Genomic DNA, 56,923 nt, shown 5'->3' with positions numbered 1-56,923 from the left:
CATTCACCCCACCAACTGCAATACCGGAATGCTCAACAACGACCCGATGTACAAGCAGTTCCGGCCCGACCTCGAGCAACCCACCCGCAACGACGCACTGCTGGCATTTCCGGCCATGCAAGCCATGCCGGTGCCCTACGTCGAGCCCGAGGACATCTCGCAGGTCGTGTGCTTCCTGGCCTCCGATGAATCGCGCTACGTCACCGGCAGTCAGTTCAAGGTAGACGCCGGAGCAATGCTGAAGTTCTGAAAAGGAGATTCTCAATGACGTTGTCAAGCCGCCGCAGTAGTGGTTGCGGGTTGGTAGACGGCGTGGTCGCGCAGCATGGCCCACAGGACGTTGAGTCGGCGACGGGCCAGGGCCAAGACGGCTTGGGTGTGGCGTTTCCCTTCGGCGCGTTTGCGGTCGTAGTAGGTGCGCGAGGCGGGATCGGTGCGGATGCTGACCAGAGCGGACAGGTAGCAGGCGCGCAGCAGGCGCCGGTCGTAGCGGCGGGGGCGTTTGAGGTTGCCGCTGATGCGGCCCGAATCTCGCGGTACTGGGGCCAGACCCGAGACGCCGGCGAGGCGGTCGACGGAGGGGAAGGCGCTCATGTCGCCGCCGGTGGCGGCGAGGAACTCGGCGCCGAGGATGACGCCGAAGCCGGGCATGCTCAGGATGATTTCGGCGTGGCGGTGGCGGCGAAATCGGTCCTCGATCATCGCGTCGGTGTCGCCGATTTCGGTGTCGAGGGCCATCACCTCCTTAGCCAAGCGGGCGACCACGCCCGCGGCAAGCTGTTGTCCGGGCACGATGGTGTGTTGGGCGTTGGCTGCCTCGATGGCGGCGGTTGCGACCGCATCGGCGTTGCGGGCCTTGCGTTTATGCAAAAAGGCTGCCACCCGGGCGGCACCGGCCCGGCGCAGCCCGTCGGGGGTTTGATAGCCGGTGAGCAGGATCAGCGCGGCCTTGCTTTTGCTGTAGTCAAAGCCACGTTCCAGGGCCGGGAAGTATTCCAGCAGCTGGGCGCGCAGCCGATTGATCGCGCGGGTGCGATCGGCCACCAGATCGGCGCGCCGACTGGTCAGGATGCGCAGTTCGACGGCGATGTCGTCGCCGGGGCGCAACGGTTGCAGGTCGCGGCGCATCCGGGCCTGATCGGCAATCACCGCAGCGTCTTTGGCGTCGGTCTTGCCGTCGCCGCGGTAGCCACCCGAGGCGTGGTGAACAGTGCGGCCGGGAATGTAGAGCAGCCGCTGCTGGGCAGCGATCAGCAGCGTGATCAGCAATGCAGCGCCGCCGGCGTTGAGGTCAATCGCCCAAGTGACTTCTCCGCCATCAGCCAGCGCCGCGACCATGTCGATCAACTCCAGCAGCGCGGCCTCGTCATTAGCGACGCGCCGCGACAGCAACGACTTGCCCTCAGCGTCGATGACCACGCCGTAATGGTCCGCTTTCCCGGCGTCCACACCAGCCCACACAGGTTGTGCCACAACCACCTCCGTTCCCGTCTCGGTTTCTATCAACCCAGCAGACGACCACGCCGGCGTGTCCTTACACAGCGATCACATCGCATCTCTCAATTAGCGGTCGAGTCGTCGCGGGACCCCGGGCGGCCAATCTCCTTCGGCCATCGAAGACAGCAAAACCATGAAAGCCATACCCGACGTCCCTGGGCAGTTGAAAGCCTACGGCCGAGGGCAACAACCACCCTCCAAGAAAGGTAAGGAAAACGATGACAACCGCAGAAGCAGCCGCTGTCGAGGGCCGCATCACCGACGAAGACATTGCACGGGCCAAGGCCCAGATCGGCATCCCGGTCAACCAGCGCGACGAAGCCTGGAATCGGCTGCCGAGTGCCGATGCCATCAGCCATTTCGCGTTCGGCTGCGGCGATGACAACCCGTTGTTCCACGACCCCGGCTATGGGACAACGACACGCTGGCACGGACAGATAGCCCCACCGACGTTCCCGATCAGCACGGGCTTGGACCAGACACCCAGGTTCACCGATCCCGAGCGCAAGAAACTGTTCCGCGGCTTGTTCCGCGGCACCGGCAAGTACTACGCCGGCGTGAAATGGACTTGGTATCAGCCGATTTACGCCGGCAGGCCGGTGCTGGCGGAGAATTACACACTCGATGTGCAGGTCAAGGAGAGCGAGTTCTCCGGTGGGCGTTCGGTCAAAGAGACCTTCCGGTACCTCTATGTCGATATCGACGGCAACCCACTGGCGACCCGCGACGAGTCCTACATCAACGCCGAACGTCAGGGCTCGAAGAAGTCCGGCAAGTACTTGCACATCACCCGGCAGCACTGGACCGAGGAGGAGTTCGCCGAGGTTGAACAGGCCTATGACGCCGAGGTGCGCCGCGGGGCCGAGCCGCAGTGGTGGGAGGACGTGGCCGTCGGTGACGAGCTGCCGCCGGTGATGAAGGGACCGCTGACGGTGGTGGACATCATCAGCATGCACATGGGTTGGGGCTGGGGCGGTTACGGCGTCGGCCCCCTGAAGTACGCCCATCAGCTGCGCCAGCGGATGCCGGCGTTTTATCAGCCCGATGAGTACGGTGTGCCAGACGTCGTGCAGCGGCTGCACTGGGATTCCTCCCGAGCAGAGGCCCTCGGAATCCCCGCGCCCTACGACTACGGGCAGATGCGGGCAGCCTGGGTGAGCCACTTGCTGACCAACTGGATCGGTGATGACGGCTGGCTGGCCGAAATGGATCTGCAGCTGCGCGGCTTCAACTACATGGGTGACACCCACCGGATGACGGGCACGGTCACCGCCAAGGGTGACGAGCCGGGTACCGCGGTGTCACTGGAGGTGAAGGGAATCAGTCAGCGCGACGAAGCCACCACCAAAGGGACGGCGAAGGTTCTGTTGCCGTCCAAACAGACTGGTGCGGTGGTATTGCCGGTGCCCGACGAGGATCTGCGGCGCCGCGGCGCGCAGGTGGTGTCGCGGATGTCGGGCAAGGTCGGTGAGGAGATGCGCCGACTGCACGGGGAGTAACCGCCGGCATGAGACCACCTTCGGCCGAACAGCAGCGATGAACGGCGTTACTACGCACACCGACGCCTCGGTCCTGCGCATCGTGCTGGACCGGCCGGTCAAGCGCAACGCGGTGAACACGTCGATGCTGCGGGAGCTGGCCGGGGCGATCGCGACGGCGAGCACTGATGCGGTGCGCGTCGTCGCGCTCAGCGGTGCCGGCCAGGCGTTCTGCGCCGGCGGCGACCTGAGCGGGGTCGACACCGAGGGCGCGGTGATCGCGGCAAACGAGGTGGTCCAGGCGATCACGCAGCTACCGAAGCCGGTGGTGGCCGGGGTGCGCGGCGCAGCGGCAGGTTTCGGGTGTTCGCTGGCCTTGTCCTGCGACTTGGTGATAGCGGCGCGCTCGGCCTTCTTCCAACTGTCTTTCACCAAGGTCGGGCTGATGCCCGACGGTGGGGCGTCTGCGTTACTGCCCGCCGCGATCGGGCGGGCGCGCGCCGCCCGGATGGCCCTGCTGGCCGAAAAGATTCCGGCCACCGACGCGTTCGACTGGGGCATGATCAGTCACGTTGTCGACGACGTGGCATTCGACGACGAAGTGGAGTCGGTGCTGCAGGCCCTGGCGGCCGGACCGACAGCGTCATACGGATGGACCAAACGCGCACTGACGAGCGCGACACTGCCCGACCTGACAGGCGCCCAGGTACTGGAAGCGCAAGGGCAGCAGGCATTGACGCAGACCGAGGATTTCCGTCACCGTGTGCGGGCGTTTCGTCGCGGCCCGAGACCGGGCAAGTAAACCCTGATACGCCGGCGTAGCTGCCGTCAGGCGGCGTCGGCCCGATGACCAAGGACGACCAATGACAGATCTGGGCGCGCTGGAGACCATCGAGTTCGACGTGGCCGACTACGTCGCGACCGTCACGCTCAACCGACCAGGTCAACTCAATAGCTTCAACGAGCAGATGGCCACCGAGATGGCGGCGGTGTGGGCCACCGTGCGCGATGACGACGACATCCGCGTTGCTGTGCTGCGCGCCAACGGCGATCGCGCGTTCTGCACCGGCATCGACGTGTCCAAGGGCCCGTGGTGGTATCACAAGCCGATCTTCAACCAAGAGGACCCGGGCACCATGCTCGGGCCCAAGGCATACAAGGTGTGGAAGCCCGTGATCGGCGCCCTGCACGGTATGGTCGCTGGTGGCGCAATGTATTTCGTCAACGAGTGTGACTTCGCCATCTGCGCGCAGTCGACCGAGTTCTTCGATCCCCATGCCAACGCCGGTGTCGTCTCCGCGCTGGAGCCCATGGGCATGCTCGCGCTCGGCCTACCCTACGGCGACGTGATGCGGTGGGCGCTGCTCGGCAGTGAGGAGCGGATCGCCGCCCAGACCGCGCTGCGGATCGGTCTGGTGACCGAGGTCGTGTCCGACGACCAATTACGAAGCCGCGCTGCCGAATTGGCGGCCGAGATCGCCACGCGGCGACCCCAGACCATCCAGGGCACGGTGCGGGCGATGTGGGAGGCGCGGGACCTGCCGCCCAGCCTCGCGCAGCGCCACGGTCTGTACTACACCCACATCGGCAACGCCGGCGAGGGCCAGACCGACTCCCGGGTCAACAAGAAGGCGCCGCGACGGCGATGAGGTGATGGTGTTCGTTTCGGTGCGAGCCGGGCCTGGCTGACCGCAACTGTGATCGCATGTTCAGACGGCATCGGCGAAGGAGAAGGTGCGAACTCGATTGAGCCGCAGCCAGACCAGTATGTCGGAGTGCACGCCGGCTGTCGCGCTCGACACAGCGCCCTGAGCGATGATGCCCCGGATCGCGGTGTAGCTCGTAAAACTGTCTGCGACCAGGCAAGCGGGCAAATCCCTGCTGATGCAAACGGTCCCGGCCACGCACATGTGCAGTTCGCCCTGCCGGACGGACCCGCCGACCACCGCAGCTGGCAGCGCCACCAACGCCCCACTGTCTTCGTCGAAGCAGATCGCCCCGGTCGGCCGGCCCTCGAGGAACGCGTCGAGCTCGCGGGGCGACATGGCCATCGGTCCACGTCGAATCTCATTGCGTTGCATGGTCGCTGCTCGATCCAGGCGCCGCCGCCAGATTGCTCGCGACAATCTCGTCGACAGCGACCCGAATGATGCAGCGCTTCCCGCTGATCAGCCGGTCCCTCACCGTCGCCACCACCGCGTCGGGCACTCGCGCATCGGAAGAAGCGGAGGACATCAGGGCGTCGACTTCGTCGCGCGCCGGTAGAAAGATCTCGGCATGCCCACGAACCGACACCCACGACGCGTTCTGCTCGGGCCCCGACTGCACGAGGCAGGCGACCCCGGGCCGGGCGCGGATGTTTCTGACTTTGGTGCTTTTCGTGTACGTGGCGAAGAGCAGATCACCGCCCTGGTAGGCGACGGTGCGCATCGCATACCCCGTGGGTTCGCCTGCGGAGTCCCGGCAGAACAGAAACGCGCGATGGTGGCGGCTTAGGAAGTCGGTGATAACCGGCGATGCAGCCGAGGGCGACAAGTCAGTCCCGGGGTTGGGCTGGGCGGTGTTGTCCGCGATCACGGGAACTCCCAATCCGATGTTGTCCAAAATAGCTATATGGTTGACTATATCCAATGCGTCCCGGTCGCTGCCGGGAACGTCGGGGCGCCGGCCGATGTCGATACCCAACCCCGGCGCGGCCATGGCGGCGGTGAGGAAACGATGACGTTGAAGTTCAACCTGCTGTTCCCCATGCGGGCGGTCAAGCGCTGGGACCGCTGGTCGGAAGGCGCAAGTATCGGTGAGATCGCCAAACTGGTCGAGGACGCGGGATTCCACGGGTTTTCCATGAGCGAGCATCCATACCCGGACAAGGACTGGCTCGCCCACGGGGGCCACCACGCCTTCGACCCGTTCGTCTCACTGAGCTTCGCCGCGGCGGCCACCCGAACACTGCGCGTCATCACCTTTGTGATGGTCGCTGGCTACCGCAATCCGTACCTGGCCGCCAAGGCCGCGGCCAGCCTGGACGTGCTCTCCGGCGGTCGATTCACCCTCGGCACGGCTGCGGGATACCTCAAGAGCGAATTCGACGCGCTCGGAGCGGAATTCTCCCGTCGTGGCCAGCTGATGGACGAGGCGATCGAGGCCTGGAAACGCACCTGGGACGGCCAAGAGCACCTGGGAGGGGAGTTCGGCGTGGCCAATCATGTCGCTCTCCCGTTACCCCGCACACCGGGCGGACCCCCGGTCTGGATCGGAGGTAACGGCGGGGCTGCGCGCCGGCGGGTGGTCGAGGTCGCCGACGGCTGGATTCCGATGGCTGCCTCAGGGGAGTTCGCTGAGATCACCCGCGCCCGCGCGCTCGAACAGATCGATGTGCTGGCCGACTGGATCGCCGAGGTGAACGCACGGCGCGCCGAACGCGGCCGCGGGGCCGCCGATGTGGCGTTCATGCCGTTTGAGGCCGCTCTGCTTGCGCAGGGATGCGACGCGTTCTGCTCGGCAGTGCAGGCCAAACTGTCGGCCTACGCCGCCGCCGGGGTCACATGGATCACCCTCGAGCCGGCCAGCAGGAGCCTGACCGACTTCCGCGCCGACATCCAGACGCTGTCCTGCCTCCTCGGCGACTGACTCCACCTACCACGAGGCCACAGCCGGCGCCCCCGAGGGTATGGACGAGATCTGGTCGCCAGTTCCCGCAGCCGCGCGGCCGACCGATCGGATGAACCCCACTGGGGCGGTTGACGACTGGTGCTCGCAGGCCATCCTGGTATCGGTGGGTCGTTGTGGGCACGGTGGCGGTGTCGGGGTCGCCACAGCCTAGGGGTCGATGTGATCTGGATCTCGACACCAGCGCACCATTGCTGATACTGTAACGGCTTATAGTCGCATCAATGCGACTAATGTCAATGACTATCGCAGAGAGGGGATTGTCGTGACAACGGTCCAGCGACCCGCCGAGCAGTGTCCGACGCTGAACTTCGATTACACCGAGACCAAGCCGGCCGGGACATGGCTGAACACCTATGACGAGTTGCGGTCACGATTTCCGTGGTTCCGCAACGAGTTCGGGCCCGGATTCTGGACCATGGTCAACTACCAGGGAATCCTGCAGGTCATGCAGGACCCGGAGACCTTCTCCAACAGCGTCGTCGTTGCCTACGAACCGAATCCGCCGTACAAGTGGATCCCGGAAATGCTCGACGGCGATGAACACAAGCAATGGCGCCACCAACTCGCGCCGTTGTTCGCGCCGGGAGCAGTCGAACGCCTCGACGGCAAGATCCGCCAGCGCACCGTCGAATTGATCGACGGGATCGCCGAGCGCGGCAGCTGCGACTTCATGGCCGAATTCGCCCAACGGTTCCCGACCACGATCTTCCTGGAAATGATGGGGTTGCCCGTCGACGAGCTCGACCAGTTCATGGCGTGGGAACACGACATCCTGCACGCCGGTGGCAGCGACGAAGAACGTCAGCAGAAGCAACTCGAAGCGATGATGGCGGTGATGGGTCGATTTTTTACTCTCATCGCCGAGCGCCGCGAGCAGCCGCGCGACGACATCGTCAGCAAGGCCCTGGACTACCAGATCGACGGCCAGCCGGTCACCGACGCCGACCTGCTGTCGTTCTGCCTGCTGATGTTCATGGCCGGGCTCGACACCGTATCGGTGACGCTAGGCTGGACGTTCTGGCACCTGGCCGGCCACGACAACGACCGCGCCAGGATCGTCGCGGATCCCGCCATGATCCCGACCGCGGTCGAAGAGTTCCTGCGTGCCTACGCCATCGTGATCCCGGCCCGCAAGGTCATGAAAGACGTTGAGATACAGGGATGTCCGATGAAAGCCGGTGACATGGTGTGCATCCCGCTGAATGCCGCCACCCGCGACGACGCTGCGTTCCCGAACGCCTCGACTGTCGACATCACCCGAAAGCCGAACAACCACATCGGATTCGGCGCCGGACCGCACCGCTGCCTGGGCTCGCATCTGGCCCGCCGCGAACTCAAGATCGCCCTGGAGGAGTGGCACAAACGGATCCCCGACTACCGGCTCGCCGCTGGGGCCGACTTGACCGAAACGGGCGGCCAGTTGGGGATCGAAACGCTGCCGCTGGTCTGGGGGCGCTGATGCAGCGCCCGCTCGACGGCGTCCGCGTCCTGGAAGTCGCTCAGTTCACTTTCGTCCCCTCCGCGGGCGCCGTCCTGGCCGACTGGGGTGCTGACGTCATCAAAGTCGAAAACCCCGTCACCGGCGACGCTCAGCGCGGACTGGTCAAGGTCCTCGGTCGCGCGGTGACCGCCCCCGGATCGTCGTTCGCACCCATCATGGAGGCACCCAACCGCGGTAAGCGCAGCGTCGGCCTGGGACTGACCACCGCCGAGGCGCGGCCCATCCTCGAGGAGCTGATCCGCCGAAGCGATGTGTTCCTGACCAACTATCTGCCCAGTGTCCGGGCCAAGCTGCGCATCGACGTCGAGGACGTCCGCAAGATCAATCCCGACATTATCTATGTCGTGGGCAGTGGATACGGCTTGGACGGGCCCGATCGCGATACCGGTGCCTACGACGCGACGGCGTACTGGGCGCGCGGCGGCAGTGCCAACGGCGTGACGCCCGCCGATGCCGACAGGATCGCCTTCATGCCGTCGGGTGCCTACGGCGACAACATCGGCGGACTGGCCATCGCCGGCGGGGTCGCGGCCGCGCTATACGGCAGGCGGGTCACCGGGCAGCCATCGGTGCTCGATGTGTCGCTGCTGGCGGTGGGTGCCTGGGCGACTCAGTTCAGCGTGAACCTGGCCTTGCTCAGCGGTGGGCATCTCCCCAAGATCGACACCAGAACCCAGGCTCCCGGAAACCCGTTAACGGGCAACTACCGCACCGGTGACGGGCGGTTCATTCAGCTGTCGATGCTGCAGCCGACGCGGTACTGGCCCGAATTCTGCGAGCTAATGGGCTGCGGCGAATACGCCAACGACCAACGGTTCAGCTCGCTGGAATCATTGGCCGAAAACGCCGAGGCGGCCTGCGATATCGTCGCCCACGCGATCGGGTCGCGAACCTTCGACGAGTGTGTGCGGCGGCTCAAGCAGGGGACCGGCGCCTGGGCCGCGGTGCAGGATGGCTGGGATGTCGGCAACGACGAGGCGCTGATCGCCAACGGACGCATCGTCGACATCGTCGACGCCGACGGGCAGCCGCAGAAACTGGTCGCCAATCCGGTGAGGTTCGACGACGCGGCGCTGTCGCTGACCCGGGCGCCGCAGTTTGCCGAGCACACTGACGATGTGCTCCGCGAACTTGGCCTCGACGATGACACGCTCATCGAGTTGAAGGTCGCCGGCGCGATCACATGACCGCAGCACAGGCCGAGCGCAGCGACGACGGCTCGGTTCGGGTGCGGCTCGTCCGGGCCGCCGACGTCGAAGTCGACGAGCACGGCGTCGACGGGCTGCGCATGGAAGCCGTCGCACAGCGGGCCGGCGTGTCCAGGGCCACCGCCTTCCGGCAGCTGGGCAGCGTCTCCGAGCTGCTGATCCAAGTGGCACTGCTGCGCGCCGAGCGTCACATCCAGGCCGTGGATCACCTGGTGCGCACCAAGAACGGGGCGTTCGCCAAGGTCGAGGCGGCGTTGATCTACACCGCCCGCGAGCTGCCCACCGATCCGGCCATCGTCGCCCTGATCGCCCGCCACTCGGCATCGGTCCACCACCCGCGCGTGCACGAGTCGGCAGTGCGGGTGATGGGCCCCGTGCTCGAGGAGGGCCAGCGGCGCGGCGAGATCCGCACCGATGTCGGGCTTGATGACCTGATCGATTTCCTCGTCGAGCAGACCTACCTGGCCGCCGAGGAGGCCGACCGCTCCGAAGCCCCTGTGCGTAAACGCTTCCGGCAGTTCATCATTCCAGCGCTGGAGGCCAGGGGCGGGGTAGGCGGTGAATTCCTCTCCCATGCCCGCGAGGTCGAACAAACGGTATCAGCGGCAACCGAGGCACTGGAGAACCTCAGTCAATGGCTACGACGTGGACCGGGGTGAGGGGTGCGGCCCGCGGGCTCAAGGTCACCCAACAGCGCGCGTTGCAGCACAAGCAACATCAGGCCGGCCGTGTCGTAGTCGCTGACGTTGCGCCGCTGCGAGATCGACAGCTCCGTCATCCGGCCCAGCACCGACAAGAACACGGCGGCAGCGACCAGCCGGTCAACGCCGGGCGGTAACCGTACGCCGTCCAGCAGCGCGGTGACCGCAACATGGAAGCTGCCCATGCCTCGGACCACCGCGTCACCGGCGAGCTGCTGGGCCAAGGTCCCGTCGTACCAGGCGCGGATGACGCCGCTGTAGCTGCGATGGAAACGTACATAGTGGCCCAGCCAGGAATGCAGCCCGTCGACGTCGATGCCGGTCCGGTCCAGTTCGTAGAGTTCCGCCGACAGGTGCCCGCCTTCCAGAACCGCCCAGCCGGTGAGCTCCTCGAGGATCTTGACCTTGGTGCTGAAATGCCGATACAACGTCGCGCGGCTGACCGAGGCCGCCGCGGCGATGTCCTCCATCGCCACCGAGTAGTAGCCGCGCTCGTTGAACAACACCGAACTCGCCGAGAGCACATCCTGACGGATCGGCGAAACACTGAACGGATCAGGCTCGTCGGGCACCGCAGCCGCCGGTGTCGACCGCTCACCGCACCCGACAGCGACGCCTGTCGGCGCCGAGCTCACCTCGGCAATGTCGCAGGCGGGTGTCTCGGGGAAGAGCAGCAACTGCATCGCGACGGTCAGCGAGTCCGTGGTGCGGGCGGCCGAGGATAGGCCGAACATCCGGCGAAACCGGTACAGGTTGACCATGTGCGCGATGCGCAGCAGCGCGGCAGCAGCATCGGCAGGCTCGATGCCGCTGATCCCCGCGTCGCGCAGCTTGCCGGTGATCAGGTCGGCGTATTGCCCCGACACCGCGCCCGCCTCGGTCTGGGGCAGGCCTTCGATCGCGCCGATGCCGGGGAACTCCAGGAACACCATCGCGTACTTGTCGTACAGCTGCGCCCACTCGGTCAGCCACCGGTGCAGGCTGCGCATACCGGCGGCATCGGGGCTCAGTCGCCCCAGCCGGGCGGCGTGCTCGAGCACCGCCGGTTCGCACTGGCGCACCAGTTCCCGGAAGATGTCGTCCTTGCTTTCGAAGTACTGATAGATCGTGGCGCGCGACCCGCCGACGGCTTTGGCGATCGCATCGATCGAGGTGCCGTGGTAGCCGTGTTCGACGAACAGCTGTCCCGCGCGGGCTACGATCTGCTCGCGGGTGTGCATACCCCGGCGGCCGACCGCGGGGTTGGTCGGCGCGTACCCCGGGCGGCGCACCCGCTGCGGACTTTTCATCGCAGTCCCATCATCGCCTAAGGGAGGCGACGATGGGCCATTCAGCCACTGGCCGGCGGCCGCGGCACGGTGCGCTTGGCTTTGCCGGGATAACCGAAGAACGACTCGAAGTTGGCATCGTTGATCGGGTCAGCCGCATTGCGCTTGGCCGCCGCGCGCAATGCGGTCAGCCTCGCCGTCGCCGTGGCCAACGCGTCGCGGTCACCGAGGCGCTGCAGTTCAGCCACGCGAGCGGCGGTCGCTGCGATCTCCGCCCGCAGTCGTTCGCCGGCCTCCCCGAACGTGAGCAGGTCGTGGTCGTCTTCGTCGATCTTTTCGCGGGCGCCACCGTCGGGCGACGACCTCTCCTGCATCCCGGACATGTTCTGCCTCTCAGCTCTTTACGGGTGTGGTTTGCATCATATACGGTGTGAGATGAACCGTCAGAAATCAAGACGGTGCGTCAGAATTCGGAGGCACCGATGCCGCTACAGGACAATCACCAGATCGTTTCGGTCGACGACCACCTCGTCGAACATCCCCGGGTGTGGCAGGACCGGCTGCCGCAGAAGTTTCGCGAGGCCGGCCCGCGGATCATCGAGCAAAACGGCCAGCACCTGTGGTCCTACGACGGTCAGGTCTTCCCGACCATCGGGCTCAATGCCGTGGCCGGCAAGCCGCGGGAGGAGTGGGGCATCGATCCGGTCCGCTATGAGGACATGATCCCGGGCTGTTACGACCCCGTCGCGCGGATCGCCGACATGGATCTCGACGGCGTGCAGGCCGCGCTGTGCTTCCCGTCGTTCCCCGGCTTCGGCGGGGGCACATTCATCCGCGCCGAGGACAAGGAGTTGGCGTTGCTCTGCGTTCAGGCCTGGAACGACTTCTATATCGACGAATGGTGTGCGACGGCACCCGAGCGCTACATCCCGCTCGCGATCCTGCCGGTATGGGATGCCGCCGCCTCGGTCGCCGAGGCGCAGCGGGTGGCCGCCAAGGGCGCACGCACGGTGTCCTTCCCCGACAGTCCGGTGCCGCTGGGCCTGCCGTCGTTCCACTCCGACCACTGGGACGACCTGTGGCGCGTGTGCTCCGATGCGAAGATGCCGGTGTCGCTGCACTTCGGCTCCGGGTCCTACGTCCCCGGCTTCTCGTTCTCCTCGATGAAACCGATAGCGGGCCAGATGCAGATGCCCGACGCGCCGTTCGCCGTCGCCATCACGCTGTTCGCCACCAACCTGATGTGGACGACCGTCGACCTGCTGTTCTCCGGCAAGCTGCAGCAGTTCCCGGACCTACAGTTCTCGCTCGCCGAAGGTGGCATCGGCTGGGTGCCCTACATCCTCGAGCGCACGGACTACGTGTGGGAGCGCCACCGCTACTACCAGCCGATCGACTTCGACACCCGCCCTTCGGACCTGTTCCGCAAGCACTTCTGGGGCTGCTTCATCGATGATGAGCACGGGTTGAAGAACCGGCACGCGATCGGCGTCGACCGCATCACCCTGGAGATCGACTTCCCGCATTCGGACTCCACCTGGCCGAACTCGCGCAAGCGTGCCGCCGAGGTACTCGCCGAGGTTCCCGACGACGAATGTGCACTGATCGTCGAGGAGAATGCCCGCCGGATGCTCAACTTCCCCCGGGTGCCGGTCCGGGAGGCGGTCCTGTCGGCCTAGCCGGTGCTCGGCCGATGTCGGGCCGGCGGTAGCCGGGAACGTCGATGCACGCCGCGGCGCTTTCCCCACCGGGGATGCCGCTGATAACGTCAACTAAGTTATCTATCTCGACCGTGATGGACCGAAGGCGGGAGGTCGTGTGGCCTTAGCCGAAACTCCAACGCCGCCAGCGCTCGTCGCCCCAGCGGGCACGTGGTTCTTCAACTGGGTGATGCCCATCGTCGGCGGTCTGATCATTGTCCTGGCAGTGGTTGACTCCGTCCGCCGGCGCCGGCTCACCTGGGGATTTCTGTTCCTGATCAACAGCATGCTGGTGTACTGGATGGAGACGATCGGCGACTGGGGTCAGGAACTGGTGTACAGCCCCACCTTCCGAACGCACCACCTGCTGGGCTGGCTTCCGCTGAAAACCCCCCACGATCCGCTGTTCATGCCGTTCGCTTACGCGGTGTATTGGACCGTGCACGCGTTGGTGGTGCTGTGGCTGGGCCAGTTGCTGGCCAAAACGTTCGGCTGGAGCATGCTCAAAGCGATTCTCGTGCTTGCGATCCCTGTCAACTACGCGTGGGACTTCTTCGTGGAAGGCATCGCCGCGAAGATGGGATGGTGGACTTACGACCCCGGGATGGGGCCGGTGCTCCGATTCGCCAACGGAGGGCAGATCACGCTGCTGTGGACCATCGGCCTGATGTGCTTCTGGCCCAATCTGATCGCCTACTGGGCCGGCAAGCCACCAGTGCGCGGGCTCAATCACTTCGAGCGCTTCTTTCGCCTCGAGCGATTCACCCGGCCCAAACCCACACCGGCGCAGACCGGCACGGGTCACATGGCGCTGAGCTCCGCCCACGCCGCTACGGCGACGTTGGCGCCGGCTGCTCAGCGCCGCAGTAAGCAGCAGGAATACGACGACCTACTGGACTACGAGGTCACCATCCCGCGCTGGAAGTTCGAACTTGCCCGTTTCGCGTCCTGGTTCGTCGTGTTCCAGGTCAGCTTCTTCGTCATGCTCGTCGCACCGCTGGTGCTGATGCGGATCATCACCGGCAACGACAGCATCTATGTTCCCTGACCACCGTCCGATGCTGCGAAACGAGGAACCATGACCTTCCTGCCCCCGTCGTCGCGACGTGAATTGCGCACAGAGACGATCTGTCTCGTCGGCGGCTGCCTGCTCGGCATCGTCCTGCTGGGAATCGTCGTCTACTTCACCACGGTGTGACACCGCACCTTCACCACCCCGATCAACCGGAGGGCCACAGATCATGTCCGACCACAGAATCACCACGCGGAGTCACCGTGACTGACCCCGCGACCGTCGGCTCGCCGTATCGGCGGCCCCGATTGCGTTTGGCCCCAACTCCAACGGCCGAATCAACCCCGTTTTGGACCGGCGGGCGCGACGGCGAGTTGCGGATCTTCCGCTGCCACGGCTGCGGACACTTCTACCACCCGCCCGGACCGGTCTGTTGGCGCTGCCGAAGCTTCGACGTCGCCCCGGAGAAGGTCTCCGGCCGCGCCACGGTGGCCGCCTACACCATCAACCGTCAGCCCTGGATTCCCGGCTTCGAACCGCCCTACGTCGTCGCGATAGTCGAGCTGGCCGACGAGCCCGATGTCCGCTTGATCACGAACGTCGTGGACATCGCGGTCCAGGACGTCCACGTCGGCCTTGAGGTCGGGGTGTTCTTCGAAGACTGGCCGACGGGAACCGGCGATGACGAGAGCCGGGTGTGGATTCCGTTGTTCCGACCGGTGCGTCCAGCCGAGGTCGGTCACCGCGGCAACGACCACTGAGTTGAGCGCATGCAGATTCGTGACTGGATCGAATCCAACAAGACGGCATTGGTTCTGCACCCGTCCGGTATCCGGCTCAGCTTCGCGGAACTCGAGGCGCGAGCCAACCGGCTGGCTCATTACTTCCGCCAGGCGGGCCTGCGCGAGGGCGACACCATTGCGGTGCTCATGGAGAACAACGAGCACGTGCACGCGGTGATGTGGGCGGCGCGGCGCGCCGGTCTGTACTACGCACTGATCAACACCCATCTGACCGCGGCCGAAGCCGCCTACATCGTCACCGACAGCGGCGCAACCGCGGTCATCGGCTCGCGAGCGCTCCGGCAGGTGTGTGGCGAACTGGCCCAACACCTCCGCAACGGTCTGCCGGAGCTGAGGATCCTGGCCGACGACCAACTCGAGGGCTGGCTGCGCTATCCCGACTGTGTCGCCGACCAGCCCGACACTCCGATCGCCGATGAGCGGGAAGGCGACCTGCTGCAGTACTCCTCGGGAACCACCGGACGCCCCAAAGGAATCCGGCGCGAGCTGCCGCACCTGCCTCCGGCCGAGGCCCCCAACATCTTGACCCCATTGCTGAACGCGGTCGGCATCGATGACCAGTCGGTGTATTTGAGCCCGGCACCGCTGTATCACACCGCCCCGTCATTCTGGTCTATGTCGGTGCAGGCGCTGGGCGGCACCACTGTGGTGATGGAGAAATTCGACGCCGAACAGGCGTTGGACGCCATCCAGCGTCATCAGATCACGCACGGCCAGTTCGTTCCCACGATGTTCGTCCGGATGCTCAGACTCCCTGATTCCGTGCGCAATTCGTATGACGTCTCCAGCCTGCAGCGCGTGGTCCACGCCGCCGCGCCGTGCCCGGTCGCTATCAAGCACCAGATGATCCAATGGTGGGGGCCCATCGTCGATGAGTACTACGCCTCCTCGGAGGCTGTCGGCGCCTCGTTCATCCGGGCGCAAGACTGGTTGGCCCACCCCGGGTCGGTGGGCAAACCGCTGGTCGGCGCCCCACACATCCTCGACGAGAACGGCAATGAACTTCCGCCCGGCCATACCGGTGAGATCTACTACGAGGGCGGGCATCCGTTCACCTATCTCAATGACGAGGCGAAGACCGTCGCAGCGCGCGACGCCCACGGATGGGTGACCGTCGGCGATGTCGGCTACCTCGATGATGACGGCTACCTCTACCTGACCGACCGGCGCCACCACATGATCATCTCGGGCGGTGTGAACATCTATCCGCAGGAAGCCGAGGACATGCTGATCACCCACCCGCGGGTGCTCGACGCCGCGGTGTTCGGCATCCCCGATGAGTCGATGGGTCAGTTGGTGAAAGCCGCCGTGCAAACCGTCGATGCCACCGACGCCACCGACGAGTTCGCACAAGAACTCCTGGCATGGCTTCGAGAACGCCTGGCGCACTTCAAGTGTCCGCGGTCGATCTCGTTTGAGGCGCAGCTGCCTCGTTCGGATACCGGAAAGCTTTACAAGCACGAGCTGGTCAAGAAGTACTCCTAATGGTCACCGACGCCACGCCGTCGACTGGGTTCGACTACGCACCATTACGCGACAATTGGTACCGCCAGGGCTGGTACTCGACGCGCACCTGCATCGACGCCTTGCGCGATGGCGCAGCCCGGCATGGCGATAGCCCGGTGGTTTTTATCACCGAGCAAACCGAGACCAGGTCCAGTGTCGCCGATATCCACGGCAAGGCACTGGCTGTGGCGGCGGGGCTGCAGCGGCTCGGCGTAGCGTGCGGCGACGCGGTGGCAGTCCAGCTGACCAATCGCCTGGAGTGCGCAATCGCCTACGAGGCGGTATTGCTCTGCGGGGCCGTGCTGGTCCCGATAATCCACATCTACGGTCCACACGAAGTCGGCTTCATCCTGGACGAAAGCGCCGCCAAGGTCCTGATCATGGCGGCGACGCTCCGGTCGACGTCGAATCTGGACCGACTCGAGGACTACGCACGCATCGCCACCCTGCAGCACACCGTGCTCGTCGGCGCCGAATCCGGCCAGGGCTATCTGGGCTGGTCGACACTGCCTGCGCGGTCGGCCGACTATGCCGAGCCGTCACCGTCGGCCGACGACGTCTGTCTGCTGCTCTACACCTCGGGAACAACGTCAGCACCCAAAGGGGTTCGGCACACCCATAACTCGCTGCTGGCCGAGCAGGCCACCGTGGCCGACCTCATCGCCGGCAAGCCCGGCGATGTTCAGTTGGTGTCATTCCCGCCGGGCCACATCGCCGGTGTCGGCTCACTGCTACGGCCGCTGATGTCGGGCTCCCACGTGGTCTTCGTCGACAGCTGGGAGCCGGCTCGGGCCGCCGACATCGTGGCCCGCTACCGGGTGACCTCGACCGCGGGAACGCCCTTTCACCTGGAGGGCCTGCTGGATCTCGGCGACACCGCGGAGAAACTGGCCAGCCTGCGCGAGTTCCTGGTCGGCGCCGCGACGGTCACCGACGAGCAGGGACGACGCGCCGCCGCCGCCGGCATCACCACCTACCGCTGTTATGGGCTCACAGAGCATCCCACGGTCACCGGTGGGCATCCCGAGGATCCCGACACGGCACGGCTGGGCACCGACGGCACACCGATGCGCGGCTCCTCGGTGCGAATCCTGGGTCCCGACGGAACACCGGTGCCGTGTGGCCAGGACGGCGAAGTCGTGGTGCAGGGCCCCGACCAATTCATCGGCTACCACGATCCGGTGCTCAACGCGGCTGCATTCACCCCCGACGGCTGGTTTCGGACCGGCGATCTCGGTCATCTCGACGCCAAAGGCCGCCTGACAATCACCGATCGGATCAAAGACGTGATCATCCGGGCGGGGGAGACGATTTCGTCCGGCCAGGTCGAAGACATCCTCAACGCCCACCCGGCGGTGCGGGAAGGCGCGGTGGTGGCGGCCCCCGACCCTCGCTACGGCGACGTGGTCGCCGCCGTCGTGGTGCTCGAACCCGGAGCGCGCCTGGATCTCGACGAAGTGCGGCGCCACTTCGCCGCCTCGGGTCTGGCCAAGCAGAAGACCCCCGAACGGCTCGCGATCGTGGAATCACTGCCCCGCACCTCACTGGGTAAGGTCCGCAAGGCCGACCTGCGCGCGACCCACTTCGGCCGATGAGTCGTCGGGCCGCCTAGCCCTCGGGCAGCTGCTGTTCGATCGGAATGAAGTCGGGCATGGTCAGGCTGCGCCGCAACCAGTTCGCGCCATCCAAGACGAGCGTGTGCCCCGTGAGGTATGCGGCGTAGGGCGAGCACAAATACGTTGCCGCCCAACCGAGTTCATGCGGTTGGCCGACGCGCCCGCCGGGGATCCGGGCCGCATCCTGCTCAGGGGTCGAGCGCGCCCGCAGCACCTTCGGCAGGTCATCGTGGGGGAATTTGCCCGGCGCCAGGCAGTTCACCCGGATACCGTGTGGCGCCCATTCGACGGCCAGCGACTAAGTCAGGTTGGTGACTCCGGCCTTGGCCGCAGCCGAATGGGCGGTACCCGGCCCGCCGGTCCACGCGTAGGTGGCACCGATGTTGAGCACCGCGCCCGCAGCACCCCGAGCGATCGCCCGAGTGGCGAATTCCCTGCTGCACAAGAAACTTCCGGTCAACACGATATCGACGACGCTGCGCCACGCGCCCGGACTCATCCTGGCCGCGGGCACGGGAAAGTTACCCGCGGCGTTGTTGATCACCACATCGACGGGTGCCAGATCGCGCTCGACCGTGTCGAACATCGCCGCGACCGCGTCGGCGTCGCGCACGTCCAGCGCAACACCGAGCGCTGTGCCGCCGACCTGCTCGACGGCCCGGCAACCCATCTCGCGATGGTCGGGTTTGCGGCTGGCCACCACGACAGCCGCACCCAGGCGGGCGAATTCGACGGCCATCGTGCGGCCCAGTCCGGTGCCGCCGCCGGTGACGACAACGACCTGACCGGCGTAGGTGTTCGGCGGCAGCATCGCGGTGCCCAGCGGGGGAGGAGCCGGCAGTGCCATGTCAGTGGCCCTCCTGTCGCGCACCCGTCGCGCGTTGCTTGATCCGTTGATAGTCCGACGAGCCGAACAGCGCCGTCTGCGCCAGCAACTCCTGGCCGATGCCGGTGCGGATGGCACCTGCCGTGGACTGATTCACCAACATCTTGCCCATCGACATCGCCAACGCCGGTCGGGTGGCCAGCAGCCGGCACAGCTGCATGGCGCGGGCCCTCAGCACGTCGGCGGGCACGAGTTCCTCGGCCAGGCCCCAGGCATAGGCGGTTGCTGCGTCGATTCGTGTACCGCTGAGGACGAGGTACTTGGCGCGGGCGGGACCGACCAGCGCGGGCAGGATCTGTGTGCCGCCGGTATCGGGTACCAGTCCGAGCTCCACTTCGGGCAGCCCGAAGACCGCGTTGTCGGCGATGATGCGGATGTCGGCGGCCAGCGCCATTTCGAAACCGCCGCCAAGCGCAGCGCCCTGGACCGCGGCCACAATGGGTTTGGTGGCGTCGAGCATGTCCAGGCGCAGCCGTTGATGAGCCCGCACGAAGGTGAAATCGTCCTCGCCGCCCGCGCGGTGGCCCAGTTCGGCGGTGTCACGGCCCGAGCAGAACGACGGGCCCTCGCCGCGCAGCAGCAGGCAGCCCACCGCGGGGTCGTCGAGATAGCGGCGCACGGTGGTACTCAGCGCGTCGAACAGCGCGTCGGTGACGGCATTGTGGCGGTGCGGACGGTTCAGCGACACCACGCCGACACCGTCGACGATCTCGGCTGCCAGTTCGGTGCTGCTCATAAGTCCTCCAGTGGGTCGGTGCGGGGCAGTGATCCCAACTGTGCGGCCGCGCGGTGCAAGCCTTCGACCGTGCACAGGGTGTGGGTTGGTTGATACCCACGAACCCGCAACCGATGTCGGGCCCACCCGCGCGGGCATACTCCTCGTACCAGATCAGTTGACGCACCAACGGCAGACCCTGCCCGCCGTAGTCGCGCGGCCAGGCTATACCGCCGAAACCGCCGTCGAACTGCGCGCGCTGCCACGCCATGTCCCACGCCCGCGCGCCCTGGAAGTCCTGAGGGCGTTCGGTATAGGGAATGTTGGCGCGCAGCCACTGGCGCACGTCATCGCGAAACGCACAGTCATCGTTGGTGAATAACAGATCCATCGCTTTTCCTCGGCTTCTGCGCTGCGTGAGTTTATATAGATAAACTAGCTCGATCAACGGTGTGTCGGCCGGCGGCCATGCACGTTCGTTAGCGGTTGAAGCGGTTGAGGAGCGCCGCGGTCTCGAGATCCTCGACGGCTATGCAGGCGCGTCGCCACGCGGCTTCGGCGTTCTCCGGTGCTTGAAGTCCGGGCCAGTTGATGGTCATGGCGGTGGCGTCCCAGGCTTCGGCGGAGAAGAGCCGGTAACGCTCAAAAGCCTTGTCGTAACTGGGGACGTCGGTGACTCCACCGGCGCGGAGGCCATCCCGATACCGTTCCAGCAGCTCGCGCTCGTAGGCCCGGCGAAGGTCGGGGTCAAGCCCGGTGGTCATCCAGTTGCCCGGTGTTGTGTAGCTGACGTAGCTAACCAGGTCAACGTTCAAGGGTCAACATGGCAGTGGGAGCGCATCGGTAAGTCGGCCGCGGCGTCGTTCGCTGCCGAAGCCGTTCGCATCAACGCAATCGCACCAGGTTTCACGCGCAAATGCGGGTGTATGCCGTACCGGACGAGGTTCAACTGAACACGGCGGGCCGTGTCCGACAGGCCGTCAGGCCGATCCGGATGCCCGATTCCCGCGGCGCATATCCGGCGAAATCTCAAAGTCAGAAATTGAAAGGAATCGGGTCTGGATGTCGCCGCCGTCGTCGACCTGTGCGTGCGCTTCGTGCCGGGCATGGCGTCTTGAGCGGCATGACGATGAACGACGCCATGGGGCAAGCTCGTTGAAGCCGGCGGTTCCGAGTCGGACGCGCGATCCAGAACGCGTTGTAAGTGCCGATCCTGGCGCCCGAGGATATCGCCGCCGCTGTCGAGTGGCTGGTCAGCGACAAAGCCAAATACGTTACGGGCATCGCGCTGCCGGTCGACGATTCACCGTCCGCTGAACCCGCATCACACACAAAGAAGCAACGACACCGGTGACCTGATGGCGGGGCGGCCAGACTTGCGTGGCAATTATCTAACTATATACCTTATTATGTATCCGCGATCCGTCCCCCGGGTCCTACCCCAAAGCGAGGCTATATGACCGACATCGTCTCGATGGGCAGCTATGCGCTGCCCCGGGTAGCTGGCAGCCGCCAGGTGGGCGGGCCCGATGAGGAGCGCTGACAGGTGAGTGACGGGTTGCGGCCCCGCGGGCCGATACGGCAGATCTCCTCGCCCTGCTTCACGTTGACCGGGATGACGTTCACCGATGCCCCCGAACGTGGTGCCTGTGCGCGAGCAGCGCTGGCACCGGCGTGGGTCACCGACGGCCGCGTCCATCCTGCGCTGCTGCAGGTGGTCCTGGACTCCGGCCTGGGGATGCTGGCCATGACTGCCTTGGCTGCGCAGGAGGTGAGCATCAGCGGCGCCATGCAGACCTGCTTCGCTGCCGGGGTCCTCAGCAGCGGGACCGAGCTGCTCTCCTACGGCCACGTGTTGAGCCACCAAGGGGGGCTGCTGGTGGCCTACGGTGACGTTGTCGACGACCGGGGCGCGGTGCTCGCCCACGGGATCGCGAGGTATCACATACTGGTTCGTGAGCCCTCCGATTTCGCCGCGCTGGTCGACACCAGTGTCCACGGCACCGCGATCGAAGAGGTCCTGTCGCTGGTCGTCGAGGAAGAGTCTGCGGATCGGGTCGTCACCAGCTGGGCTGGGGACCCGCGGGTGGCCAACCGCCACGGCCATGTCCACGGCGGCTTCGTCTCGGCGCTTTCGGAGCTCGCCTCACGCCAGGTCGCGTCCCGGGGCCGCACCGTGGCACCCCTGGAGCACGCTCACCGCTACCTCCGCCCGGTGCCGGCACAGGCCGGGTGCGTGGTGCGCTGCGAAGCGTCGATCGACCGTGTCGGACGTCAGATCGTCTCGACGACGTGCCGCCTGCTCGACGAGAGCGCTGCGCTGTTAGGGTCCTCGACCTCCACCTACGCTGTCACCACCTGAAGGGAGTCACACCATGGTGGAGACCCTGCTCACCCTGCTTCGGGCGAGGCCCCGGACGTCGCTGGCGGTGGTCACCCCGCACGTGCGCTGGAGTACAGGCGAACTGCTCGAGCGTGCGGCGGGAGCTGCGGACTGGCTTGCCGGACAGCCCACCGAAGGCGCGCTGCACATCCCGCTGCTCGTCCCCTCGGGCCCGGACGTCCTTGCCCTCACCGTGGCAGGCGCCGCACTGGGACTTCCCGTGGCGCCGTTGAACCCGCGCTCCGGGCCCGCCGACCTGCTACCCCTGCTGGATCCGGGACGGACACCGCTGGTCGTGGTGGGCGAGGGATCGTTGGCCGACCTGGTGCGCAGTGCTGGATGCCGGCCAGTGCTGCTTCCGTCGTTCCCCCGGTCAACCACACCGTTGCCCGTCCCAGCGGACACCGACGTCGCCCTGGTGTTGCACACGTCCGGAACAACCGGCGTCCCCAAGCGGGTGCCCGGACGTCACCGCGAGCTGGTCGCCCGCATCAGACTGCTCGCGGAGATCCTGGGCCTGACCCCGACCTCGATCGTCACCGCGGGATCACCCCTGCACCACATTGCCGGCCTGGGCCAGCTCCTGGTGGGGCTGGGCGCCGGCTCCGCGGTCGCCCCGCTACCCGGCGGGGCAGCCGCGCACTGGGCTGAGCTCGCCGCACTGGGCGCGACGCACACCATCCTCGTGCCCACGATGCTCCACGACCTCCTGGAACGGGGTGCGCTCGCAGATGCACCGCTGGAGGTCATCCAGTACGGCGCCGCCCCAATGGGTCCCGCGCTCGTCCGTCGCGTCATCGACGCGCTGCCCGAGGTTCGGTTGATCCAGCTCTACGGCCAGACCGAGGGCAGTCCGCTGACTTGGCTCGACGACGACGCCCACCGCGCGGGTACTGGCTTGGACACGGTCGGCGTCGCCCTTCCGGGCGTCGAGCTGCGGCTGGACGGGGAAGAGGTGGTCGCCCGCGCCGCGCACCTGTTCGGAGCGGTGGACGGTGCGTGGCTGCACACCGGAGACCTCGGCACCCTCGACGAAGAGGGGCGGCTGCGACTGGTCGGACGCGCTGGAGACCGCATCGTCCGCGGCGGCGAGAACGTCGACCCCGCGGAGGTCGAGGCCCTCATCACTTGCCACCCGAGCATCCACGAGGTCGCCATCGTCGGCATTCCTGACGAGCGGCTCGGTCAACGGATCAGAGCCTACGTCGTCGGCGACGAGGTCGACTTCGAGGAGGTCCGGGTCTGGACCCGGGCGAGAACCATGGGCTTCAAAGTCCCTGACGAGTGGGTGCGAATCCGCGAGCTCCCCCGATCACCGGCGGGCAAGGTGCTGCGGCGCGCCCTTCTCATGTGAGGCGCCGGCGAATCGAGGCTGCGGAAATGCCCCGGTCCACAGTCGGCATCGTCGCCGAACTTGGCCGCGACGACGCACACGGCATCACTGACACCACGCCCTGAAAAAGCGGGGCCGCAGGTGCTCCGCGTGCGCGCAACGCTACGGCCTAGCGTTGCACGCCACCTTCGCGGGGGCTCACTTGTTGAATGACCCAACAGCCCGGCAGTGGGATCTATTGTTGCGCAACGATATGCGTGCGTGGCGCCACCCTACCTTTAACCGTGAGGATGAGCTTGTTGCTTTAGATGAACTAGTGCCACTTCCTCGCGTGACTATCATTGACCCGCACGACCGGGCGAGAAGGAGTGCGTGATCGAGAGCAATCCGTTTACACATGCCGGCGCCGAGCAGTGGGTCCGTCCCCTCAAGATGTCGGATCAGGTTGCGGCTCAAGTCCGGCGGATGATTGTCCGCGGGGAACTCGTCGACGGTGACTGGCTGCCGCCCGAAGCTGAGATGATGCGACGATTCGGGGTATCGCGGCCGACACTGCGAGAAGCGCTGAGATTGTTGGAAGGCGACGCGTTGGTCACCATTCGCCGCGGCCCACCCGGCGGTGCGCGCGTGACGGTGCCCGGGCCCGACGCCGCCGCCAGATTGTTCGCCATGGTGCTGATGCTGTCCGGCACGACCATTGGTGACGTCTGGGACGCCCGACTGGTCATCGAGCCGCCCGCGGTGCGCCGGTTGGCGCAAACCGCCTCACGGGCTCAACTGATCGCGCTCGACGACGAGCTCGGCCGGGTTCGCGCCGCCGCCGAAGACCCCCGCGGATTCCACAGTGCCGGGGTGAGTTTCCACCTCAAACTCGTAGAGCTGTCCGGCAATCACACCCTGGCCGCGGTTATCGGCATGCTCTCGGAGATCATCGAGCGCGAACTGGCTACGACGGTCGCTGAAATCGGGGCTGACAGCCAAGAACTCGCGCGGGCGAACCGGCGCGCGCTGCGCAGCTATGAAAAGATCGCCGCTCTTATCCACGCCGGCGACGGCGAAGCGGCCGAACAAGCCTGGCGCGACCACATGACCAGCGCCCGTCGCTATCTCACGAAGGTTCAGCACCGGGACCGCGTCATCGACCTGCTCTCCTAGCGAACCGGCGGAATAGAATCACGCTGGCGCTCAATGCAACTCGCGGGCACGGCGCGATGAGCGCATCACGACCGACCCAACACCAAGGGCAGCTCGGCCAGCGCAAACGTTTGCGCAGGGAACGCGATGTGCGGGCGGAATCCTTCTGCGACGTGGAACTCCGGAACACGCCTGAGCCATTCCTTCGTGATCAGGCTCAGTTCGAGTCGCGCCAGGTGGGAGCCCAGACAACGGTGCGGACCGCCACCGAATCCCCAGTGCCGATGCACCTTGCCGTCCATCACCACGGTATCGGTCGAGATCCCGTCGGTGCCGTCCCGGTTGATCGCGCCGAGGCACAGTCGTACCTGGCTATTTTCGGGCAGCGTGACACCGCCGATCGTGACCTCGGCCGTGGTGACCCGCGGAACGACGGGCGCCGGCGGCTCCAGCCGTACGATCTCCTCGACGAACACTTTCACGTGCTCAGGGTCGACGATGAGTCTTCGGCGCAGCTGGGGATCGCGAGCCAGCGCGAGCAGGGCCGACGCCATTGCCGAGGTGACGGTATCCAGCCCGGCCAGCACGAACAGATAACACAACCCGATCGCTTCGCCGTCGTCGAGCGCATCCTCTCCGGTGAGTAAGGCCGAGAGGATGTCATCGCCGGGGTCGGCACGCTTGGCGGCGATCGCCTCGGTGAGGTAGCCGAACAGCTCGAGGGCAGGGGCGAGATCGGCACCCTCGAGGCTGGGCAGATCCGCCAGGGCGATGATGACGTTCTTCCAATGTATGAGGCGATCGCGATCCTCCAACGGAAGGCCGAACAGCGTCAGAAAGACCTGCGACGGGTAGGGGATCGCGATATCTTGCATTACTTCGCATCGCCCCTGGGCGGCAGCAGCTTCGACGATGTCGATGGCCTGCTGCTGCAACGAGGGCAGCAGCGTGGCGAGGACGTTCGGGGCGAAGAAGGGCTGCAGAATGTGCCGGAACCGGGTGTGCTCGGGAGGGTCGTAGGCGATGGGAACTAGTGGCAGTGGACTGCCGAGGATGTCGAACGCTTTCTTCGAGGAGAACAGGGCCGGGTCACGCAGCGCCTGTAGAACGTCGTCTCGGCGGGTCAGGTAGTACGCGCCGTTCATCATCACGACCGGACCGGCATCACGCAAGGCTTGCCAACCAGCCCCCCGGTCATCGGCCATCGGGAGCGATTCCCACTCCAGCTCCGGCAGTGCGCCGGTACCTCGTGCTGCACGATGATCAATCGTGTTCATCCTCGCTCCCTTTCTGTCCGTGCCGTTCCTGCGTGTGGTCGGCTCGTCGCTGCGGCGGTGGGGGAGAGCGCGCGAATGATGACCACCACGTCAACCGGCTGGTCGCTGAGGCCATGGCTGGCGCCCACGCGCTCGAGCCGGGCCATCAGTACCGTCCAGCCATCGCCGTCGGACGGCACCGTCGGGACGTCCGGGGATCGGTCGATTGCGGGAGCATTCGCATCAAGTTAAAAGTTTAGTGAATTCTTCCGCGGCAGATCCGCGATTGGCCAAACACGGGATAATAGATTCCAGCGGCATGGATGGATCGAGGCGCTTGGTTTCCAAGTGCTACCTCAGCGACGACAACGAGTCCAGCCGGTCCCCTCGGTCGCGCCGGGGGTTCGACGATCCGGCGCCCGGCAAGTCCCCGAACCAGATGTGCCTTACGATAATCAGATAACCATATATCGGATTGCATGGTCATCGGCAAGGTGTTGCCGGGCCGGGCCGTCGCGGCGGCGGACCTGCGAGAAAGTGGGTGTGAGGATGAGGCGTTTGGTGTTCGAGGCCGAGCACGAACAGCTGCGGGAGACCGCGCGGCAGTTCATCGAGCGTGAGGTTGCACCGCACGCCGAGAAGTGGGAACGCGAGCGAATCGTCGACCGCTCGGCCTACGTCGCGGCGGCCAAGTACGGCCTGATCGGATTCAACATGCCCGAGGAGTATGGGGGCGGTGGTTCAGATGACTTCCGGTTCAACGCCGTAATCAATGAGGAGTTCGCGAAGTGGGGCAACGTTGTTCCCGCGCTAACCCTGCAGAACGACGTCGTGGGCCCGTACTTCAGAACGCTGGCCAATGACGAGCAGAAGAAGCGGTGGCTACCGGGAATCATCAACGGCGAAACCATCGTGGCGATCGCCATGACCGAGCCCGGCGCGGGTAGCGACCTGGCCGGCATCCGCACCTCCGCGATCCGCGACGGCGAGGACTGGATCCTCAACGGCTCCAAGACCTTCATCTCCTCCGGCATCAACTGCGATCTCGTCGTGGTCGTCACGCGCACCGATCCCGCGGCAGGGCGCAAGGGCTTCACACTGCTCGTAGTGGAGCGCGACATGGAGGGCTTCACCCGGGGGCGCAAGCTGGACAAGATGGGCCTGCCCTCACAAGACACCTCCGAATTGCACTTCGAGAACGTCCGGGTCCCGTCGGCCAATGTGCTCGGCGCTGAAGGTCGAGGGTTCTACCACTTGATGCACAACCTGCCCTCCGAGCGATTGTCGATCGCGATCTCCGCGGTCGCGGGCGCGCGCGAGACCTGGCGACAGACCCTGCAGTACACCAAGGACCGCAAGGCATTTGGACAGCCGATCGGCAGCTTCCAACACAACCGCTTCGTGATGGCTGAGCTCGACACCGAGCTGGAGATCGCCGAGCAGTACATCGACCGGTGCCTGACCGCGGTGCTGGACAACGAGTTGACGGCGGTGGAAGCCGCCAAAGCCAAGTGGTGGTGCACCGAGCTGGCCAAGAAAGTCGTCGACGCCTGCGTGCAGCTGCACGGCGGCTACGGCTACATGAACGAGTACCGGGTGGCGCGCGACTACGTCGACACCCGCATCATGACCATCTTCGGCGGCACCACCGAGATCATGAAAGACCTGATCGGCCGCGACCTCGGCCTGTGAACTCGATCGGCAGCTAGCGCCCCACGACAAGGAGGTCAGGTGGGTAACGATTCATACGGCGACATCAGGACCGTAACGCCCGAAGAGCACTGGAAGCACTTCGAGAAGTCCTGGCGGGCACTGAAAAGCTATACCTACCTTGGCAAGACGACGCCGCACCTGGATGCCGGCGTCGACAAGGAAGCAATGCCGCTGCGCCACGATATGCGCAACTCATCGGGCGGCATCACGGCGAGCCCGTTGACGATCCTGGCGCCCGAACCCTGGTGGCGCGACGACGAATGCGTGCCCGCACCGGTGACGATGACCTACGACATCCTCGATCCCGCCTACGACGTCACGCGCCTAGAGGTGATTCGCGACGTGATCAGCGTGGGTCGCACCATGGGCTTCAGCCGCGCCCGCGTCGTCGACGCCGCAGACCACAGCCGGGTCATCGCGATCTCGACGGGCAGTGGGGTGAGCCTGGGTGATGTCCCGCCCGGGTTCTACCCGGTGGACAACCCGATCGATGACCTGGCCGACACCCCCGATCTGCCGCCGCTGCGCGAGGTGTTCGGCATCAGCAAGCGGGCGGACGGCACGCTGGAAATCCCGAAGGTGACACCCGAGATCGCCTCGCCGCACTCGGCGCTGCACCAGGGACCCATCAACATCGCCTTAGAAGCTGCGATGACCGACCAACTCCAACGGATCCTGGGCGCTACGGACCTGCAGGTAGAGCACTACACGGTGATGTTTGTCCGGGCCGGTTACACCGGCCCGTTTGTGGCCAGCGCCGTCGTGGTCAACCCGCACGGGCCGCGGTTCGGTGTCGAGGCCACCATGATTGACGAAGCTGCCGACGGCCGCATCATCGCCACCGCGTCAGCGGCGTTCCGCCCCGTACGTTGACATAAGCCTCCCTGCCGGACAACCTGCGTGCCTTGTCATTGGGTTAGCGTCGGTGGGTCTGTGCGCACATGCGGGTGTGCGATCCGGTGGCGTAGCCATGTTTGCCAGCTTCAACACAGACGAAGTGCGAGAGGGACTTCAGACCGATCGCCAACGCTGAACGTGCCGTCACCCCACGAGCTGCGCCCATGGCCCGCCGCTGTTCGCGCCCGCGTCGCCGATGTGCTATATGGGAATATATTTAGTTACTGGTCGCCCCCCGCACCGCCGGGTCGGCTGGGGAGATGGTCATGGAACACACGATCGGGATCGGCCAGCTGCGCGGTGCTACGTGCGCCTACCTTCGGCAGGTGGCAGCCGGCGACAGCTTGCATGTGAAGCGCCGCGGTCGGATCGTGGCCAGAATCGACGCGATGCCAAAAGGAGCACCGGCCAGGGGCGCCGCACAGCCGGTCGTATCGCCACCGCGTCCGATCGTAGTGGATCTCAGTCACTTTCGATCCCATGCAGGACGGTACTTTGATCGGGTTGCCGCGGGCGAGTCCATCGTGATCGCCCATCAAGGCTGCCAACTGGCCCACATTTCGGGGTGATCGGCGGCCCCCTCTCGGCGAGTACGCTGTCGCACGCCGGGCTGTGCACGGGCATCTCTCACGCGTCCTGAGCCACGGTGGGCGGGCGCCGATGAGGAACGGCGCCGGCTTAAGACTTGTCGGGGATGGTATGTGCGGCAGGTGCAATGACTTGGGTCCGCCCCGTCCTCCCGGCGCTCGCCCTTGACCATTAGTCCTGTATGAACACATACTATGATTAGTGTTCAATAGAGTATATTCATACGATCACTGCGGCGGTTGTGTCGTGGTCGTTAGGTGGATTTTTGCGGCGAACGCTCGCCGAGCATCCCTGTAGGTCAACGTAAATCAACATCTGTGAGGTTGTGACATGGAAACATCTGCCGTGGCAGCGGAACGAGTGCACCAGGCGCTTGTCGAGTGGGAGCTCGTGAAGCTCAACACCGCATTCGCCTACTTCATGGACCACGGGGACTTCGAATCGATGATCCAGTTGTTCACCACTGATGCGCACTTCGACAGGGCGGGCAACATCCATCGCGGCCGTGATGAAATCCGGGAGGCTATGCGTCAGCGCCCCAAGGTGACCGCGCGACATCAGCTGACGAATTTTCACTTCCTCAACGTTTCCGACGAATACGCAGAGGGCGTCATCTGCGCGATGGTGTACCACGGGCCGCCTCAGGAGGACGGCAAGCCGGCGGATTACGCCGTCGATGAGTGTCGACTCATGGAGTTTCAGGACAAATACACACGCACACCAGAGGGATGGCGTATCGCATCGCGGATCGGAAGGGCGATACTGGTTCCGCGCAAGATCAGGCCGTGACGCGGTTAGCTGCCGAACTGCGCGCCGTATGAAGCCTCTTTGCCGAGGAGCATCTGCAGCACCTCGCTGAGGTCCCGTGCCACGACATCGGGCAGGTGATCCATGATGGTCCGGTTCTCGAAACCTATCACCCGAATTCCCTTGAGCAGAATAAGGTTCAGCGATATACACGGGATATCGCCCGCGGCGAAGCCGAGCACGACGTAGCGTCCGTCCCAGCCGCATCGCATGCAGGCAGGGTTCGGGATACCGGCCGCCGACCGGGGTCGACGACAACGCCGAGGCGCCTCCGGTGAGTGCGTTGAGCCGGCCCTTGAGGTCGTCTCCTGCATAGTCGGACACTGTGACGGCCCCATAATCGGCTGCCGCCCGGCGGTTCTCGGCATGCCCGCACTAGTGTACGGAAAATAGCAATTATGTATAATCAGTTCGATCCGTATCAAATGGCGGCTCGGATGGTGCGGCCGGAGGCGAAAGGAGGCGGTCCGTCCTGAGAGATCGACTCCTGGTCGTCGAGTTGGCCGAGCGCACCGACGTCGCCCTGTCGCGTTGTGGCTACTAGCTGCGACGTTGGATCCAGATCTGAAATCTTCCCGTGTATCGGCATTGCCAAAGCGGCAGAGAGGCGAACAAGTGCAGCGCACCCTGTTCAACGATGACCATGAGGCGTTTCGGGCGACCGTCCGCGCGTTCTACGCCGAGCAGGTGGTTCCGGAGTACACCGAATGGGAGAAGGCCGGGGCGCCGCCGCGACATTTCTGGACCGCCGCGGGCAAGCTCGGCCTCCTGGGTATCCAGGTTCCCGAGGTATTCGGGGGGGGCGGTCAGGACAGTTATCTGTTCAATGTCATTCTGACCGAGGAATCCCAGCACGCCGGCGTCGCGCTCGGCGGCCTGCGAATGCATACCGACATTGCGATGCCGTACTTCCTCAACGTCGCCAATGCCGAGCAGCAGAGCCGGTGGCTGCCGCGACTGGTGTCCGGCGACGCGGTGAGCGCCCTGGCGATGTCGGAGCCGGGCGCAGGTTCCGACATGAAGGCGATCGCCACCCGCGCGGTGCGCAACGGCAATCATTACATCGTCTACGGCTCCAAGACGTTCATCTCCAACGGCGCCAACGCTGATCTCATCGTCACCGCCGTCAAGACCGATCCGGAAGCCGGCCGGGAAGGCCTGAGCCTACTGGTGATCGAAGGCGACAGCCCTCGGCTCATCCGCGGCCGCAAGCTCGAGAAGCTGGGCTTGAAGTCACAGGACCTGGCGGAGCTGATCTTCGACGACGTTGTGGTGCCCGCCGAGAACCTGTTGGGGGAGGAGGGCAAAGGATTCGCCTACCTGACCGAGAACCTTGCCCAGGAGCGCCTCTCGATTGCGGTGAACAGTCAGGCCGCCGCGGCCAAGGCGTTACGAGACACTATCGAATACACCAAGGGGCGCAAGGCGTTTGGTACGACAGTATCGTCATTCCAGAACACCAAATTCGAACTCGCAGCCTGCGCCACCGAAATCGAGGCCGGTCAGTCACTGCTCGACCGGGCCCTGCTGGCTCATGAGGACGGAAAGCTGTCAGCGGCCGATGCGGCCATGGTCAAGCTGTACTGCACCGAACTGCAGGGCCGAGTGATCGACCGCTGTCTGCAGTTGCACGGTGGCTACGGCTACATGATGGAATACCCGATCGCGCGAGCTTATGCCGATGCCCGCGTGTCGCGAATCTACGCCGGCTCCAGCGAGGTCATGAAGGTGATCATCGCCCGCTCGCTTGGGCTCTGACCCGTTGACGCCCGCATCCGACTTCTCTACTCTACAGAAATACCCTCTGCATAACAGAGGATTGGAAAACGCCGGTCTGAGGAATAGGTCGCTATGACACAGCAGTTGAGTGTTCTCAATGATGTACGGCGGGGAATGATCCCGGCGCATATCTACAACGACCGCGAGATCTTCGAACTCGAGAAGGAGCGGATCTTCAGCCGGGCGTGGATCTTCGTCGGGCACGAATCAGAGATCGCCCAACCGGGCGATTACGTGGTGCGCCGAATCCTCGACGATTCCTTCATCATCATTCGCGACGAAGCAGGTCAGGTGCGCGCGCACTTCAATATGTGTCTGCACCGTGGGATGCAGGTATGCCGGGCCGAGATGGGCAACGCCTCGCATTTCCGTTGCCCGTATCACGGCTGGTCCTACCGCAACGACGGCAGGATCGCCGGATTGCCCTTCCACCACGATGCCTATGGCGGGGAGGCCGGATTCAGCCGCAAGGGCAAACGACTGCTGCCGGCGCCAAACATCGGCATCTACAACGGAATGATCTTCATCAGCTTAGCCGCGACGGCCCCGCCGCTAGAAGAATATCTCGGTGACTTCCGCTTCTATCTGGACTTCTACACCAGGCAGAGCCACAGCGGCATCGAACTGCACGGGCCCCAGCGCTGGCGGATCAAGGCGAACTGGAAGATCGGTGCCGAAAACTTCGCGGGCGACATGTACCACACCCCGCACACGCATACGTCGGTCGTGGAAATCGGCCTGTTCCGCGAGCCCAGTGCCCAAAAACGCAAGGAAGGCGTGCTTTATTGGGCAGGAAACGGCGGTGGGACCACATACAAGCTGCCGGAGGGCTCACTCGAGGGGCGCCTGCGCTACGTCGGCTACCCCGACGACATGATCGCCCGGATGAAGCAGTCCTGGACAGCCGAGCAGCTCAACGTAATCGGCGAAGACGGGTTCATGTTCAGCGCCGCATCGCTGTATCCCAATCTGTCCTTCGTGCACAACTGGCCGAAGGTCGCGGATTCCGATGACGTGCTGCCGTTCATCACCCTGCGGCAGTGGCAGCCGATCAGCGAGGATGAGACCGAAATACTGTCGTGGTTCGCCGTCGACAAACAGGCCCCAGAGCAGTTCAAGGCGCTCTCCTACAAGGCATACCTGATGTGTTTCGGCAGCACCGGTATGTTCGAGCAGGATGACGTGGAGAACTGGGTGTCGCTGACCAGCACGGCGGCCGGCTCCATGGCCCGCAGGTTACTGCTCAACAGCAGAATGGGTCTGCTGGAAGACGGCACCGAGGTCGCGCCGCCACTGACGCGTGAACAGTTCTCCGGGCCAGGCGTCGCGCGGAAGGGCTACAGTGAGTTCAACCAGCGAGAACTATTGCGGCGCTGGGCGGATGACCTCGAAAACCCGGTTACGGTCCCAGCAGAGGGCTCCCAAATCTGCGGCGTTCCAGCCGCCGACGACAAGGTGGTGAGCCGGGCGTGAGTACTGACACCACAACATCCGGTCGGGCCGCGTCGGCTGGCAGCCCAGGGGAGACCCATTCGGCGGCGTCGTGTCTCGGTGCCCATGCATCCCGAATCACCCGCTGCGGCAACACATTGCGCTTCGATGACGAACGCCATCTGTTGGCGCACCGGTGGCTGGTCGACGAGGCCTACCTCCTCGACGCGCAGGCCTACACCGACTGGCTGGACATGCTCGCCGAGGACATTCACTATCTGATGCCGGTGCGGGTCACCACCGCCCTCGGTGCGGGATACGACACGTCCCCGGGCATGGCTCATTTCGATGAAGACAAATACTCGCTGTCTCGCAGGGTCGCGCGATTCCTCACCGAGCATGCCTGGACCGAGGATCCGCCATCGCGGCTACGGCACCACCTGTCGAATGTGCGCACCTTTGCCACCGAGGATTCCGATCACCTGGTGGTGGAGTCGGCGACACTTGTCTTCCGTAGCAGGGGCGACGTCCGAGAAGGAGCCTTTCTCTCCGCGGGCCGCGAGGACGTAATGCGCCGCGAGGGTGAGCAGTGGAAGCTGGCTCGCCGGACCATTCTGGTGGACGAGTCGGTGATCCGAATGCAGAACCTCGCGATCTTCCTATGACGGTGCATCCGCAGCAGCCGGGGCGGTCGGGGACTGACACGAGCCGCGTGGAACATATTGTCGGCGAACAGATCACGATCGGCAACGAGTTTGCGGAGGTTCGGGTCGCCCGAGTGCAGACGCGCAACGGGTCGCGCCTATTGATCGAATCGCTGAAATCCGGGCAGCGGGTGTCGCTGTGCCCGTTGGAACTTGAGGCGCTGACGTGGCAGGGCACGGCCACATTCTCGGCCATGATCGGCCAACCGTTCGGGTCGCTGGTCACCGACGAATCCGGGGACACACCGCCAGGCCGGGCATGACCGGCTGGCTCGAGGGTCGCCGGGCCCTTGTCGTCGGGGCCGGCTCCGGAATCGGCAGGGCCGTTGTCGACACCTTCCTGGCCGAAGGTGCCCGGGTAGCGGTCCTAGAACTCGATCCGGATAAATGCGCGGCGTTGTCGACGGCCCATCCCGACGTGGTCACAACCGTCGGCGACGCAACCACCCGAATCCCGAACGATCTGGCCGTCGCGGCCGCGGTGAAAGCGTTCGGCGGACTTGACATTTTGGTCAATTGTGTTGGCGTGTTCGACTTTTACCGCAGCATTGAGGATCTGGACGCCGAACTTATCGACGGCGCTTTCGACGAGATCTTCCGCGTCAACGTCAAGAGTCACCTGCATTCGGTCAAGGCCGCTCTACCGGCGCTGCATCAGTCCGAGCGCGCCGTCATTCTGCTGACCGAATCCACGTCGGCCTACTACCCGGGTCGCGGCGGAGTGCTCTACGTCGCCTCCAAATTCGCTGTCCGCGGCCTGGTGACCGCGCTGGCACATGATTTAGCCCCTGGCGTCCGGGTGAACGGAATTGCACCCGGCGGCACGTTGGGCACCGAACTGCGGGGCGTGGCGAGCCTTGGATCAGCCGAGCGCAGCATGGCCGACACTCCCGAACAGGCCGGTGAACTGGCCGCACGGGTGCCGCTGCAGGTCGCACTGACCGGCGAGGATCACGCCTGGAGTTACGTCTTTCTCGCATCGGATCGATCGCGCGGCATCACTGGCGGCGTCGTTCACTCCGATGGCGGGATGAGTGTCGCCGCGGCGCCGAAGAAGCGGCGATGACGCCCAACCACAGCGAAGATACAGGGGATGCCATGCCGAATCTGAAGCCACCTGCCGGAGCCCGCAGCGGATACCTGCTGCGGGGGAGTGCCTCGGAGGGGCCCTGCTGATGGCCGGCAGGACTGTCGTCATTGTCGGGTCCTCCGTCGCCGGGGTGCGTACCGCACGGGCGTTGAGAACTCAAGAATTTGACGGGCGCATCGTGCTGATCGGCAAGGAGGCTGAACTCCCATACGATAAGCCGCCGCTATCCAAGCAGTTCCTCGCCGGCGCGTGGGATGAGGACAGGGTAAGACTGTTGACAGCGGACGAAGCGGAGGCCGCCGGCATCGAGCTGCGGCTCGGCAGTGCCGCGGAACACCTCGATGTCGCTGATCGGAAGGTCGTCCTCGCCGACGGCACCCGAGTGGCCTACGACATCCTGGTCGTCGCCACCGGCGCTGACGCGAGGCCGTCGCCGTGGCCGGTCGAATCCGGCTTATATGTGGTCCGGACGCTCGACGACAGCCGGGGACTGGCCCGCGACCTCACCTCGTCATCGGGTCCCGTGGTGGTGGTCGGTGGCGGATTCATCGGCGCAGAAGTGGCGGCAACCGCGCACGCGGCGGGCCGAGACGTGACAATCGTCGACCCTCTGCACGCGCCGATCGGCCGGGTCGTGGGCGAGGAACTCGGAGCCATGTTCACCGACCTGCACCACCGCCACGGCGTACAGACCCGATTCGGCGAAGGTGTCGAGGGGGTTGAGGGAACCGCCGGGAAGCTGCGCGTGGCGTTGACCAACGGCGAGGTGCTACCGGCAAGCACGGTCGTCGTGGGTATCGGCGCCCGCCCCAACGACAGCTGGCTGTCGGCGTCGGGACTGCTCATCGACGACGGCGTGGTGTGCGACGAGTATTGCCGTGCAGTCGATCACAGCGACATCTTCGCGGTGGGTGATGTCGCCCGTTGGCATCATCCGCATCATCGTGAAGACGTCCGGGTTGAACACTGGACCAACGCCTCCGAGCAGGCGGTCTGCGTCGCCCACAACATCCTGCACCCCGATGAACTGCGCCCTTATGCACCGACGGAGTACGTCTGGAGCGACCAGTACGACTGGAAGATCCAGATCGCCGGGCGACCGGGTCGAGCCGAACTCTTGCAGCTGATCGGCGACTTGCACGGTGAGAAACCGCGTGCCGCAGCAGTTTACAGCGACGACAGCGGGGTGCTCCGAGGCGCCGTGACCGTCAACTGGCCGAAGGCCATCTTAATGTGCCGCAGACTGATCGGCGCTGAGACCAGCGCCGTGGCGGCTCTGGACGAACTCGAACAATTGCCGCAGGCCGGTGCCGCGGCGACTGCCCGGCAGTAAACATGCAGGGTCGCGTGAATCGCTGTCAGGAGGCCCTAGGGATGACCGAGCCAACCGAAGTCGTCGCTGCGCGCGAATACGGGCCCGTACCGCAGTACCCGATCGAATCGGTCGACAACGCGTTGCGTGCCTTGATGTTGTTGGTTGAGCGCTCCGAGATCCGGCTCACGGAGGTCAGTACCCATCTTTCGGTAGCCAGTTCGACGGCTCACCGCCTCCTTGCGATGTTGGCCTATCGCGGACTGGTTCGCCAGGACCCGCAGACAAAGGCGTATCGGTCCGGTCCCAGCCTCGATTTGCTGGCTTTCAGCGTGGTTGGTCGCCTCGACATCCGGGTCCGCGCGCGGCCTGTCCTGGAGAAATTGAGTGCGGATCTGCGGGAAACAGTGCACCTGGGCCGACTCGTCGGCGCGCAGGTAGATTTCGTTGACTCCATCGAAAGTCCTCAGGCGCTACGGGTTTCGGCTCGTCTCGGTGTCGCGATGCCGGCCCATTGCACGTCGACGGGTAAGGCGCTGCTGGCTGCGCTCACTGACGAGCAACTTGACGCGCTGTATCCCGACCCTGAACTTGCCCAACTGACACGGCGCTCCATGAAGTCCAAGAAAGCGTTGAGATCCGAGCTTGCCACCGTGCGTCGTTGTGGATTCGCCACTAGCAACGAGGAAGGTGAGGAAGGCGTCGTCTCGGTGGCGGTGCCTTTGCGGGGCGGCTCGTTCGCGCTTGCCGCGTCCGTACCGGTGAGCAGGATGGACACTGACTTCCGCGGCGTCGTTCTGGAGAACTTGCTCGCCGCCAAAGCTGAGATCGACGCACTACTCCCGTGATCGACCCCCGAACGGAGTGAACATGCCGCAACGGCTCGAATTGACCTACGGTGGGGAGTTGTACGACCGGACCCTGCGCCTCTACAGCGGAGAGGTACAGCCCGAAGGTGTGCGCCTGCGGTACTTGCACACATCTATCGAAGACTTGTTCTGGCGTCAGGGGAAGTATTCCGAATTCGACGTCGCTGAGTATTCGATGGGTGCGTATCTGGCGACCCTAAAGAACCCCGACAGGGCTTTTGTCGCCCTTCCGATCTTTCCGTCCCGGGCCTTCCGGCATGCTTCGGTCTACGTCAACGCAGACGCGGTCGTGTCAGAACCTGCGGATCTGGTGAACAGGAGGGTCGGTACCCCGGAGTGGAGCATGACCGCTTCACTGTGGATGCGCGGCATCCTCGGCGAACACTACGGCGTTGACTTGACGTCGATTGACTGGCGGACAGGAGGTTTGGAGGAGGCCGGGCGACAGGACAAGGCGCCCGTCATCCCTCCGGAGGACTTCCGGGTGAGCCGTATCGACGACGACGACACGTTGAGCGCCCAACTGTTGCGGGGTGACCTCGACGGATTGATCACGGCCCGAGCTCCTCGGGCTTTCTTGCAGGGTGACCCACGTATCAAACGGCTGTGGGCGGATTTTCGCAGCGCAGAAAGCGCGTATTTCCAAGCAACCGCGATCATCCCGATCATGCACGTTGTCGTGGTCAGGTCGGCACTCGTCGCCGCTCACCCCTGGCTCGCCAACAATCTGGTTGAAGCGTTCGAGGCGGCCCGCAGACCCGTCCAGCGCGATCTGCTGGATACCGCGGTGTGCACGAGCAGCCTGATATGGGAGTCCGCCTACGCAGAAGAGGAAGCCGCCGTGCTCGGCGATCCCTTCCGATATGGAGTGGCCGATAATGCGCTCACCCTTCAAGCGCTGTTGAACTACGCCCATCAGCAAGGATTCACCGACCACCTGCTCGGCTACGAGGAGGTCTTCGCCCCGTCGACGCTGACCTCAGCGCGGGTATGAGGGAATCAGGCCAAGTTCAACCCCAACATCGTGACGGCAGTTTCTGAAGTAACCGACTCGGTAACTGACGCTGGCAGATCAGCTGCGAAGAGCGCCGCACCCGCCGGTCGTTCGGCGATGACAAACGGGTAGTCGGTGCCGACGGCAACACGGTCAGCACCGATGCGTGCAATCAGTGCGGTCACGGCGGCGGGATCGAACACAAGCGAGTCGTAATAGAAACGATCGGCATACGAGGATGGCCGGCCGCTGGTACCGGCCGCATCCGGAACACACTCCCAGATGCGGTCGATCCGCGGCAGCAGTGCCAGGAACGCTCCACCGCCGTGCGCGAGCAGGATCTTGAGGTGTGGATAACGGTCGAGGACGCCGCCCATCACCAACGACGCCGCCGCGGCCGCGGTTTCAGCTCCCATACCGATCGAATGCGCCAGTCCGTGTTTCTTGAGCCGATCGGCACCAAGCACGTTCCATGGGTGCACGAAGATGAGCGCACCCGTTTCCGCGCAGGCGGCGAAAAAAGGGTCGAGTTCGGGGTCATCGAGATTGCGCCCGCCGACATTCGACCCGACCTCCACACCGGACAGCTTGAGGTCCCCGACGATGTCGACCACCATCTGGGCTGCCCGCGCAGGATCCTGCAACGGCACGGTGCCAAGTCCGGCGAATCGAGACGGGTGATCACGCGCCACACCGGCGATCCACTCGTTCTGGACTCGCGAGAGGTCGGCCACGCCGTCGGCGTCCAACCCGTAGGAGACGGTGATGGGAATGGGCGAGATCACCTGCATAGAAACACCATCGGCGTCCATGTCCTCGAGGCGCCGGGCCGGGTCCCAACAGTGATCCGTGATCGACCGGAAATGCCGGCCACCCAGGAGGATGTCCGCCGTGCATGGGCCGGTCTCGACCAGCTCGGGCCATGAACCGCCGAATCGTCGTCCGAAGCTCGGCAAGTCGCGCGGCAGGCCGTGGGTGTGCACGTCGACTAAGCGCTGTGCCCGGAGCGGTCCGGCAAACGTCATGACGGAACCCGCTCCTTACGTCGGTTGGGCTGACTGTGACGGCGCGAAAGAAGCTGATTCGCACCGGGCGAAGGGGCATTGTTCTCGATCGACTCGAGGAAACGCTCGAGGAGCGACTGCAGTTGACGCTGTTGCCTCGGGGTCAGGTCTTCCATCAGCCGATGTAGATATGTCCAGTGTCCCGGCAGGAACTTGCGCAGGAAGACGCGACCCTGGGTGCTGATCCGAATCAGGAACGATCGACGGTCATCTGGATTCGAGATCCGTTCGACAAAGTGACGCCTGGCCAGGGCATCGACCACCCCGGTCAGGTTGGCCGGCCGCACGGACACCGCCTCTCCGAGCGCGCCCATTGTCAGAGGCTCGGGCGAGCGGTCCAAGACGGTCAGTATGTTCAACTGGCTGGTATTGAGCCCATGCGGCAGCAGCTCTGCGGCGTGAGCGCGTTCAAAGGCCGTTGCGGCACGAAACATGGTCAGCGTCAAAGCCAATACCGTGGTGTCGAAACCAGGGCCCTCGCGATCGGCCGCCTGCGCGATCTGCTCGGTGATAGAAGGCGGCGTGCGAGGAGCTCGCGGCATCAGCTGGCCTCCAGGGCGGATCGGGTATTTCTCCCTGTGTACAGTACAGAACACAAAGCAGTAGGTTTGAGTGACGATAGGCGCCATAAATACTGTGCCACAACGCCTTCCGATTGTCAGGCGGCGTCAATGCAGCGGGATGTTGACCGTCTTCGACTGCAGGTAGCTCTCCAACTCGTCAACACCTTCCTCTGTGCCGATTCCGCTGTTCTTGTGCCCGCCGAACGGCGCTCCCAGGAAATGACTGCCTGACCCGTTGATCCAGACGTAGCCGGTATCCAGCCGATCGGCCACCGATATCGCGGTGGTGATGTCGTTGCTCCACACCGCCCCGGTCAGCCCGAACGGGAGTTCGTTGGCCTGCTCGACGACGGTGTTCAGGTCGGTCCAACGGATAACCGACAGTACCGGCCCAAAGATCTCCTCACGTGCGATCCGCATCGACATGTCGACATCGGCGAATATCGTCGGTTCGATATAGAAACCTTTCGTGAAGCCCTCACCCTCCGGCCTGCGGCCGCCCGTCACCAGTCGCGCGCCCTCGGTGTGAGCTGATTCGATGTAACCCATCACTTTGTCGTACTGGGCTTGTGAGACCAGGCATCCCATCTCGGTATTCGGGTCGAGCGGATGGCCGATGCGGATGGACTTCAGCCGATCGGTCAGACCGGCGACGACCTGATCATGTAGCGAGTCGTGGACGAAGAGCCGTGTGGTCGATCCGCACGACTGCCCTTGGCTCCAATGGCAATTCATCCCGAATGCAGCGCCCTCGACGACGGCGTCGGGGTCGGCGTCCGGGCATACGATCATCGCGTTCTTGCCGCCGAGTTCCAGCGTGACATGCTTGATTCCCGCCGACGCGGCCGACACCATAACCTTCTGGCCGGTCTCGACGCTGCCGATGAGCGCGATCCGCTTGACGGCGGGGTGCCGTACCAGCGCATCGCCTGTCACTGCGCCCGGGCCCGACAGGATGTTGACCACCCCGGGCGGAAACGACTCGAGGACGATCTCGGCCATCAACAGCGACGACAGCGGTGCCTGGTCGGGTACTTTGAGAACCAGTGTGTTGCCGGTGACCAGCGGTGCGCCCACTTTCGCGGCCGCGAAAAGTATCGGATGGTTGTAGGGAATGATCCGTCCCACGACGCCGTAGGGTTCCTTGCGGGTCAGCAGCCAGCTGCGGGTCATCGAAGGCAGCGTGGCACCGGTGAGGCTGAACGCGACCCCGGCGTGATAGTCGAGCCAACGTGCCGCCATCATCACGTCGCCCACCATGGCGGTCACCGGGTTGCCGGTGTCGATGGCGTCGAGCAATCCGAAGTCTTCGGCGCGCGAGCGCAGACGCGCGGCGAAGGCCCGAATCATCTCCGCCCGCTCGAGAAGCGTGGTGTCGCGCCAGTGCGCGAATGCCTGGGCTGCAGACGACACCGCGGCTTTGACGTCGGCTTCGCCTGCAGACGGGACGTGGGCGATGGTCGTGCCGTCATGCGGTGTCGTGATTTCCATCGTCGCACCGTCGTTGGCCACTGCCGCATTGCCGCCGATGAGCATGCGCCAGTCGCGGTCCAGCAGTGCCGAAACTGCCTTGGTGTTCTCAGCCAGTGAAGAGCGCATGGGTCTCCCGTCACCTCCTGGGGTGCTTGCCGCTGTATCGCGACACGACTCTACTGAGCCGGCGCGGCAGAACTTGGTTATGAAGTTTTCGTTGGGTGAAGCAAGCCGCCAGCGACGACGCTGCATCGTTGTGCCACCGAGGGTCTCGGTCGGCGGCCGATGGTCTCTATGCGGCGCTTGACGCTGTGGCCGCTGCCACTATAGTTCAGAGATATAAATATTTATAGAGTAAACTAAACACTGGCTAGTGCTGACTACCACGTCGGGCGGCATCGAGAAAGTGGGGCCTCGGAGATGATCGAACTCCAAGACATCGCCTATGTCCGGTCCGGGGTCACCGACTTGGAACGCGCCGAGCGATTCGCCGTCGACATCGTGGGTCTAGACCCTGTCGCACGGGCACCTGGGGTGACCTATCTGCGAGCCGATCATCGCCATCACTGCCTGGCGCTGGTCGAGAGCTCACAGGCCGGCGTGCATGCCTCGGCGTTTACGGTGAAAGACGACGCAGCGCTCGAAGCCGCTGAAGCCGAACTGACGAGTTACGGATGCACGGTGTGGCGGGGATCGGCCGACGAGGCGCGACAACGACACGTGCGGGCGTTTATCGCCTTCGACGATCCGTTCGGCAACCACGTGGAACTGGCGACCGACCAGAGCACCCTGGCGCGGCCGCTCCAGTTCGGGCGTCCAGCCGCCGGGATCTGCGAGTTCGGGCACCTCTGTCTGGATGCTCCCGATGTGCGGGCCGCATACGCATTCTGGTCGACACTCTTCAATGCCAAGGTATCCGACTGGATCGGCGATGCGGCTTGCTTGATGCGCATCGATCCGGTTCACCACAAGCTGGCGGTGTTCCGAAACGATGCCGGTCCCGGCCTCTGCCACATCAACTTCCAGGTGAACACCCTCGACGATGTGATGCGCAATTGGCGGTTCCTGCAGCGAAACGATGTTCACATCCTGCACGGTCCCGGCAGGCATCCGACCTCGACGGCGATCTTCGTCTACTTCGTGGGACCCGAGAATCTGACCTACGAGTACTCCTTTGGTGTGCAGCGGATCGAAGATGACGCTGCGTGGCGGCCGCGCACGTTCAACCTGTCCGAGGACGGTTCGATCGACATGTGGCTGGGCCCGACCCAGCGCACCGTGTCACAACCCCAGCTGCGCCGTGATGGCCAGAACGGTTCGGTGAGCGTCGTGCCGAGTCAGTCGGGACAGAGTCGGTGAGCCGCGACCGCACCGGCGGCGGATGGGACATTCAGCGGGCGGCGACCGAACTCCTCGAGGCGGAAAGCACCCAGACCGAGCGTGATCCGCTCAGTGACCAGTGGGCTGGTCTCGACCTGGCCACCGCCTACCGCATCCAGGATGAGGCGCTGCGCCGGCGTCTGGAACGCGGTGAGCGACTCATCGGCGTCAAACTCGGATTAACTTCTCGTGCAAAACAATTGCGCATGGGCATCAGCTCTCCACTGGTGGCATGGCTGACCGATGCGATGGTGCTCCCGGCGGGTGCGCCGTTGCCACGCGAATCGCTGATTCACCCTCGTGCCGAACCGGAGATCGTGTTCGTCATGGCGGAACGGCTTGCCGGGCCTGCTATGACAGCGTCCCTAGCGCTGGGCGCGGTCGGGCAGGTCTACTCCGGCATCGAGATCATCGATTCGCGCTACCGCGATTTCCGGTTCACCCTCCCGGATGTGGTAGCCGATAACGCGTCCTCGGGGCTGTTCGAATTGGGTTCGGTGGGCATGCGGCCGGACTCGTTAGACCTGGCGGCCGAAGCCTGCCGTCTCGAAGTCGACGGTCGGGTGGTGGATCGCGCCACCGGCGCAGCGGTGCAAGGTCATCCGGCAGAAGCGCTGGCGTTGGCGGCGAATGTTCTTGCCGAACGCGGGTTGGCGATCGAGCCGGGCTGGATCGTGCTGACCGGGGGCATGACCGACGCGGTGAGCGTGCCGCCCGGAGCACAGGTCGCCGCGCACTTCACCCATCTCGGTTCGGTCGTCGTGGACGGAGGGCAGGAATCGTGCCGCTAGTCGAGGTGACGTTGGTGGAAGGTCGCACGCCCGAGCAGTTACGTGCGTTGATCACGGGGCTGACCGACGCGGTGGAGACGGCCGTCGGTGCTGCGCGGGACAGTATCCGAGTCGTGCTCCGGGAGGTGCCCGCTACGCATTGGGCGGCCGGCGATGTCACGATCGCTGAACGCCGAAAGGGTTGATGATGGACGTGATCCGCCATGTGATCGACGGGGAGGAAACGGAGTCGTCCAGCGGCGCACGCTTCGACACCATCGATCCCTGGACCCGGCAACCGTGGGCACAAGTGGCGCTGGGTGGCAAAGATGAGGTTGATCGAGCGGTGGGCGCGGCCCGGCGCGCGTTCGACGATGGCCCCTGGCCACGCATGGGGTACGCCGAGCGGGGCGCCATTCTGCACCGGCTGGCCGATCTGATCATCGAAAATGCGGACGAACTCGCGCTTGCTGATACCACCGACATGGGCAAGCCGCTTAGCGACAGCAGGGGCAATGACGTTCCAAGGTCGGCGCAGAACTTCCGCTTCTTCGCCGACCATGCCCGGTTGTCCACCGGCGATGTCTTGCCGATGGACAGCGGGCACCATGCCTACACCCGGTTCGAGCCCGCCGGCGTCGTGGCCGCGATCGCGCCGTGGAACTTTCCATTGATGCTCGAGACGTGGAAGATCGCTCCCGCGCTGGCATGGGGTAACACCGTTGTGCTCAAGCCCGCCGAGGACACGCCGGCATCGGCGACGATTCTGGCCCGGCTGGCATTGCGCGCCGGCATGCCACCCGGAGTGCTCAACGTCGTCCACGGGTACGGTCCCGCCTCGGTAGGCGCCGCGCTGACAGCGGACAACCGCGTCGACCGCATCACCTTCACCGGCGAGTCTTCAACCGGCAAGGTCATCGCCGCTGCCGGAGCGGCGCACCTGACCCCGGTGAGTCTCGAACTTGGCGGCAAGGGCGCCAACCTGGTCTTCGCGGACGCCGACCTCGATACGGCAGTGAATTGGTCTATCCGCGCGGTGTTCTCAAATGCAGGGCAGGTCTGCCTGGCCGGCAGCCGACTGTTCGTGCAGCGAGAGGTCTACCACGACTTCTTGGCTAAGTTCGTCGCCGCCGCGGAATCGCTGAGGTTGGGCGACCCAAAATTGGCGGGAACCCAGATCGGGCCGCTGGCCTCCGAAGCGCATTGGAAGAAGGTGCGCTCCTATGTCGACGAAATCGGCGCCGAGGGTGGAACGATGCGCACAGGTGGTGTGGGCGACGGGTGGACCATCCGGCCGACGGTAGTCACCGACCTACCGCCGGGCGCCCGGCTGTGCCGCGAGGAAATCTTCGGTCCCGTTGTCGTGGTGGCGCCCTTCGACAGTGAGGCCGAAGCCATCACCGCGGCGAACGACACACCCTACGGGCTCAACGCGATGTTGTTCACCGAGAACCTATCTCGGGCCCACCGGGCGGCCGCCGCCCTTCGGGCCGGCACAGTGTGGGTCAACTGCTTTTTCATCCGTGATCTGCGGGCACCCTTCGGCGGTGTTGGCGATTCCGGAATCGGCCGGGAGGGAGGCACTTTCAGCCGGGAGTTCTTCACCGAGCCGAAGGCAGTGGTGATGGCGATCCACCACGCCGACACCTAACCGCCTACCGTTTGTCGCGGTACTCGCGTTCCAGCTGCGCCCAGCGTCGGCCCGTTTCTTCGCCACCGGCGATCATATCGGCCGGCGCATCGGTATAGGGCGGTCGGCCGGGTCCCGGATCAATCAACCCTGCGGCACGAAAACGCGCCCGCCCCACCGGAATACTGTAATCCATGAAGCGCGACATATCGCCACCAAACTGCGGCGCCAGCGCCCAGTTGACCTTCTCGGAGAGCGCAGCCGCCGCGTCCCAGTCCCGCGACAGAACCGCACGAGAGAGTGCCGCCAATGGTGAAGGGGCGCAAGCAACGTTGCCCGACCAGCACGCGGTGGCCAGTTCAGGGAAGCGCTTGGCGGCGGCGTACCAGTCGCTGTCGAGGGGGAGTACGGCAACCCTGTCGCCGACAGCTTCAATGTCGCGTTCCAGCGTCGGCCCGCCTGCGTGTTTGGTCGCTACGATCTCCGGCAGATCGGCCAATTTCTGGTAGGCCTGGACGCTGATCTTGCCTTTGAACGCGGCGGGGTTGTCGTAAACGACGATCGGTACGCCAGGCAACGCTTCGGTCAGGTCGCCATAGAACCGGACGATTGCTTCCTCGTCGAGGGGCAGCCACATCGGGCGCCCGACAAAAAGCCCGTCGGCACCGGCTTGGATGGCCTGACGCCCGCGGGAAATCGTGTCGCGGGTGTTCAACGTCGTGACGCCGGCGAAAAACGGCACACGACCGCGGATGACCTTGGCGATGCACGTGGTGAACGTGAGCCACTCGTCATGGGTGAGCGACGCGCATTCGCCGAAAGTCCCTGTCGACATTACGAACTCAATGCCGGCACCGATCACCTCTTCAATCATGGTCTCGGTCTCGGATGTGTTCACTGTATTCTCGGCGCGCCAGCTGCCCGCGTCGCTGGTGGCCGGGGTGGGAACGATGCCCACCACACCACGGATATCGGCTCGGGTGAGGATCATTTCGTCATATGTCCCCGCACTAGGTCTGCCGGCACGGCCGGATACGGGCGTGTTCCAAACGAGTCATGCGGCTCCTCCCGGTACATCCCCAGCGAGGCCAGCAATGGGGCGTCGGTCGCGGAGAACAACACCGCTTCGGTGCTTGGCGAGTGGTTGATGTGTTGATGCCACATCCAATTCGGGATTACGAACGAATCGCCTGCAGACCAGTCGAGCCGGTGGTCTCCCACCAAGGTAGTGCCGTCGCCCTCAACCACGTAGTACACCGCACTAGAGGTGTGCCGGTGCCGCTGCGTTTGCAGACCTGGACGCAGCAGCTGGGCGAAACAGTCGATGGTCGGCAGGGTCGGCCCGCCGGTGATCGGATGCGCGTAATGAAGTATCACCCCGTCAAACGGGCTGCCCTCGCAGCCCGCGAAGTCCCGCAGCGCCGCCCGGACGTCGCTCCACGCGTAGCGGAATGGGACACGGGCGCTTTCGCGGTGCTCCCAGGCCGGCCGAACCGGCGATGAACGGCTGCTGATGAAGTCGGCGCGGGTTTCGCGCAGCGGCTGTGTACTACTCCCGTAGGGCTCGAAAAAGATTTGCCGCAGATAGCCCATCACCGGCACGTCGAGAATGTCGATCCAGATGCCGCGTTTGTCGCTGTCGTTGTGGTGGTCGTGCCAGGTATAGGCCGGGGTGATGATGAGATCGCCGTCCTCCATGGCGAGCCGCTCGCCGTCGACAGCGGTGTACAGGTTGGCGCTGCCATCCACGACGAACCGCAGTGCGTTGATCGAATGGCGATGCGCCCAGGCGATTTCGCCAGGCAAGGTGATCTGCATACCCATGGCAAGGGTGGGGGTGGTCCCGTCGACCCCGGGGCCGGGGTTGATGAAGGTGAAGTTGCGCCGAGCGGTGTCGTTGGGCCTGACCGCGCACATCTCTTCCAGTGCACGCTCGGCCAGACCGCGTTGCCACAGGAAGGGCACGCCCGCAGGCAGCGGGCCGTCGGTCAGTTGCACCAACTGGGCGTCGTACTGCCACTGACCGCGTAGGTGTAGTTCGTCGAGATGTTCGTCGAACTCGGCTAGCGTCTGGTCCGGCTCGCGTGTCGTGGTCATGTCCGATGTCCTTGGTTAGAGATCCTGACCGCTTTCAAACGCCCATCTCGACCATTTGACCGGTGTTAGCGCGGTCGGCCTGTCAGAAGCAAACCGCGCTGAGCGAGTTGCGGATGGTCAGAGGTGCGCGACGTGTCGCTGAGGCTAACACCCTCGCCACTACGCAAACAAGACATATGAGACGAAGTGCGTACGAATAATCTAAGGTGTCTGATCCGCCTCGCGACTACAGTGAACGACTCGGGGGAGGCGACCCGTGACAGGACGTTCGAGTGACGACCACCGTCGCGGCGAGCGCCGGCAAGTCTGTGCTGCCGGGCGTTGGGTCACGTTGCAAGTTCTGCACGCCCACCGCTCTCAAGCGCCGTCCGTGTCCTCGCCGGAGGCGTTCTTTCGGCTGAGAATGATTGCGCTGTCAGGGCATGCCGCCGCGCCACGGCGGGCTTGATCCTCGAGTTCGGCCGGCACGCTCGCGGGTGCGACGGCGAAGCCCTCGTCGTCGATCGAGTACACGTCAGCCGCCTCAGCGGCACAAAGCGTATAGCCGCAGCACTTGGACCGGTCGACGGTGATCATCAAGGTTTGCTCGTTTTCTGCCATGGTTACGGCCCCTCCATGATGGGCTCCGACCGCTGAGGCCGAGAGCATTGGTTGAGACAAAATGTCAAGATTATGTCTTCTATGACCAACTTGTTCCAGTATGCCACGTGCTGCGGGATACTGGCACTACAGTCATCGGTCCGTAGCACTTGCTACTTGACTGCGCGGTGATCCGGGACACATACTACGGTTAGTGTTCAACCCAACATATTTATTCAACAATGTCCGCGGCTGCGCTGGTGGTCGCCGGGGTGGACCTTGCCAACCTGGAGGTACTGCATGACAACCGTTGCGGCGGATACGACCACCGTGCTCGAAGCCGTCCGGGCGCTGACCCCGGAAATCGCCGAGCGGGCCGACGAGATCGAGAAGGCCAAGGTGGTGCCCGCCGACCTGCTCAAGCGGCTCGCCGATGCCGGTGCCTTCCGCATGTTCGTCCCGCGTCAATACGGCGGGGAGGAGATGAGCCTGCCCGAGGCCATGGCCGTGATCGAGGAGGTGTCGCGGGCGGACGCCTCCACGGGATGGACCGTGATGATCGGCGCCGACTTCGCACCGGTATTCGCCCGCCTCTCCAAAGAGGTGCTCGACAACGAGATCTATCCCGACGGGCCAAACACTATGGCACGCGGGGCTTTTGCCCCGAAGGGCGTCGCCGTCGCGACCGAGGGCGGTTATATCGTCAACGGCCAATGGCCGCTGGCCAGCGGCAGCTACGAGCACCAGTGGGTGATGGGAAACTGCATCGTCCTGGACAACGGCCAGCCTCGGATGACCGACATGGGCGTCCCCGAGATGAAACTCGCCATGGTGCCGACCGCGCAGGCCCAGTTCCTGGATACCTGGGACTCAGTGGGGCTACGGGCGACCAACAGCAACGACTTCGTTCTCAAGGACGTGTTCGTGCCCGAGCACCACACCGGTGAGTTCTTCGGGGCTTCCGGTGTGGACACGCCGATGTTCCGGCTACCGACCCGCTTGGCGCTCGGGCCGACCCATGTCGCGGTGGTGCTCGGCATCGCCCAGGGTGCGCTGGATGACGTGCGCAAGCTCGCCAAGACCAAACGGCCGGCATTCAACCCCGGCATGCGACTGGCCGAGGACACCGTCTTCCAGTTCCGACTGGGTCTGCTCGACGTCCGTCTGGCGGCTGTGCGTGCGCTCGCAGAGAAGGAAACCCAGTTGATGTGGGACGCCGCGGTCGCGGGTGAACCGATCACGACGATGGCCGCGGTGCGCCAGCGCGCGATGGTGGCGCGGGCCCACACCGAGTGCGTGGAAATCGTCAACGAGGCCTTCGGCCTGGCCGGCAGCAACGCCATGTACAGCAGCTCCTCACTGCAGCGACGCTTCCGCGATATCCGCACCGCGGCACAGCACGTCGCGGCGAGCCCGGAGATCTACCAGATCGTCGGCGCTCTGCTCGTCGAGGAACCCGTCCCTCCGTCGGCCCTGATCTGAGTCAGGCTCTCAAGAGCACATGACTTCTACCGAGACGATGACGACCGAGTGGGAGCTGGTTCGCCTCAACAACGATTTCGCCTACTACATGGACAACGGTGATTTCGAATCGATGATCGGGTTGTTCACCCCCGACGCAGTCTTCGACCGCGCCGGCAACGTCCACCACGGCCACGACGAGCTACGCCAGGGCATGCGAGAACGGCCAAAGGCGACCACGCGGCACCTACTCACCAATTTCCACTTCACGAACGTACGTCCGGACTCGGCCCAGGCCGTCGTCTGCTCGATGGTCTACCACGGACCGCCGTCGGAACATGGTGAGCCGGTCGTCTACGCCACCGACAACGGGCGCGTCATAGAGTTCCACGACAAGTACACCAAAACGCCCGAGGGCTGGCGAATTTCGGAACGAATCGCACGGGCGATCTTCACCCCGAAGGTGTGGCCGTAACAGCCCTGATCACAGAAAGCGAGAATCATGGCCGACAAACACAACGACGTGCAGGCCACGGTGGACAAGTTCTTCACCGCGCTGGCAACCGGGGACCACACGACCTGCGAAGCACTGTTCACCGACGACGCAGTGGTCTGGCACAACTACACCCAGCAAGAACAACCGAAAAGCGAAGCCCTTGCTGCACTTGCGGGGCTGGCGGCCATGCGGGCCGAATTCCACATCGTCGGGCGAGACTTCACGGATGACACCTGCGTTCAGCGACACGTCGTGCGGGTGACGCTGCCGAACGGCGAAGTGGCGGCCATTCCGGCGATTCAGCGCATTTCCCTCTCGGGCGGTCGGATCCGGCGGATCGACGAATACATGGATTCGGCCCAGATGGCCGCGGCGATGCAGGCACTGCAAGCCGGCGTGTGACCGGCCCGAACAACTCGGCCAGGAGTAGGAAGGAACCTGTAATGCCCGGAATCACAGACAAGTTCACCGGCGAGCCTGTGCTGAAGGTCCAACGGCTCGGTCACGGCACCTTAGAGGTAGTCGACATCGCCAGGTCACGCCGCTTCTACGAAGAGGTCCTCGGGCTCGAGGTGATCCAACCGAGCGCCCGCTCGATGATGATCCGGCTCAACACCAACCACGCCTACGCGGTGGTGGAGACCGGCAAGGAGAGCTCCATGACGATGCTGGCCCACAATGGCCTCGACGTGGGCAGCGAGGAAGAGGTGTACGCGGCCCACAAGAGGCTGCTCGAGCTCAAGGACGAGTGGGGCCTCAAGACCATCACCGAGCCACGACACATGCACGGGGACACGTCGTTCTACTTCACCGACCCCGACGGCAACTGGTGGGAGATCGTGGCGGTCCGCGAAGGCGGTTATGCAGTGGACTTCTCCGACCCGGAGCGGGATCTCACCGGCCTGCACGAGTTCGACGGTGAGAGCGGCAATGTGAACTTCAGCCACACCCACGACCCCAACTTCCGGGCGCGCGTCCGTGAGGTTATCGACGCCAAGAGCAAGGCCTAGCCGGTGAGCCGTCTGCAGGGAAAGGTTGCCGTCGTTACGGGCGCCGGTAAGGGCATCGGGCGGGGAATCGCCCGCAGGTTCGCCCGCGAGGGCGCCAAGGTGGTCCTCGCCGAGTTCGATGCCGACGCGGGTAAGCGGGTCGCCGAGGACCTAGGTGCGCTCGGCGGCGAGGGCTTGTTCGTGCAGACCGATGTGTCCCGTAAGGGAGACATCGAAGATGCTGTCGCGGCCGCCCAAGACTCCTTCGGCGGTTTGGACATCCTTGTCAACAACGCGATTTCGCTGACCCCGGACGTTCCGCTGGAGCACAAGACCGACGAGATGTTCGAGCAGATGCTCGGAGTCGCCCTGTGGAGCGTGTGGTGGGGGATGCAGACGGCGTTCCCCGTCATGAAAGCTCGCGGTGGTGGACGCATCATCAACTTCTATTCGATCGACGCCGATAACGGAAACTGGGTCCATGGCGACTACAACACCGCCAAGGGCGGTGTGCAGGCTCTGACCCGGACCGCCGGTTTCCAGTGGGCTAGGCATAACATCCTGGTCAACGCGATCGCACCGATCGCCGCATCGGCTGCCTTCGAAGAGATGGTGTCAGCCAATCCTGCACTGCTCGAGGCGGTTCCGCTGATGATCCCTTGCGGACGGATGGGTGATCCGGAGGAGGACATCGCCCCGGTGGCGGCGTTCCTGGCCAGCGACGAGGCGCGCTTCATCACCGGCGCGACCATCCCGGTCGACGGGGGCCTCCACGTACCCCGGCTGAACACCCGGCCACCAGACCCCTCGGTCTTCGACTCACTGCCCGGCAGCCCCGGGTCCGAAAACAAGTAAGGAGAGCGTCGTGACTATCGACGAGGTGAAACACGCTCGAACCGGACTGGTCCTCGCGGACGGGACCCCGCTGTCGGAGCTGATCGACCAGGACTATCGCGAGGTGTCGCTGCGCGTGCTCAACGATCCCGAGCTCTATCAGCTGGAATTGAAACACGTGTTCGCCAGGGCCTGGACGGTCGTAGCCCACGAGGATGAAATCCCCAACGCCGACGACTACGTGGTGCGTTACGTCGGGGAGGACCAGGTCATCGTCAGCCGGGCGGCCGACGGGAGCATCACGGCGGTGCTCAATGTCTGCAGCCATCGTGCCGCACGCGTGTGCCGGTTCGAAGCCGGCAGTGCCAAGCAGTTTCAGTGCCCTTACCACGGCTGGGTATTCAAGTCGGACGGCGCCTTCCTGGCGTCTCCCATCGCTCGGGAGACCATGCACGGCGAATTGCGCAGCAAAGGCGAGTTGGGCTTGCGCCGCGGGCGGGTGGACACCTACACGGGCATGATCTTCGTGACGTTCGACGACAGCGCGCCGTCGCTGCGCGAATACCTCGGCCCGATGACTTGGTACTGGGATCTCATGTTCGACCGAACCCGGCGCGGCATGACAGTCTTGGGTCATCCGCAGCGCTTCATCATCCCCGCCAACTGGAAGTGCGCTGCCGAGCAGTTTGCCGGAGACATTTTCCACACCCTGTCGCTGCACCGTTCGATGCAGGAATTGGCGCTGCTGGGAGCGGCGGCGGAAGAGCCGGCGATGGCCGGTGTGAGCGCCGGCTTCAACGGCCACTTCGTACGATGCTTCGACCTGACCGAAGAGCATTACCTCACCGCAATGAAGGGCAAGAATCTCGCCGCGATGTCACCGATGGAGCGGCTACGGCTGGCGCCACCGCCGGGAATGTCGCCCGACATGGTCGAGGACTTGCCCCAGCGCTTTGACGAGGGGCAACTCCAAGTGCTTACGCAGTTCACCCCGCAGGTGGGTCAGCTGTTTCCCAACGTCGCAGTTTTCGCGATGCCGTTCCAGTTCCCGGACGGAACCGTTTCGGCGTTCTTCAGTTGGCGGGTGTGGGTTCCCAAGGGACCGGACCACTTCGAGTTGTTCCATTGGACTCTGGTCGAACGTGACGCACCAAAAGAGCTCGCCGAATCCATGAATCTGATGACCGCTGCGACGTTCGGGATAAGCGGCTTCGTCGAGGCCGACGACACCGACACCTGGCCGATGCAGAGCCATGCCGCACGCGGCGCTCTGGGCCGCCAGTCGAAACTTCGCTATCAGGCGATCACCGGTGAGAACAAGCCCGCCGATTGGCCGGGGCCCGGGCAGGTCTACGCCGGATTCCCGAAGGACGACACGCAGTGGAACTTCTGGCTGCGCTACAGCGAGTTCATGGAAGGGAGACCGTGGTGACTGCAGAGACCGCACCGGACATCGACACCCAGTCCCAATCGGGTGTCAGCTACCCGACGCCGCGCGGGGCACGAATCCCGATGACCGATCCGCTCCATTTCGAGATCGTAGCGTTTCTCGAAGACGAGTCCGCACTGCTGGACTCCGATGACCTGACCGGTTGGGCCGGTCTGCTCGCGCCCGACATCGTCTATCGGGCGCCGGTGCGCACCACACGTGATCACCGGAACATGGGCGTCTTCGAATCAGAGATGTATCTGTTCAATGAGAACATCATGACGCTGATGCTCAAGATCATGCGGATGACGCAGACCGACAGCGCCTGGGCTGAGAATCCGCTGTCACGCACCCAACGGATCGTGCACAAGGTGCGGGCCTACCAGACGGGCTTGGCAGGCGAGTACGAAGTGCACAGCTCCATCGTCTTGCTGCGATCTCGCTACGACGACCCGAAGCTCGAGATACTTCCGGCCAGGCGGGTCGACATCCTGCGCGGAGGCGATGAATGGAAAATCGCGTCGCGCACCATCTATTTCGAGCAGGCCACGCTCGGCGTGCAAAACCTCGCCATCTATCTGTGAGGCAGGGTTACGAATTGCCTTCTGCGACGGAGATTCCGGGTTATGTGGCAGGTACATGGGCGATCGATCCGGTCCGGTCGACGCTGAGGTTCACGGTCAAGCACCTGGGTGTGCAGACAGTGCGCGGCACCCTGCGGGTCGAGGGACAGATCGTTGTCGCCGATGACCCGACGGCTTCGGCCGTGATCGCAACGATCGACCTTGGCTCGGTCAATACGAAGAGCAAGGGCCGTGACAAGGCGATTCGCGCAGCTTCGCTGCTAAACATAGCGAACCATCCGACCGCGGAATACCATTCGACGGGAGTCACCCCTGATACGGGCGGCAATCCGCAAGGCTTTCTGCTGGACGGAGAACTGACCTTCATGGGCGTTACCCGCCGCGTACCACTGCGGATTCAGGCCGAGCGGTTCATCCACGATGGGGGCGCTGCGAGGCCGATCTTCATCGGACGAGGGCAGTTCACCCGCAGCGACTTTGGGTTGGTCTACCGCGCCCGCCCGCGGTTCCTTGATCGCGGGATCGGGCAGACAGTGCACGTGGACATACGGCTGGAGGGGTCACCCTGAAAATCGCGAGAATCCGCTTCCAGGACAATGATTCGTGGGCGCTGGTCGATATCGGGGCCGGCACGGTACAGCCGGTCCGCGGTGAGATAGCTGATTGGGGCCCCGCCGCGTCCGAGGGCCAAGCGGCTTTCGAGTTCGCGGGTCCACCGGTGGCGCTTGAGGACGTGCGCCTCTTGCCGCCCATCACCCCAACGTCCACGATCGTCGGGGTCGGAATGAACTACTGGACTCACCTGGAGAAGCTCGGTGTCACCGAGCGGCCACCCAGCACCGTGGGTTTCCTCAAACCGCAAGCGGCCATCATCGGGCACGACGACGAATTGGCAAATCCCGCGATCACCAACCAGCTGGACTTCGAGGTCGAGCTGGTCGCTGTGATGGCCAGGCCGGCGAGCAAGGCCGACGGGCACCTCACCGACGCCGTGCTGGGCTACACCGTCGGCAACGACGTCAGTGCCAGGGACGCCGCGTCGCCTATGGGCGGACTGGACCTGTTCACGATGAAGGCGCTCACCGGAGCGACCCCAGTGGGGCCGTGGATCACCACCAAGGATGAGTTCGGCGGACCGGGCCAGATCGATGTGGGCATCTCTTTACGCGTCAACGGTGAAGAGCGCCAACATGATCGCACCGCGAAGATGATCTGGAACCTCGATGAGTGTCTCGACTACGTCGTCGCGAGGGTCGCCCTCAACGCGGGTGACATTGTGTTCACGGGCACCACGGACGGTGTCGGGATGGAGGACGGCCGATTCCTCCGAGAAGGCGATGTCGTCGAGGCGGAAATTGAAGGCATCGGTGTGCTGCGCAATGTCGTCGGCGCCAAGCAGTCGTAACCGTCAGCTGGCGGCTTTGCGACCCGCCCTGGTCCGGGTCTTCTTCGGTTCCAGCCCGGCCGAACTCCCGAGCGCGACCAGCAGGTCGCGCAGCTCACGATAGTCCTTGGCAGGCATGAAGTAATGCGAAAAAGCCATCCGCACAATGAGGTCCACGATTTCGTCCGGTGTCGCCAAGCCGAGCCGGACTGCCGGGCTTTCGGCGAGAGCGGGCTCCAAAGCGTCATGGAGGACGGCGGACAGCTGCGGTGAAACTTGCTTGATATAAGCGATCACGAAACCGGGCTCGAGCTGGCCGAGTTGGACCGTCGCCGGATTGTCCTGCCAATAACGCAACATGATGTCCACGACCAAGCGCAGACGATCGGCGGGATCGGGTTGTTCGGCAATCGCCCCCTGCAAGATCCCGCGCAACCTCATGACGAAGTGATCCCCGAGCGCCTCGAGGAGGTCTTCCTTGTTCTTGAAGTACCGGTAGAGCGTGCCACCCGAGACCCCCGCCTCGGCCGCGATGTCGCTCATCGCCAGCTTCTTCGGTCCCTGACGCGCAAGCGCGCGCAAAGCTCCATTGAAGATCTTCGCCTCGGTGGTCGCCCTGGTAGCCAAGGTATCGCCTCCCTTTCTGGCACTCAGCCGCCCTGCTGGACAGACGTGCTCGGTAACAACGATGGTAATGCAACTCAGCATATGAAACATATTGTAGGATATGTGTATTATCGATACTATTCGTTCATCAGATTCAGCGCTCCCCACAACGCCACAAGTTTGGTGAGGAGCTGGATCTGTTCGGCGCTGCGGCGCAGGGGCTTGAACAGCGATCAAGGAGGATCACCGAATCATGGGTGCTGTACTGGCTGTAGGTGCCACACATTTCCCGCCGCTCGCGCTGCCCGACGAGCGGATGGCCGATGTATTTCGGTGGGCGTTGCGGGATCCTGAGCTGCCGGAGGAGAAGCGCGACCCGGCCGCGCTCTCGAGTCTGCTTGTGCGCGAACTGGGCGACGACAATGGCCTGGCCGCGGCGGCAGCCCACCGCGAGGAGCTGCGTCAGAACTTTCAACGCGTGCGTGACGCTCTCGACGACTTCGCGCCCGACGTCGTGCTGATCTGGGGTGACGATCAGTATGAGTTGTTCCATGAGGACTGCGTGCCGCCGTTCGCGGTATGTGCTTTCGACGACCTGGAAACGCGGTTATGGCAACGGCCGTTCTACAAGGGCCGGTCGAATGCGTGGGGCGAGCCAGAAGACACGCCGTATCCGATTAAGGGCGCGCCTCGGGCCGGCAAGAAACTCACCACCGAACTGCTAAGCCGCGGCTTCGACGTCGCCTATAGCTACCAGCCCCTGCCCGACCGTCCGATGCCGGCCGCGTTCGCAAACACGTTGCGCTACCTCGACTGGGCCGGTGACGGCTTCCCCTATGCGTCGTTGTTCTTTTCCATCAACTGCTACGGCCGTCGATTGGTCAAACACAAGGGCGGTTTGGCCTATCTGAGCAGCATGCCCAAGGACATTTCCGAACTGGATCCACCGGCACCTGCGCCGGCTCGCTGCTTCGACCTCGGTGCCGCGGTGGCCGAGATCTGTCTGCAAAGCAAGTCACGGGTGGCCCTGGTCGCCTCGTCGAGCTGGTCGCACGCCTTCCTCAACGAGGCGAGCCGTTTCCTGCTTCCGGACACGGCCCGGGACCGGGAGCTGTTCGCGCAACTTAACGGTGACAAACCGGCCGCCTGGCGCGATGTAACCCTTCAGGAGGTCGAGCGGGCCGGGCAACACGAGATGCTGAACTGGTTCTGCCTTGCCGGTGCCGTCGACCGCCTCGGCGTTCGTCCCGAGTGGATGGAGATGATCGAAACCGACCTGTTCACCTCGAACAAGGTCTTCGGCGTCTACCAGGTGGCAGGGGACAGCTGAGATGGGCGCATTCACCGGCAAGTGTGTCATCGTCACCGGCGCCGCGGGCGGTATCGGGACGGCGTTGAGTGAGCGATTCGCCACGGCGGGCGCATCACTGGTGCTGGCCGACAGCAACGACGAGGGCCTGGCCAAATTGGCCGCCAAGCTCGAAGGCGATCACGCCGCGCCGGTGATCACCAGCGTCGGTGACCTGAGCACCCGGGAAGCGGCCGAACAGATGGTACGGCAAGCGGTCTCGGTCTTCGGTCGCCTCGACGTGTTGGTCAACAACGCCGGCGGCGGCGTCATCCGCCCGACGCTCAGCCACACCGAGGAAACCCTGCAAGCCACCATCAATCGCAACTTGTGGACGGCGCTGCGATCGACGCTGGCCGCGCTGCCGGTGATGCTCGAGGCCG

The 56,923-nt window shown here is 64.6% G+C and carries 58 protein-coding genes and 3 pseudogenes (2 of these 61 only partly in view); 43 read left to right on the top strand and 18 right to left on the bottom strand.

Annotated elements, in window-relative coordinates; all coding sequences use genetic code 11:
* Positions 1–250, top strand: partial view of a mycofactocin-coupled SDR family oxidoreductase gene (locus KXD96_RS27425; RefSeq protein WP_225601276.1) — the end only. It extends 602 nt beyond the left edge of the window; only the last 250 of its 852 coding nucleotides appear in the window; its start codon lies beyond the left edge, outside the window; it ends in the stop codon at positions 248–250.
* 23 nt (positions 251–273) lie between these two features.
* Here KXD96_RS27425 and KXD96_RS27420 read toward each other — a convergent pair whose 3' ends face one another.
* Positions 274–1,479, bottom strand: a complete 1,206-nt coding sequence (locus tag KXD96_RS27420) for an IS110 family transposase (RefSeq protein ID WP_396876743.1) — start codon at positions 1,477–1,479, stop codon at positions 274–276.
* 236 nt (positions 1,480–1,715) lie between these two features.
* Here KXD96_RS27420 and KXD96_RS27415 point away from each other — a divergent pair, with 236 nt between their 5' ends.
* From KXD96_RS27415 to KXD96_RS27405, 3 genes are all read left to right on the top strand, one after another.
* Entirely contained in the window at positions 1,716–2,996 is a 1,281-nt protein-coding gene (locus tag KXD96_RS27415; RefSeq protein WP_225601163.1) for a MaoC family dehydratase N-terminal domain-containing protein, read from the top strand.
* Positions 2,997–3,033: 37 nt separating this feature from the next.
* A complete protein-coding gene (locus KXD96_RS27410) occupies positions 3,034–3,777 on the top strand; it encodes an enoyl-CoA hydratase-related protein (RefSeq protein ID WP_225601162.1) in 744 nt (247 codons plus the stop codon).
* A gap of 61 nt (positions 3,778–3,838) precedes the next feature.
* Entirely contained in the window at positions 3,839–4,624 is a 786-nt protein-coding gene (locus KXD96_RS27405; protein ID WP_225601161.1) for an enoyl-CoA hydratase/isomerase family protein, read from the top strand.
* Between the two features lie 60 nt (positions 4,625–4,684).
* Here KXD96_RS27405 and KXD96_RS27400 read toward each other — a convergent pair whose 3' ends face one another.
* Both KXD96_RS27400 and KXD96_RS27395 read right to left on the bottom strand, forming a co-directional pair.
* Positions 4,685–5,026, bottom strand: coding sequence for a hypothetical protein (locus tag KXD96_RS27400; protein ID WP_260742004.1), 342 nt, complete (start codon positions 5,024–5,026; stop codon positions 4,685–4,687).
* Positions 5,027–5,042: 16 nt separating this feature from the next.
* Positions 5,043–5,810 carry a pyridoxamine 5'-phosphate oxidase family protein gene (locus KXD96_RS27395; RefSeq protein ID WP_260742002.1) on the bottom strand — a complete coding sequence of 256 codons (768 nt, stop codon included), beginning with the start codon at positions 5,808–5,810 and terminating at the stop codon, positions 5,043–5,045.
* Between KXD96_RS27395 and KXD96_RS27390 the strand changes: the two genes are divergently transcribed.
* From KXD96_RS27390 to KXD96_RS27375, 4 genes are all read left to right on the top strand, one after another.
* Positions 5,694–6,605, top strand: coding sequence for a TIGR03619 family F420-dependent LLM class oxidoreductase (locus KXD96_RS27390; protein ID WP_225601171.1), 912 nt, complete (start codon positions 5,694–5,696; stop codon positions 6,603–6,605). The genes KXD96_RS27395 and KXD96_RS27390 overlap by 117 nt on opposite strands.
* Positions 6,606–6,909: 304 nt before the next feature.
* Positions 6,910–8,106 (top strand): cytochrome P450, encoded by a 1,197-nt coding sequence (locus KXD96_RS27385; protein WP_225601158.1) that lies wholly within the window; start codon positions 6,910–6,912, stop codon positions 8,104–8,106.
* Positions 8,106–9,335, top strand: a complete 1,230-nt coding sequence (locus tag KXD96_RS27380) for a CaiB/BaiF CoA-transferase family protein (protein WP_225601157.1) — start codon at positions 8,106–8,108, stop codon at positions 9,333–9,335. Before KXD96_RS27385 ends, KXD96_RS27380 begins: the two co-directional genes overlap by 1 nt.
* Entirely contained in the window at positions 9,332–10,015 is a 684-nt protein-coding gene (locus KXD96_RS27375; protein ID WP_225601156.1) for a TetR/AcrR family transcriptional regulator, read from the top strand. The genes KXD96_RS27380 and KXD96_RS27375 overlap by 4 nt, the downstream gene beginning before the upstream one ends.
* Here the strand turns inward: KXD96_RS27375 and KXD96_RS27370 are convergent.
* Positions 9,988–11,346: a TetR/AcrR family transcriptional regulator gene (locus KXD96_RS27370; protein WP_225601155.1), complete on the bottom strand. Its 1,359-nt coding sequence runs from the start codon at positions 11,344–11,346 to the stop codon at positions 9,988–9,990. The genes KXD96_RS27375 and KXD96_RS27370 overlap by 28 nt on opposite strands.
* Positions 11,347–11,387: 41 nt before the next feature.
* The gene (locus KXD96_RS27365) at positions 11,388–11,699 is read right to left on the bottom strand and encodes an acyl-CoA synthetase (RefSeq protein WP_260742000.1); all 312 of its coding nucleotides are present in this window, start codon (positions 11,697–11,699) and stop codon (positions 11,388–11,390) included.
* A 108-nt stretch (positions 11,700–11,807) separates the two neighbouring features.
* Between KXD96_RS27365 and KXD96_RS27360 the strand changes: the two genes are divergently transcribed.
* The 5 genes from KXD96_RS27360 (at position 11,808) to KXD96_RS27340 (ending at position 17,941) form a co-directional block, all read left to right on the top strand.
* Positions 11,808–13,004, top strand: coding sequence for an amidohydrolase family protein (locus tag KXD96_RS27360; RefSeq protein WP_225601153.1), 1,197 nt, complete (start codon positions 11,808–11,810; stop codon positions 13,002–13,004).
* Between the two features lie 211 nt (positions 13,005–13,215).
* Entirely contained in the window at positions 13,216–14,073 is an 858-nt protein-coding gene (locus KXD96_RS27355) for a spirocyclase AveC family protein (RefSeq protein WP_263869684.1), read from the top strand.
* A 227-nt stretch (positions 14,074–14,300) separates the two neighbouring features.
* A complete protein-coding gene (locus KXD96_RS27350; protein WP_225601151.1) occupies positions 14,301–14,798 on the top strand; it encodes a Zn-ribbon domain-containing OB-fold protein in 498 nt (165 codons plus the stop codon).
* 9 nt (positions 14,799–14,807) lie between these two features.
* A complete protein-coding gene (gene fadD4, locus KXD96_RS27345) occupies positions 14,808–16,325 on the top strand; it encodes a fatty-acid--CoA ligase FadD4 (RefSeq protein WP_225601150.1) in 1,518 nt (505 codons plus the stop codon).
* Positions 16,325–17,941 carry a class I adenylate-forming enzyme family protein gene (locus KXD96_RS27340; protein WP_225601149.1) on the top strand — a complete coding sequence of 539 codons (1,617 nt, stop codon included), beginning with the start codon at positions 16,325–16,327 and terminating at the stop codon, positions 17,939–17,941. The genes fadD4 and KXD96_RS27340 overlap by 1 nt, the downstream gene beginning before the upstream one ends.
* 13 nt (positions 17,942–17,954) lie before the next feature.
* On the opposite strand, the pseudogene KXD96_RS27335 reads toward KXD96_RS27340, so the two are convergent.
* The 4 genes and pseudogenes from KXD96_RS27335 to KXD96_RS27320 form a co-directional block, all read right to left on the bottom strand.
* Positions 17,955–18,701 (bottom strand): annotated as a pseudogene (locus KXD96_RS27335) (SDR family oxidoreductase).
* 109 nt (positions 18,702–18,810) lie between these two features.
* Entirely contained in the window at positions 18,811–19,584 is a 774-nt protein-coding gene (locus KXD96_RS27330) for an enoyl-CoA hydratase/isomerase family protein (protein WP_225601148.1), read from the bottom strand.
* 178 nt (positions 19,585–19,762) lie between these two features.
* A pseudogene (locus tag KXD96_RS27325) lies at positions 19,763–19,954 on the bottom strand (acyl-CoA dehydrogenase); the annotation flags it as partial.
* 88 nt (positions 19,955–20,042) lie between these two features.
* A complete protein-coding gene (locus KXD96_RS27320; RefSeq protein ID WP_225601147.1) occupies positions 20,043–20,378 on the bottom strand; it encodes a hypothetical protein in 336 nt (111 codons plus the stop codon).
* A gap of 389 nt (positions 20,379–20,767) precedes the next feature.
* On the opposite strand from KXD96_RS27320, the pseudogene KXD96_RS27315 reads away from it, so the two are divergent.
* From KXD96_RS27315 to KXD96_RS27300, 4 genes and pseudogenes are all read left to right on the top strand, one after another.
* Positions 20,768–20,917 (top strand): annotated as a pseudogene (locus KXD96_RS27315) (hypothetical protein); the annotation flags it as partial.
* A gap of 192 nt (positions 20,918–21,109) precedes the next feature.
* Positions 21,110–21,925, top strand: a complete 816-nt coding sequence (locus KXD96_RS27310; protein ID WP_260741997.1) for a PaaI family thioesterase — start codon at positions 21,110–21,112, stop codon at positions 21,923–21,925.
* 13 nt (positions 21,926–21,938) lie between these two features.
* Entirely contained in the window at positions 21,939–23,300 is a 1,362-nt protein-coding gene (locus tag KXD96_RS27305; protein ID WP_225601144.1) for a class I adenylate-forming enzyme family protein, read from the top strand.
* Between the two features lie 351 nt (positions 23,301–23,651).
* On the top strand, positions 23,652–24,434 hold the full coding sequence (locus KXD96_RS27300) for a FadR/GntR family transcriptional regulator (RefSeq protein WP_225601143.1): 783 nt from the start codon (positions 23,652–23,654) through the stop codon (positions 24,432–24,434).
* 65 nt (positions 24,435–24,499) lie between these two features.
* Here KXD96_RS27300 and KXD96_RS27295 read toward each other — a convergent pair whose 3' ends face one another.
* Entirely contained in the window at positions 24,500–25,690 is a 1,191-nt protein-coding gene (locus KXD96_RS27295) for a cytochrome P450 (RefSeq protein WP_225601142.1), read from the bottom strand.
* 528 nt (positions 25,691–26,218) lie between these two features.
* Here KXD96_RS27295 and KXD96_RS27290 point away from each other — a divergent pair.
* From KXD96_RS27290 to KXD96_RS27280, 3 genes are all read left to right on the top strand, one after another.
* Positions 26,219–27,361 (top strand): acyl-CoA dehydrogenase family protein, encoded by a 1,143-nt coding sequence (locus KXD96_RS27290; protein ID WP_225601141.1) that lies wholly within the window; start codon positions 26,219–26,221, stop codon positions 27,359–27,361.
* Between the two features lie 39 nt (positions 27,362–27,400).
* Complete coding sequence (locus KXD96_RS27285; protein WP_225601140.1) at positions 27,401–28,255, top strand: hypothetical protein; 855 nt, start codon at positions 27,401–27,403, stop codon at positions 28,253–28,255.
* 1,002 nt (positions 28,256–29,257) lie between these two features.
* On the top strand, positions 29,258–29,656 hold the full coding sequence (locus tag KXD96_RS27280; protein ID WP_260741995.1) for a nuclear transport factor 2 family protein: 399 nt from the start codon (positions 29,258–29,260) through the stop codon (positions 29,654–29,656).
* A gap of 5 nt (positions 29,657–29,661) precedes the next feature.
* Here the strand turns inward: KXD96_RS27280 and KXD96_RS27275 are convergent, their stop codons facing one another.
* The gene (locus KXD96_RS27275) at positions 29,662–29,886 is read right to left on the bottom strand and encodes a hypothetical protein (RefSeq protein ID WP_225601137.1); all 225 of its coding nucleotides are present in this window, start codon (positions 29,884–29,886) and stop codon (positions 29,662–29,664) included.
* Between the two features lie 403 nt (positions 29,887–30,289).
* Between KXD96_RS27275 and KXD96_RS27270 the strand changes: the two genes are divergently transcribed.
* From KXD96_RS27270 to KXD96_RS27235, 8 genes are all read left to right on the top strand, one after another.
* Positions 30,290–31,432, top strand: a complete 1,143-nt coding sequence (locus KXD96_RS27270; RefSeq protein WP_225601136.1) for an acyl-CoA dehydrogenase family protein — start codon at positions 30,290–30,292, stop codon at positions 31,430–31,432.
* Between the two features lie 93 nt (positions 31,433–31,525).
* Positions 31,526–32,926: an aromatic ring-hydroxylating dioxygenase subunit alpha gene (locus tag KXD96_RS27265; RefSeq protein WP_225601135.1), complete on the top strand. Its 1,401-nt coding sequence runs from the start codon at positions 31,526–31,528 to the stop codon at positions 32,924–32,926.
* Between the two features lie 95 nt (positions 32,927–33,021).
* Positions 33,022–33,549, top strand: a complete 528-nt coding sequence (locus KXD96_RS27260) for a 3-phenylpropionate/cinnamic acid dioxygenase subunit beta (protein ID WP_260745562.1) — start codon at positions 33,022–33,024, stop codon at positions 33,547–33,549.
* Positions 33,546–33,851 carry a hypothetical protein gene (locus KXD96_RS27255; RefSeq protein WP_225601133.1) on the top strand — a complete coding sequence of 102 codons (306 nt, stop codon included), beginning with the start codon at positions 33,546–33,548 and terminating at the stop codon, positions 33,849–33,851. Before KXD96_RS27260 ends, KXD96_RS27255 begins: the two co-directional genes overlap by 4 nt.
* A complete protein-coding gene (gene hcaB, locus KXD96_RS27250; protein ID WP_225601132.1) occupies positions 33,848–34,654 on the top strand; it encodes a 3-(cis-5,6-dihydroxycyclohexa-1,3-dien-1-yl)propanoate dehydrogenase in 807 nt (268 codons plus the stop codon). The genes KXD96_RS27255 and hcaB overlap by 4 nt, the downstream gene beginning before the upstream one ends.
* Positions 34,655–34,763: 109 nt before the next feature.
* Positions 34,764–36,011: an NAD(P)/FAD-dependent oxidoreductase gene (locus KXD96_RS27245; RefSeq protein ID WP_225601131.1), complete on the top strand. Its 1,248-nt coding sequence runs from the start codon at positions 34,764–34,766 to the stop codon at positions 36,009–36,011.
* Positions 36,012–36,052: 41 nt separating this feature from the next.
* Positions 36,053–36,838, top strand: coding sequence for an IclR family transcriptional regulator (locus KXD96_RS27240; protein WP_225601130.1), 786 nt, complete (start codon positions 36,053–36,055; stop codon positions 36,836–36,838).
* A gap of 22 nt (positions 36,839–36,860) precedes the next feature.
* A complete protein-coding gene (locus KXD96_RS27235) occupies positions 36,861–37,853 on the top strand; it encodes a 4,5-dihydroxyphthalate decarboxylase (RefSeq protein ID WP_225601129.1) in 993 nt (330 codons plus the stop codon).
* Positions 37,854–37,858: 5 nt separating this feature from the next.
* On the opposite strand, the gene KXD96_RS27230 is transcribed toward KXD96_RS27235, so the two are convergent.
* The 3 genes from KXD96_RS27230 to KXD96_RS27220 are packed head-to-tail and all read right to left on the bottom strand — an operon-like array spanning position 37,859 to position 41,079.
* Positions 37,859–38,878: an amidohydrolase family protein gene (locus tag KXD96_RS27230; RefSeq protein ID WP_225601128.1), complete on the bottom strand. Its 1,020-nt coding sequence runs from the start codon at positions 38,876–38,878 to the stop codon at positions 37,859–37,861.
* Positions 38,875–39,546 carry a MarR family winged helix-turn-helix transcriptional regulator gene (locus KXD96_RS27225; RefSeq protein WP_225601127.1) on the bottom strand — a complete coding sequence of 224 codons (672 nt, stop codon included), beginning with the start codon at positions 39,544–39,546 and terminating at the stop codon, positions 38,875–38,877. The genes KXD96_RS27230 and KXD96_RS27225 overlap by 4 nt, the downstream gene beginning before the upstream one ends.
* A 39-nt stretch (positions 39,547–39,585) precedes the next feature.
* Positions 39,586–41,079 carry an aldehyde dehydrogenase family protein gene (locus KXD96_RS27220; RefSeq protein ID WP_225601126.1) on the bottom strand — a complete coding sequence of 498 codons (1,494 nt, stop codon included), beginning with the start codon at positions 41,077–41,079 and terminating at the stop codon, positions 39,586–39,588.
* A gap of 342 nt (positions 41,080–41,421) precedes the next feature.
* Here KXD96_RS27220 and KXD96_RS27215 point away from each other — a divergent pair, with 342 nt between their 5' ends.
* Genes KXD96_RS27215 through KXD96_RS27200 form a run of 4 tightly spaced genes read left to right on the top strand, consistent with a single transcriptional unit; the run spans position 41,422 to position 44,754 of the window.
* Positions 41,422–42,312 carry a VOC family protein gene (locus KXD96_RS27215; protein ID WP_260741992.1) on the top strand — a complete coding sequence of 297 codons (891 nt, stop codon included), beginning with the start codon at positions 41,422–41,424 and terminating at the stop codon, positions 42,310–42,312.
* Positions 42,309–43,124: a 2-keto-4-pentenoate hydratase gene (locus KXD96_RS27210; RefSeq protein WP_225601124.1), complete on the top strand. Its 816-nt coding sequence runs from the start codon at positions 42,309–42,311 to the stop codon at positions 43,122–43,124. The genes KXD96_RS27215 and KXD96_RS27210 overlap by 4 nt, the downstream gene beginning before the upstream one ends.
* A complete protein-coding gene (locus tag KXD96_RS27205; protein ID WP_260741991.1) occupies positions 43,115–43,309 on the top strand; it encodes a 2-hydroxymuconate tautomerase in 195 nt (64 codons plus the stop codon). The genes KXD96_RS27210 and KXD96_RS27205 overlap by 10 nt, the downstream gene beginning before the upstream one ends.
* Positions 43,309–44,754, top strand: a complete 1,446-nt coding sequence (locus tag KXD96_RS27200; protein WP_225601123.1) for an aldehyde dehydrogenase — start codon at positions 43,309–43,311, stop codon at positions 44,752–44,754. The genes KXD96_RS27205 and KXD96_RS27200 overlap by 1 nt, the downstream gene beginning before the upstream one ends.
* A 4-nt stretch (positions 44,755–44,758) precedes the next feature.
* Here the strand turns inward: KXD96_RS27200 and KXD96_RS27195 are convergent, their stop codons facing one another.
* From KXD96_RS27195 to KXD96_RS27185, 3 genes are all read right to left on the bottom strand, one after another.
* Positions 44,759–45,724: a dihydrodipicolinate synthase family protein gene (locus tag KXD96_RS27195; protein ID WP_225601122.1), complete on the bottom strand. Its 966-nt coding sequence runs from the start codon at positions 45,722–45,724 to the stop codon at positions 44,759–44,761.
* Positions 45,721–46,830 (bottom strand): cupin domain-containing protein, encoded by a 1,110-nt coding sequence (locus KXD96_RS27190; RefSeq protein ID WP_260741988.1) that lies wholly within the window; start codon positions 46,828–46,830, stop codon positions 45,721–45,723. The genes KXD96_RS27195 and KXD96_RS27190 overlap by 4 nt, the downstream gene beginning before the upstream one ends.
* A 357-nt stretch (positions 46,831–47,187) precedes the next feature.
* Entirely contained in the window at positions 47,188–47,430 is a 243-nt protein-coding gene (locus KXD96_RS27185) for a ferredoxin (RefSeq protein ID WP_225601121.1), read from the bottom strand.
* Between the two features lie 279 nt (positions 47,431–47,709).
* On the opposite strand from KXD96_RS27185, the gene KXD96_RS27180 reads away from it, so the two are divergent.
* The 9 genes from KXD96_RS27180 to KXD96_RS27140 are packed head-to-tail and all read left to right on the top strand — an operon-like array spanning position 47,710 to position 54,607.
* Positions 47,710–48,891, top strand: coding sequence for an acyl-CoA dehydrogenase family protein (locus KXD96_RS27180; protein WP_085242930.1), 1,182 nt, complete (start codon positions 47,710–47,712; stop codon positions 48,889–48,891).
* Between the two features lie 19 nt (positions 48,892–48,910).
* The gene (locus KXD96_RS27175; protein ID WP_085242929.1) at positions 48,911–49,345 is read left to right on the top strand and encodes a nuclear transport factor 2 family protein; all 435 of its coding nucleotides are present in this window, start codon (positions 48,911–48,913) and stop codon (positions 49,343–49,345) included.
* A 48-nt stretch (positions 49,346–49,393) separates the two neighbouring features.
* Positions 49,394–49,768 (top strand): nuclear transport factor 2 family protein, encoded by a 375-nt coding sequence (locus KXD96_RS27170; protein WP_260741986.1) that lies wholly within the window; start codon positions 49,394–49,396, stop codon positions 49,766–49,768.
* 41 nt (positions 49,769–49,809) lie between these two features.
* The gene (locus KXD96_RS27165) at positions 49,810–50,376 is read left to right on the top strand and encodes a VOC family protein (RefSeq protein ID WP_085242927.1); all 567 of its coding nucleotides are present in this window, start codon (positions 49,810–49,812) and stop codon (positions 50,374–50,376) included.
* Positions 50,377–50,379: 3 nt separating this feature from the next.
* Positions 50,380–51,210: an SDR family NAD(P)-dependent oxidoreductase gene (locus KXD96_RS27160; protein WP_225601119.1), complete on the top strand. Its 831-nt coding sequence runs from the start codon at positions 50,380–50,382 to the stop codon at positions 51,208–51,210.
* A gap of 10 nt (positions 51,211–51,220) precedes the next feature.
* Positions 51,221–52,621: an aromatic ring-hydroxylating dioxygenase subunit alpha gene (locus KXD96_RS27155; RefSeq protein WP_225601118.1), complete on the top strand. Its 1,401-nt coding sequence runs from the start codon at positions 51,221–51,223 to the stop codon at positions 52,619–52,621.
* The gene (locus KXD96_RS27150) at positions 52,618–53,202 is read left to right on the top strand and encodes an aromatic-ring-hydroxylating dioxygenase subunit beta (protein WP_225601117.1); all 585 of its coding nucleotides are present in this window, start codon (positions 52,618–52,620) and stop codon (positions 53,200–53,202) included. Before KXD96_RS27155 ends, KXD96_RS27150 begins: the two co-directional genes overlap by 4 nt.
* A complete protein-coding gene (locus KXD96_RS27145) occupies positions 53,199–53,771 on the top strand; it encodes a YceI family protein (RefSeq protein ID WP_225601116.1) in 573 nt (190 codons plus the stop codon). Before KXD96_RS27150 ends, KXD96_RS27145 begins: the two co-directional genes overlap by 4 nt.
* Positions 53,768–54,607, top strand: a complete 840-nt coding sequence (locus KXD96_RS27140; protein WP_085242923.1) for a fumarylacetoacetate hydrolase family protein — start codon at positions 53,768–53,770, stop codon at positions 54,605–54,607. Before KXD96_RS27145 ends, KXD96_RS27140 begins: the two co-directional genes overlap by 4 nt.
* Positions 54,608–54,610: 3 nt before the next feature.
* Here the strand turns inward: KXD96_RS27140 and KXD96_RS27135 are convergent, their stop codons facing one another.
* Positions 54,611–55,213 (bottom strand): TetR/AcrR family transcriptional regulator, encoded by a 603-nt coding sequence (locus KXD96_RS27135; RefSeq protein ID WP_225601115.1) that lies wholly within the window; start codon positions 55,211–55,213, stop codon positions 54,611–54,613.
* A 232-nt stretch (positions 55,214–55,445) separates the two neighbouring features.
* On the opposite strand from KXD96_RS27135, the gene KXD96_RS27130 reads away from it, so the two are divergent.
* Both KXD96_RS27130 and KXD96_RS27125 read left to right on the top strand, forming a co-directional pair.
* Positions 55,446–56,522, top strand: coding sequence for an extradiol ring-cleavage dioxygenase (locus KXD96_RS27130; protein ID WP_225601114.1), 1,077 nt, complete (start codon positions 55,446–55,448; stop codon positions 56,520–56,522).
* Position 56,523: 1 nt separating this feature from the next.
* Positions 56,524–56,923, top strand: partial view of an SDR family NAD(P)-dependent oxidoreductase gene (locus KXD96_RS27125; protein ID WP_225601113.1) — the 5' portion only. The gene runs 359 nt beyond the window's last position; 400 of the gene's 759 nt are visible here — the first part of the coding sequence; it begins with the start codon at positions 56,524–56,526; its stop codon lies off the right edge, out of view.

This window comes from Mycobacterium sp. SMC-2 (genome assembly GCF_025263485.1).
GTDB lineage: Bacteria > Actinomycetota > Actinomycetes > Mycobacteriales > Mycobacteriaceae > Mycobacterium.
This window is presented reverse-complemented; position numbering and strand designations above follow the sequence as displayed.

Coding starts and splice junctions, on each gene's coding strand:
- fadD4 (WP_225601150.1), top strand. CDS start 14,808: ATGCAGATTCGTGACTGGATCGAATCCAACAAGACGGCATTGGTTCTG.
- KXD96_RS27330 (WP_225601148.1), bottom strand. CDS start 19,584: ATGAGCAGCACCGAACTGGCAGCCGAGATCGTCGACGGTGTCGGCGTG.
- KXD96_RS27220 (WP_225601126.1), bottom strand. CDS start 41,079: ATGCGCTCTTCACTGGCTGAGAACACCAAGGCAGTTTCGGCACTGCTG.
- KXD96_RS27265 (WP_225601135.1), top strand. CDS start 31,526: ATGACACAGCAGTTGAGTGTTCTCAATGATGTACGGCGGGGAATGATC.
- KXD96_RS27225 (WP_225601127.1), bottom strand. CDS start 39,546: ATGGCGCCTATCGTCACTCAAACCTACTGCTTTGTGTTCTGTACTGTA.
- KXD96_RS27240 (WP_225601130.1), top strand. CDS start 36,053: ATGACCGAGCCAACCGAAGTCGTCGCTGCGCGCGAATACGGGCCCGTA.
- KXD96_RS27410 (WP_225601162.1), top strand. CDS start 3,034: ATGAACGGCGTTACTACGCACACCGACGCCTCGGTCCTGCGCATCGTG.
- KXD96_RS27275 (WP_225601137.1), bottom strand. CDS start 29,886: ATGCGATGCGGCTGGGACGGACGCTACGTCGTGCTCGGCTTCGCCGCG.
- KXD96_RS27305 (WP_225601144.1), top strand. CDS start 21,939: ATGGTGGAGACCCTGCTCACCCTGCTTCGGGCGAGGCCCCGGACGTCG.
- KXD96_RS27165 (WP_085242927.1), top strand. CDS start 49,810: ATGCCCGGAATCACAGACAAGTTCACCGGCGAGCCTGTGCTGAAGGTC.
- KXD96_RS27230 (WP_225601128.1), bottom strand. CDS start 38,878: ATGACGTTTGCCGGACCGCTCCGGGCACAGCGCTTAGTCGACGTGCAC.
- KXD96_RS27400 (WP_260742004.1), bottom strand. CDS start 5,026: ATGGCCATGTCGCCCCGCGAGCTCGACGCGTTCCTCGAGGGCCGGCCG.
- KXD96_RS27405 (WP_225601161.1), top strand. CDS start 3,839: ATGACAGATCTGGGCGCGCTGGAGACCATCGAGTTCGACGTGGCCGAC.
- KXD96_RS27340 (WP_225601149.1), top strand. CDS start 16,325: ATGGTCACCGACGCCACGCCGTCGACTGGGTTCGACTACGCACCATTA.
- KXD96_RS27180 (WP_085242930.1), top strand. CDS start 47,710: ATGACAACCGTTGCGGCGGATACGACCACCGTGCTCGAAGCCGTCCGG.
- KXD96_RS27380 (WP_225601157.1), top strand. CDS start 8,106: ATGCAGCGCCCGCTCGACGGCGTCCGCGTCCTGGAAGTCGCTCAGTTC.
- KXD96_RS27175 (WP_085242929.1), top strand. CDS start 48,911: ATGACTTCTACCGAGACGATGACGACCGAGTGGGAGCTGGTTCGCCTC.
- KXD96_RS27255 (WP_225601133.1), top strand. CDS start 33,546: ATGACGGTGCATCCGCAGCAGCCGGGGCGGTCGGGGACTGACACGAGC.
- KXD96_RS27370 (WP_225601155.1), bottom strand. CDS start 11,346: ATGAAAAGTCCGCAGCGGGTGCGCCGCCCGGGGTACGCGCCGACCAAC.
- KXD96_RS27200 (WP_225601123.1), top strand. CDS start 43,309: ATGATGGACGTGATCCGCCATGTGATCGACGGGGAGGAAACGGAGTCG.
- KXD96_RS27360 (WP_225601153.1), top strand. CDS start 11,808: ATGCCGCTACAGGACAATCACCAGATCGTTTCGGTCGACGACCACCTC.
- KXD96_RS27365 (WP_260742000.1), bottom strand. CDS start 11,699: ATGCAGGAGAGGTCGTCGCCCGACGGTGGCGCCCGCGAAAAGATCGAC.
- KXD96_RS27195 (WP_225601122.1), bottom strand. CDS start 45,724: ATGATCCTCACCCGAGCCGATATCCGTGGTGTGGTGGGCATCGTTCCC.
- KXD96_RS27355 (WP_263869684.1), top strand. CDS start 13,216: ATGCCCATCGTCGGCGGTCTGATCATTGTCCTGGCAGTGGTTGACTCC.
- KXD96_RS27375 (WP_225601156.1), top strand. CDS start 9,332: ATGACCGCAGCACAGGCCGAGCGCAGCGACGACGGCTCGGTTCGGGTG.
- KXD96_RS27130 (WP_225601114.1), top strand. CDS start 55,446: ATGGGTGCTGTACTGGCTGTAGGTGCCACACATTTCCCGCCGCTCGCG.
- KXD96_RS27235 (WP_225601129.1), top strand. CDS start 36,861: ATGCCGCAACGGCTCGAATTGACCTACGGTGGGGAGTTGTACGACCGG.
- KXD96_RS27245 (WP_225601131.1), top strand. CDS start 34,764: ATGGCCGGCAGGACTGTCGTCATTGTCGGGTCCTCCGTCGCCGGGGTG.
- KXD96_RS27290 (WP_225601141.1), top strand. CDS start 26,219: ATGAGGCGTTTGGTGTTCGAGGCCGAGCACGAACAGCTGCGGGAGACC.
- hcaB (WP_225601132.1), top strand. CDS start 33,848: ATGACCGGCTGGCTCGAGGGTCGCCGGGCCCTTGTCGTCGGGGCCGGC.
- KXD96_RS27415 (WP_225601163.1), top strand. CDS start 1,716: ATGACAACCGCAGAAGCAGCCGCTGTCGAGGGCCGCATCACCGACGAA.
- KXD96_RS27190 (WP_260741988.1), bottom strand. CDS start 46,830: ATGACCACGACACGCGAGCCGGACCAGACGCTAGCCGAGTTCGACGAA.
- KXD96_RS27185 (WP_225601121.1), bottom strand. CDS start 47,430: ATGGCAGAAAACGAGCAAACCTTGATGATCACCGTCGACCGGTCCAAG.
- KXD96_RS27295 (WP_225601142.1), bottom strand. CDS start 25,690: ATGAACACGATTGATCATCGTGCAGCACGAGGTACCGGCGCACTGCCG.
- KXD96_RS27390 (WP_225601171.1), top strand. CDS start 5,694: ATGACGTTGAAGTTCAACCTGCTGTTCCCCATGCGGGCGGTCAAGCGC.